The sequence below is a fragment of the Streptomyces blattellae genome, from assembly GCF_009709555.1.
Classification (GTDB): Bacteria; Actinomycetota; Actinomycetes; order Streptomycetales; family Streptomycetaceae; genus Streptomyces; species Streptomyces blattellae.
Genome location: NZ_WJBG01000003.1, coordinates 1 through 57,671 on the forward strand (window position 1 = coordinate 1; position 57,671 = coordinate 57,671).

Sequence of the window (57,671 nt, forward strand, 5' to 3'; positions counted from 1 at the left end):
GCTCGGCTGCCTGCTCGTCCGTGGGATAGAAGCGGTACTTGAACGCCCGCTTCACCTGCGTCGCGGTCACGCTCACAAACTAGTAATACTGCACGTGAAGATCAAATCTGCTGGTCAGAGCACGGTCTTTCGCCCTGGCGGCGAAACCCCGCCCCCTGCCCTGCTCCGCAGGAGTCCGTTTCCTCTCCGCCGTGAACGGCGGAGTATCCACGGAGGAACCTGATGATCACGGCCCGGGGGACGGCCCGAGACGAAACGTGGTACTGGACTTGACCGGCGCCGGGGTGGCCGTGGGTGGAGCGTTGCCCGGCGTCGGGGTGCCGCCGCGCCCACCCGTGCCGCCGTGGGGGTCCCCCAGGCCCTTGAGGCACTGGGGGAGGCACGACTGCCCGCAGCGGCGGCGGGCGTTGCGACGTTGCCGCTTACGCCGTGCCCGTGAGGTGTTCCGGGCGTACCGGCGTTCGGTTCAGCTCCAGGCCGGTCGCGGTGCGGATCGCCGCGAGGACGGCCGGGGTCGAGGAGAGCGTCGGGGCCTCGCCGATGCCGCGGAGGCCGTAGGGCGCGTGGTCGTCGGCGAGTTCGAGGACGTCGACCGGGATGGTCGGGGTGTCGAGGATGGTGGGGATCAGGTAGTCCGTGAAGGAGGGGTTCTGGACCTTGGCCGTCTCGGGGTCGACGATGATCTCTTCCATCACCGCGACGCCCAGGCCCTGCACGGTGCCGCCCTGGATCTGGCCGAGCACGGACAGCGGGTTGACGGCCTTGCCCACGTCCTGGGCGCAGGCCAGTTCGATGACCTTGACCAGGCCCAGCTCGGTGTCGACCTCGACGACGGCACGGTGCGCGGCGAAGCTGTACTGGACATGGCCGTTGCCCTGGCCGGTGCGCAGGTCGAGGGCCTCGGTGGGCCGGTGCCGCCACTCCTGCTCGACCTCGACGCTCTCGCCTTCGAGGACGTCCACCAGGCCGGCGAGGACCTCGCCGCCGTCGGTGACGACCTTGCCGCCCTCCAGGAGCAGCTCCGCCGTCGACCAGGCCGGGTGGTACGTACCGAACTTGCGGCGGCCGATCTCCAGGACCTGCTCCCGGACCAGCTCGCAGGCGTTCTTCACCGCGCCGCCCGTGACGTACGTCTGGCGCGAGGCCGACGTCGAACCCGCCGAGCCCACCTGCGTGTCCGCCGGATGGATGGTCACCTGCGCGACACCCAGCTCGGTGCGGGCGATCTGCGCATGGACGGTGACGCCGCCCTGGCCGACCTCCGCCATCGCGGTGTGCACGGTGGCGACGGGCTCCCCGCCGACGACCTCCATCCGCACGCGGGCGGTCGAGTAGTCGTCGAAGCCCTCGGAGAAGCCGACGTTCTTGATGCCGACGGCGTAGCCGACCCCGCGGACGACGCCTTCACCGTGCGTGGTGTTGGACAGACCGCCGGGCAGCTGCCGTACGTCCGCGCCCTCGCTGCTCTCCCACTGGCGCTCCGGCGGCATCGGCATCGCCTTGACGCGGCGCAGGAGCTCGGCGACCGGGGCCGGGGAGTCGACCGGCTGGCCGGTCGGCATGATCGTGCCCTGCTCCATCGCGTTGAGCCGGCGGAACTCCACCGGGTCCATGCCGAGCTTCGCGGCGAGCTTGTCCATCTGGGCCTCGTAGGCGAAGCACGCCTGGACCGCGCCGAAGCCGCGCATGGCGCCACAGGGCGGGTTGTTGGTGTAGAGGGCGATCGCCTCGATGTCGACGTCGTCGACCGCGTACGGGCCGACGCTCAGCGAGGAGGCGTTGCCGACGACCGCCGGGGAGGCCGACGCGTAGGCGCCGCCGTCCAGGACGATCCGGCACTTCAGGTGCGTGAGCTTGCCGTCGTTGGTCGCGCCGTGCTCGTAGTACAGCTTCGCGGGATGGCGGTGGACGTGTCCGAAGAAGGACTCGAAGCGGTTGTAGACGATCTTGACGGGCTTGCCGGTGCGCAGGGCGAGCAGACAGGCGTGGATCTGCATCGACAGGTCCTCACGGCCGCCGAACGCGCCGCCGACGCCGGACAGCGTCATCCGGACCTTGCTCTCGGGCAGGCCGAGGACGGGCGCGATCTGCCGCAGGTCGCTGTGCAGCCACTGGGTGGCGATGTAGAGGTGGACGCCGCCGTCCTCGTCCGGGACCGCGAGGCCGGACTCGGGGCCGAGGAAGGCCTGGTCCTGCATGCCGAAGGTGTACTCGCCCTCGACGATGACGTCGGCACGCTCCCGGGCCGCGGCGACGTCCCCTCGGACGATCGGCTGGCGGTGCACGACGTTCGGGTGCGGGACGTGGCCGACGTGGTGGTCGTCGCGGTGCTCGTGGACGAGGACCGCGTCCGGGGCGGTCGCGGAGGCCTCGTCGGTGATGACGGGCAGCTCGCGGTACTCGACCTTGATCTTGGCGGCGGCGCGGCGCGCGGTCTCCGGGTGGTCGGCGGCGACGATGGCGACCGGCTCACCGTGGTGGCGTACCTTGCCGTGCGCGAGGACCGGGGTGTCCTGGATCTCCAGGCCGTAGTTCTTCACGTCGGCCGTCAGGTCGTCGTACGTCATGACGGCGTACACGCCCGGCGTGGCGAGGGCCTCGCCGGTGTCGATGGACACGATCTCCGCGTGCGCGACCGTGGAGCGCAGGATCTGGCCCCAGAGCATGTCCTCGTGCCACATGTCGGACGAGTACGCGAACTCGCCGGTGGTCTTGAGGATGCCGTCCGGGCGGAGCGTGGACTCGCCGATGCCGCCCTTGGTCCGGGAGCCCTGGGTGATCTTCGTGGGGGTGCCGATGGTGGGCATGGTGCTAGACCGCCTCTCCCTGCCGGGCAGCCGCCAGCCGGACCGCGTCCATGATCTTCTCGTAGCCGGTGCAGCGGCACAGGTTGCCCGACAGCGCCTCGCGGATGTCGGCGTCGGTCGGGTTCGGGTTGCGCTCCAGCATCTCGTCGGCGGCGACCAGCAGACCCGGCGTGCAGAAGCCGCACTGCACGGCACCGGCGTCGATGAACGCCTGCTGGATCGGAGCGAGCGCCGCGTGCGGGGACGAGCCGGTGCCCTCGCCGGTCTGGGAGTCCTGCCCCTTGGCGGCCCTCCCCCAGGCTTCGTCCGGGGGGACCCCCGGCCGGGCGTCCTCCAGGGACGTACCGGACGTACCGCAGGCGCCGGTCGCGCAACCGCCGTGCTCGGCGCGCTGCTTGGCGTAGTCGGCGAGCCCTTCGACGGTCACGACCTCGCGGCCCTCGACCTGACCGGCGGCGACCAGGCACGAACACACCGGCACACCGTCAAGGCGGACCGTGCAGGATCCGCACTCGCCCTGTTCACAGGCGTTCTTCGACCCCGGCAGACCGAGCCGCTCACGCAGCACGTACAGCAGGCTCTCGCCCTCCCACACGTCGTCGGCTTCCTGCCGACGGCCGTTGACCGTGAAATTGACGCGCATTAGGCGACTCCCTCCGTGCGAGCGGCGGTACCGCGGTACGACTCCCAGGTCCAGGTCAGCGTGCGGCGGGCCATGACGCCGACCGCGTGCCGGCGGTAGCTCGCCGTGCCCCGGACGTCGTCGATCGGGTTGCAGGCGGCGGCGCACAGGTCCGCGAACTGCTTGGCGACCGACGGGGTGACGATCTTGCCGTTGTCCCAGAAACCGCCCTCTTCGAGCGCCGCGTTCAGGAATTCCTCCGCGGCCTTCGCCCGTACGGGGGTCGGGGCGGCCGAGCCGATGCCGGTGCGGACGGTGCGCGAGGACGGGTGCAGGGCGAGACCGAAGGCACACACGGCGATCACCATGGCGTTGCGGGTGCCGACCTTGGAGTACTGCTGCGGCCCGTCGGCCTTCTTGATGTGTACGGCCCTGATCAGCTCGTCGGCGGCGAGCGCGTTGCGCTTGACGCCGGTGTAGAACTCGTCGATCGGGATGAGCCGGGAGCCGCGCACCGACTCGGCCTCGACCTCGGCGCCGGCCGCGAGGAGCGCGGGGTGGGCGTCGCCGGCCGGGGAGGCGGTACCGAGGTTGCCGCCGACGCCGCCGCGGTTGCGGATCTGCGGGGAGGCCACCGTGTGCGAGGCGAGGGCCAGGCCCGGCAGCTCGGGACGCAGGTGCTCCATGATCCTGGTGTACGGGACGGAGGCACCGAGCCGCACGGTGTCCTCGCCGACCTCCCACTCGCAGAGGTCGCCGATGCGGTTCAGGTCGAGCAGGTACTCGGGCCGACGGTGGTCGAAGTTGATCTCGACCATCACATCGGTGCCACCCGCGATCGGCACAGCGGTGGGGTGCTCGGCCTTCGCGGCGAGCGCCTCCTCCCAGCTGGCGGGGCGAAGGAAGTCCATGACCGGCTCTCTTCTTCGTCGACTTGCTCGTTCATGTTCTTTTAACGCGGATCGGAGTCAGTACACAGCGCGGTGCGGCTCATCGGTCAGTCACGGAAACCATGAAGGAGTTGGCTGGCCAGCGCGGTCATCTTGTAGATTCGTATGAACGGAGGCCATCGATAACCTCCCTGTTTCCGTGTCGAAACGTCAGGCACAGCCCTGCCCGCCGAGCGGGCCTCCCACCATGGCCCATCAAGATTCATCGTAGATTTCGAGACAGAGAACGGCGGCGACGAGAATGCGGCTGCGCGCACTGCTGGAGACCGACGCGCTGGGCCTCAGGCTGCTCGGCGGCGAGGGAGAGCTGGACCGCACCGTCCGCGGTGTGATGACCACCGACCTCAGGGACCCCAGCCGCTATCTCTCCGGCGGGGAGCTGGTGCTCACCGGCCTGGCCTGGCACCGGGACGCCGCGGACTCCGAGCCGTTCGTACGGATCCTGGTGGCGGCCGGCGTGGCCGCCCTCGCCGCCGGTGAGGCCGGGCTCGGGGACATCCCGGACGATCTGGTGGTCGCCTGTGCCAGGCACCGGCTGCCGCTGTTCGCGGTGCACGAGTCGGTGGCGTTCGCGACGATCACCGAGCATGTCGTACGGCAGGTCTCGGGCGAGCGCGCCGGGGACCTCGCGGCGGTGGTCGACCGGCACCGGCGGATGATGACCTCGGGCCCGGCCGGCGGCGGGCCGGACGTGGTCCTCGACCTCCTCGGCTCCGACCTCGACCTGAGCGCCTGGGTGCTCTCGCCGACCGGGCGGCTCGTCGCGGGCCCGAAGGCGGGCGGGCCGGGGCTGTCCGCCGACACGTGCGCCGAGCTCGCCGCCGAGCATCTGGCGGCCGCCCGCACCGGCCGACGGGGACCGCACCGGGTGACGCTGGGCGCCGCTCCGTACGCGCTCTTCCCGATCCGCGGCTGGGGGCACCTCCCGGCGGCGGCTGGGGACGACCGCTCCCCGCAGGGCGCCCGGGATGTGCGCGAGACGGTGCTGTCGGACTGGCTGCTGGCCGTCGCGGCGGACGCCGGGGACTGGCCCGAGGAGCGGCTCGACCTGCTTCAGGGCGTCGCCCAGCTGATCGCGGTCGAGCGGGACCGGCGGGACGCCGCCCGTACGGTGCGCAGACGGCTCGCGCAGGAGGTGCTGGAGCTGGTGCAGACGGGTGCCGCGCCCGCCGAGATCGCGGCCCGGCTGCGGGTGGCCGCGCCGGTGCTGCTGCCCGGGCTCGGCACGGCACCGCACTGGCAGGTGGTCGTGGCCCGGGTCGAGTGGGACGGCGGTGACATCGAGGGCGGGCCGGTCGCCCAGTCGCTGCTGGAGGAGATCCTCGCCGACCCGGTGGCGACGGGACCGGAGCCCTCCGACCGCATCGCCGTCGCCCACACCGGCGACGAGGCGGTCGCCCTCGTACCCCTGCCGGCGGTGTCGGCCGAGCACGACGGCACCGAGACGGGGATTCACGCCGACGCGCTCCTGGAGTCCGTACGGGACCCCCTGGCGGCCGGTCTGGACGAGGACGGGCGGGTCACCCTCGGTGTCAGCGCGGCCGTGCACTCGGCGGAGGGGCTGCGCGGGGCGCTGGAGGAGGCCCGGCACGCCCGGCGGGTGGCGGCGGCACGCACCGGCCGGGTGTGCGCGGCGGGCCACCAGGAGCTGGCCTCGCATGTGCTGCTGCTGCCCTTCGTCCCGGACGACGTACGGCGTGCCTTCACGGCGCGGCTGCTGGACCCGCTCAGGGACTACGACCGCCGGCACCGCGCCGAGCTGATCCCCACCCTGGAGGCGTTCCTCGACTGCGACGGTTCCTGGACGCGCTGCGCCACCCGTCTTCACCTGCACGTCAACACGCTGCGCTACCGGGTGGGGAGAATCGAGCAATTGACGAGCCGTGACCTGTCACGGCTGGAGGACAAGCTCGATTTCTTCCTGGCGTTGCGGATGAGTTGAGTTGAGTTGAGGTGAAGTGAAGTGAGTTGAGTTGAGGTGAGGTGGCGGGCGGCGCGATGTACCGCTCCCGCCCCACGTGGTGTCCCACGACTCTGTCACCTTCTCGGCCGTGAACAGCCAGGCCTCGCCCGACAGTTCACACCTCGTCGCACTCCTCGGCACCGCTGGCTGCGGCATCGAGGTCGCATCCGCCCTGGCGGGCGCGGGACCGGTGGCGTGCCCCGCACCGGGGGACCCCGAGGACACCAGGCTGGTCAGCGCCGGCCACAACCGTGTCCCCGGAAAACCGGTTCGTGCCTTCAAAGGGCTCACAGACTGGCTGCACGAGTTTAGCGCAAGTGAAAACTTTCACACTCCCTCTTGGCCAGGGCCGACGATTCGTGCTGAGATGCCGCCACCACTCATAGCTCGACGGCGCGCTCGGGGAGGGCAATGTGGCGCATTCCGCCATGTCTGGTTCCGGAACGACCCCTGGTGACGATCCCCTCCAGACCGCGGTATGGCGGCTGCGCTCCCGCGCGTGCTGGGCGGATGCGGCGGCCCTGCTCCGGCCCGACACCCCGGCGTCCGCGTTGCAGCGGGCCGCGCTGCTGGTCGAACGGTGCCTGTACACCGAGCAGGGCTGGCAGGAGGCCGAGGACGGGCTGCGTACGGCCGAGGCGATGGCGCACAGCGACGAGGAGCGGGGCGCGGCCGCTTGTGAACGCGGGCAACTTGCCTATGCGGCCACCTTGCACACGGTCCGGGACCGGGCGGACGAGGCGCGGGCCGCGCTGGGCCGGGCGGCGGCGCTGATCCCTCCCGGGGCGCCGGGCCGGGCGCTGCTGGACTTCCGGCGGGGCTTGCTCGCCGAGAACCTGACGCTCTCCCCGCAGGCGGCGCGCGCCGCGTACCGCCGGGCGCACGCCGGCGCGACGGCCCACTCCGACCCGCTCCTGCTGTCGTTCACCTGGCGCCATCTGGCCGGACTCGCGCTGCGGGAGGGCGAGTTGGCGGAGGCACGGCACGGCTTCGCCGAATCCCTGCGCATCCGTGAGGAGTTGGGCTATCTCGTGGGTACGGCGCCGGCGCTGGTGTCCCTGGCGGACGCGGAAGCGGAGCCGGAGGCTTCACGCCTGCGGGAGGAGGCACGCAGGCTGTTCCGGCTGCTGGGCGGCGTACCGACCTGGCTGGGACGGGAGTTGGCGCCCCCGGCACCACCGGCGGCCACGGCCTGAGCCCGCGTGCGCTCAGGCCGCCCCCGCGAAGTGCTCCCCCACCAGGGCCCGGACGCCCTCCAGGTCCCGTGAGATCAACGCGTCCAGCAGTGCCGTGTGCTCCGCCGCGTCGGCCAGCAGCTCGGTGCGCCCGCGACCGGCGAGGCCGCCCACCAGGGGCCACTGGGCCCGGCGGTGGAGGTCCTCGGCGAGGTGCACGAGCTGCTCGTTGCCGGACAGGGCGAGCAGCCCGCGGTGGAAGGCGCGGTCCGACTCCGCGTACGTCACCCGGCAGCCGGTGGCGGCCGCCCGTACCGTCGCCTCGGCGAGGGGACGCAGATCCGCCCAGCGCTCCACCGGCACCGTCCGCGCCAGCCGCAGCAGCACCGGAACCTCGATCAGGGACCGGACCTCCGCCAGCTCGGCCAGCTCGCGGGCGCCGCGCTCGACAACGCGGAACCCGCGGTTCGGCACGACCTCCACGGCGCCCTCCAGGGCCAGTTGCTGCATCGCCTCCCGCACCGGTGTCGCCGAGACGCCGAAGCGGTCGCCCAGCGCGGGCGCCGAGTACAGCTCGCCCGGGGTCAGGTCGCCCGAGACCAGCGCGGTGCGCAGGGCGTCGAGGATCTGCCCGCGCACGGAGGACCGCTGGACGGTGGGGCGGGGGCGCGGAATCGGTGCCTCGCTGTGGGTGTGCTCACCCCGGACGTCGCCGGCCACGGGCCCGGGGGCGGCTGCCGCGCCCCGCTGCCGTTCCACGTCGGCCGCCCGCGGCTGGTGCGGGACCCGCATTCCGCCGGCCGGCGGCCGCGTCCGCTCCGGACGCCCCGCCTCCGTGGAGCCCTGCGTGCCCTGCTTCACGGGGTCCTCCTCCGGCCTTGTCGGTACTTGGGGTCATTACGGCGGGTTGTTACTCGTCCGTCAAGCACCATAGGGCCAGAAGCGGCCGGTTCACATCCCAGGAATCGCGGGTAAGGTAAGCCTTACCTCTAGGTAGGCCCGTAAAGACACCCAGATCGGCGGTCCCGCATGCCCGTGCCCCCCTCGGCCCTCGCGGACGCCTACACGCGCCTCGCCGAGGTCCTCCCGGGGCTGCCGATCACGCAGCTCGGGGCCGTGGAGCAGGTCCCCCGGGACGGCGGCTGGATCGCCGCCGACGCCCTCGCGGCGGGCGGGGCCGGACTCGACGCGTTCCTGGCCTGGGACGACGCGCAGGTCCAGCGCGACCACGGACATCGAGCGCGACCGGATGTCGTCGCCAGTTTCGGCCTGCACCGCTACGCCTGGCCGGCCTGCCTGCTGATCACCGTGCCGTGGTTCCTGAGCCGCCGGGTGCCCCGCTTCCACGTGACGGACGTCGCGTACGACCGGACGACCCCGGGCGTGGACATCGGCCGCCTGGCCGTCCGCGCCCACAGCGTCGCCTGTCTGCCCGGCGACCCCGCCGCCGCCCTGCCCGGCGCCCGCGTCGTCGCCGACGAGGAGGCACTGCGCGGCGAGGTGCGGGAGGCCGTCGCCGAGCACCTGGCACCCGTGCTCGCCGGGTTCGGTCCGCGCATGCGGCGGCGCGGGCGCGCGCTGTGGGGCATGGCGACCGACGAAGTCGTCGAGGGGCTCTGGTACATCGCCGAAGTGCTCGGTGAGCAGGAGCGGGCGAGGCGGGAGCTGGAGCTGCTGCTGCCGGGGGCGACCAAGCCGTACGTCGGCTCCGCCGCCTTCCGTGAACTGACCGGCCCGGACGGCGAGCCGCTGCCCACCCGGGACCGGGCGAGCTGCTGCATGTTCTACACACTGGACCCCGAGGACACCTGTGCCACCTGCCCGCGCACCTGCGACGCGGACCGGGTCGTCAGACTCCTGGCCGCCGCGGCGGGTTGAGGACCCCTCAGGCAGCAGCACCACCAGGCGTCCCGTAAGATCAACCCTGTTCATGGCAGCCCCATGGTTACAGGCGATTCACAATTTCCTCACTTACCGCAGGAACTTTCCGTCGAACCATCCGTACGGGTAGTCTTGTTCGAACTCAACTCTCGCCCCTCAAGCGGCAGTTCGAGCGGAACGTCGCCCTGGGCATCCCCTTGCACTTCCTTGGCGGCCTCTTGCCCCGAAAACCCCTGAGGGCCAGTGGAATTGGGCCACTATGGCGGGCGTTACGCCCTATCCCAATGCAAGGGACCCCAGATGAGATTGACCGACATATCGCTGAACTGGCTGCTTCCGGGCGCCGTGCTGCTCCTGGGCATGCTGGCGGCGGTGGCGGTGCTCGCGCGCGGCAAGCGCTCCTCGGGGAAGGAAGCGAGCGCGGACGACTCGTGGGAGCGAGCCGAGGAGCGGCGCAGGCGCAAGGAGGCCATGTACGGCACCGCCTCCTACATCCTGCTGTTCTGCTGTGCGGCGGTCGCCGCCGCCCTCTCCTTCCACGGCCTGGTCGGCTTCGGCCGGCAGAACCTGAGCCTGTCCGGCGGCTGGGAGTACCTGGTCCCGTTCGGCCTGGACGGTGCGGCCATGTTCTGCTCGGTGCTCGCGGTGCGCGAGGCCAGCCACGGTGACGCGGCACTCGGCTCCCGGATACTCGTATGGACGTTCGCGGCCGCCGCGGCCTGGTTCAACTGGGTGCACGCGCCCAGGGGCCTCGGCCACGAGGGCGCCCCGCAGTTCTTCTCCGGCATGTCGCTCTCCGCGGCCGTCCTCTTCGACCGGGCGCTGAAGCAGACCCGCAGGGCCGCGCTGCGCGAGCAGGGCCTGGTGCCGCGCCCGCTGCCGCAGATCCGTATCGTCCGCTGGCTGCGGGCGCCCCGCGAGACCTACAAGGCCTGGTCGCTGATGCTCCTGGAGGGCGTACGCAGCCTGGACGAGGCCGTCGACGAGGTACGCGAGGACAAGCGGCAGAAGGAAGCCGCCCGACTGCGCCGGCGCGAGCAGGAGCGGGTCGAGCGGGCCCAGCTCAAGGCGATCAGCCGGGGCCACCGCGGCTTCGTCGGACGCGGCCCCGGACGGCCGATGGAGGTGCCCGCCATGGAGCGCGGCGCCGACCGAGTCACCGCGGAGCCTGCCATATCCGCGCCGGAGCAGCTGCCCGTGCGCTCACGGCCGTCCCTTCAGCCCGTCCGCCAGAGTTCTGACCCGATCACCGTCGACCTCACCGCGGAGGACGACACCATGGCGCTGCCGCGCCTGGACTCCCTGGAGCGCAAGCTCAAGGACTTGGAGCAGCAGTTCGGCTAGGAACGGACAAAGTCGACGTCAGTCGACATCAGGGGGTACGGCCCGGGGCCGTACCCCCTTTCGCTTGTCACGCGCCTCCCGCGTCGAGTTCGAACCACACCGCCTTTCCCACCCCGTGCGTCCGTACCCCCCAGGCGTCCGCGAGGGACTGCACCAGGACCAGGCCCCTGCCGTGCGTACCGTCGTCGGCGTCCGGTACGCACAGTCTGGGTCTGCGGGCGACGAAGTCCCGTACTTCCACCCGCAGTCCACGGGGTCCGACGAAGGCCGTCAGAACGGCGTCGTTGTCGGTGTGGACGATGGCGTTGGTGACGAGTTCGCTGGTGAGCAGTTCCGCTATCTCCGACCGGCCGGGTCTGCCCCATTGCCGTAACAGCTCGCGCAGTGCCCTGCGTGCCTCCGGTACCGCCCGCAGGTCCGCGCGTCCGAGTCTGCGCCGCAGCTGCGGCGGCTGCGCCGTAGCGCCGTCGGCCTCTTCCTCCACTGTCCGAGCCGAGAAGGCCCCGATCGCCGTGGGACCGCCTCCTCGTGCCTGCCTCTTCATGACCCCCGCCCGCGTGCCGATGTCGGTTCCCCTCCTGCCTCGAACACGTTCACGGGGATCCATGCCCGTTGGCTCACCCGACAGTCATGCGGAATCGTCAACGACCGGCTGTTCGGCCATGCGTGCGGCAGCCGCCACGCAGCCGGCGAACCCTGGTGGAGGGCGCCTTGGGGCACATCGGGCAGCCGTTCGTACGGCGACCGCGGTACGGGGACGCGGCTGCAGGAGATCGGCCCGACTGCCCATGGCGCCCTGCCGATGCCGCCGTACGCGACGAAGCCGTGGGGCGGTTGGGTCCGACCGGCTCCCGCGGCCGGAGAAGCTGGCCGGAAATCGCCGCTGCCGGGCCATGTTCAGTGGAGGTTCGGTGGCGCTTGGCGACAGCCACGGAACCGAGCGTGGCGGCGACAGCGGGGGCCGTTATGCCTCCCAAACGGCGGCAGCCGTACGGTCGTCGGCGTACCCCTTGACCCGGGTCTGGGTGTCGGCGAGGAACGCGGCGAGACCGGGCGGGGTGGGGCCCGACCAGCGGCCGGTGAGGTACTCGCACAGCTCGGGTTCGCCGCGCAGCGGTTCGGCCAGGCCGCCGGTGCACATCAGGAGCGTGTCCCCCGGGCGGGCGACGCAGGCGCGGAAGCGGAAGGGGTCGCGGGGCGGCTCGGGCGCGGGCTCGTACGGGCTCGGGGGCGTCGGGATGCCCAGGTCCATGGTGAGCCGGTCGCCCTCGGGCGTCTCGTGCGGGAGCGAGCCGAAGCCGACGACGGGTTCACCGGTGATGTCCCCGACCGGCGGCTCGATGTCGTGCCACTCGCCGTCCCTGAGCCGGAACAGTCCGCCCGCGCCGACGCCGAAGAACACGCGGGTACGGCACTCGGGGTCGGCGGGCAGCAGCAGACAGCGCAGGGTGGCCGCGTACTCGTCCGGGTCGATGCCCTGCTCGGCCGCGCCGGCGCGGAGCTTGCCGAGGCTGCGGTCGGTGAGCCGGTGCAGCCCCGACTTCAGGTCACCGCGCCGGGCGGCCCGGATGTCCTCGCTGAGCCGGGCATGACTGCGGCCCACGGCCCGCCCGATCCAGTGACAGGCCTCGGCCGCCGCCCGGTGCGCACCCGGTGTGGCCCGGGCACCCGTGGCCATCGCGACCAGGACCAGCGCCTGCTCACCACTGCCGAACCGAGCGGTCAGCAACGAGTCGCGGCGCGGCTCCCCCCGGTACCGCGCGGAGTCCCCCCGCACCGAAACGGCCCGCAACAAGCAGGCCCCGTAGTGCGCTCCGTCCAGCACGGTGTCGGCGACCAGGTCATCGAGCTCGTCCGGGTCGGCGGGAGGCAGCGCGGTGGGTTCGGCATCGTAGGTGGGAGGCCCGGAACCGACGTAGTCCAGGGGTGGGGGCGGGGTGGTGGGCAGGTCGCTCCGAGTGGCGGTGGCGGCCGACTCGGCGCCCGGACCGGCGGGCCGCGGTGCTGGATGAGGATCGGCGCCCGGGTGCGTGGGCCGCGGGGGTTTGGGGATCTCGGCCGGCGCGCGGGAGGGCGGCGGCTCGGAAGGGGGTTCGGTGCCGTGGCGGGGGGTGGGGCGGGCTGATTCGGTGGCCGTGCCCGGTCGGGTGGGGGCCGGAGGGCCACTTTCCGTGCCGGTCGGGGTGGGCGGTGCGTCGGTGCGACGGGTGTCCTGCGGGGCCGGTGGCGTGTCCTGCGGTGCCCGTGACGTCGGTGTTGTCGTGGCCGGTGGCTGCGTCGAGGTGCGGGCGGCGCCGGTCGTCGAGGAGGGCTGGTCGGTGAAGCCGGGGGGCATGGGACCGGGCGGGAAGGTCGCCGGAGGCGGAGGTGCGGCGGGTGGGGGTTCCCAGGGCGCACGGTGCCGTTCAGCACCCCCCGTCGGTGCGGCCCCGGCGCGCGGCCGGGGCACTGCCACCCCCGAGGCCGGCCGCCCTGGCGGGGAACCCGCTCCCGGCATCGAGACGGCGCTCCCGTCCCCCACCGTCCCCGCCGCCGAAGCGAACCGGTCGTCCAGTGAGTCGGGCGCGGCCGTGGGCCCCGTGTCGTCGGTGGAGTCGTCGTACAGCTGCCCCCACCAGTCGTCCTCGTGACCGATGGGATTTCCCCCCTGCTGGCTCATGCCCCCAATTGTCCACCGCACGGGCCGGATGAAAACGGGGCATTGGGAAATCCGCTCCGGTCGTGATGGACCGGAAGTCACCGGGCGATCCCGTCGCCACGGGAGAACCGCCCGGCGACACCGGAGTGACCCGGGCCTGCGATCCCCTGCACGCGCCGTGCCCGTCGTAGGCCGGGGTCACGGTCTGGGCGACCGAATCACCGTTCCCGCCCTGCTGCTCGCGCGGTGGTGGGGGACGTACGAGGTCAGCGGGGAGGGACCTGCGCTTCCTCCCCCGCTCCTGCACTCTGGACAAATGGGAGTCCTGGACCTCCTGCTGGTCGGACTGGTCATCCTGCTCGGCCTGTGCGGAGTGCTGGTGCCCGGGGTGCCGGGGTCGTGGCTCGTATGGGCCGCGGTCATGTGGTGGGCGCTGAAGGATCCGCAGCCCGTCGCATGGTGGGTGCTCGTGGGCGCCACCGTCGCGCTGCTCCTGTCCCAGGTGGTCCGCTGGACCCTGCCTCCCCGACGCCTGCGCGCGAGCGGCGCCACGCCCCGGATGGGGGTGTACGCGGGCGCGGGCGCGTTCCTCGGCTTCATCCTGATCCCCGTACTGGGCGCGATACCCGGCTTCATCGGCGGCATCTACCTCTACGAGCGCTTCCGGCTGGGCCGCCACGGCGAGGCGAGGGCGGCACTGCGCACGGCGATGCGCAACGGTGGCTCCAGCGTGCTGGCGGAGCTGTTCACCTGTCTGCTGATCTTCGGGGCGTGGCTGGGTGCGGTGCTCTGGGGCTGACATGCGGATGCCGGGGGCTCAGTGGTATGTCACATACCACCACTTTCGATTGATCGGATCTCTCCTGCCTTATTGACGACCTGGAACCCCATCCCTACGTTGCACCCCGAGATAGCTCCGATGAATCGCCAGAGTCACAGAGCCGCTCGGGAGTGACGCCATGCCGAACCCGTCCAGACGAACCGTCCTCGCCACCGGATCCGCCCTGAGCGGGACGCTCCTCGCCACAGGCCTGCCTCCCGCACAGGCGACCGCGGCGGACCACGACCGCGGCCACACCTCCGACCCCTGGCGCACCGTCCTCGACGACGCGGACCTGGTCTGGCAGCGGGCCCCGGCCACCTGGTACGAGGGCCCGTACCTGGGCAACGGCTTCCTCGGTTCGGGCATCTACGCGGAGCCGGGCGCCGAGACCCGCGCCGTCCGCTTCAACGTCCAGCACTCCGAGGTGCAGGACCACCGCCCCGAGTTCGGTTCGCTGTTCGGGCTGGCCCGGCTCCCGATCGGCCACTTCACCCTGGAGCCGGTGGGCACGATCACCGGCCTGGACTGGCGGCTCGGACTGCGCGACGCCGAGCTGACCGGCACGCTCACCACCGACCGGGGGACGCTCACGCTCCGCGCCCTGGTGCACACCAGCCGCTCGGTGCTCGCCGTGGAAGTGACGCCCAGCGCGGGTGAGCGCGACTTCCGCTGGGTGTTCCATCCGGCGGAGGCGATCAGCCCGCGCGCCGCGTTCCGGCCGCTCCCGGACGGCTATCAGGGCAACCCGCCCGCCGAGGTCGCCGACCACGCCGGCGTCTCGGCCGCCGTACAGCCACTGCTGTCGGGCGGGCAGCATGTGACGGCGTGGCGCGAGCGGAACCAGGACCCGAACCAGAACCAGGACCCGAACCAGAACCAGGACCCGAACCAGAACCAGGACCCGAACCAGAACCAGAACCCGAACCAGGACCAGGACCACGACCACGACCACGACCACGACCACGACCACGACCAGCCTGCGGCCAGGACGCTGTACGTCCATGTCGCGCACTCGTATCCGCAGAGCACGGCGCTGGATCGGGCGCTGAAGGCGGTACGCGAAGCCTCCGGACTTGCGTACTCGGCGCTGGCGGTGACCCACCGCGCCTGGTGGCACGCGTTCTACCGCAAGAGCTTCCTCTCCCTGCCCGACGCCCGGATCCAGCGCTTCTACTGGATCCAGCTGTACAAGACGGCGTCCGCCGCCCGCCGGGACGCGCCCGTGATGGCGACGTGCGGCCCCTGGCTGGAGTCGACGCCCTGGCCCAACACCTGGTGGAACCTCAACGTGCAGCTGGAGTACTGGCTGATCCACGGCGCCAACCACCTCGAACTCGACGCGGTGACCCGGGCGTTGAGCGAGTTCCGCGACAACCTGACCCAAGAGATGGCCCCGCGGTACCGCGCCGACTCCCTCGGCATCCCGCGCACCACCGACCCCCACCTGATCAACGGCGCCGCGGGCACCCTCACCGGCTACGGCGTGGGCATCCCGGGCCAGGACCCGCCGACCCCCGAGGTCGGCAACCTCACCTGGGCCCTGCACAACGTCTGGCTCAGCTACCGCCACACGATGGACGAACGCACCCTGCGCGACGTCCTCTACCCCCTCCTCCGCAAGGCGATCTCCTACTACCTGCACTTCCTGGAGCCGGGCGCGGACGGCAGGCTCCACCTGCCCGCCACCTTCTCCCCCGAGTACGGCGGCAACTCACGCGACTGCAACTACGACCTGATGCTGCTGACCTGGGGCTGCCGCACCCTCCTGGAGTCGGCCGAACTGCTCGGCATCGACGACGAGTCGGCGCCGCGCTGGCGTGAGGTGCTGGCCAAGCGGGCGCCGTATCCGACGGACGCGAACGGCTTCATGATCGGCGCGGACATCCCGTTCGCGAAGTCGCACCGCCACTACTCGCATCTCCTCGCGGTGTACCCGCTGTACGAGCTGACCGGCCGCACGGCGGACGAACGCGCCCTGATCGAGAAGTCGTTGGCGCACTGGGTGGGCTTCGAGGGTGCCCTGCAGGGCTATACGTTCACCGGCGCGGCCTCGATGTCGGCGCTGCTCGGCAAGGGCGAGGACGCACTGAAGTACCTGGGCGAGCTGATGACCCGGTTCATCCAGCCCAACACCATGTACAAGGAGTCCGGCCCGGTCATCGAGACCCCGCTGTCGGCCGCCCAGTCCCTGCACGACATGGTCTGCCAGTCCTGGGGCGGCGTCATCCGCGTCTTCCCGGCCCTCCCGGCCGCCTGGGCCGACCTGTCGGTGCACGGCTTCCGTACGCAGGGTGCGTTCGTGCTGTCGGCGGTCCGCCAGGCCGGGGCCACCCGCTGGGTACGGCTCGTCAGCGAGGCGGGCGTGCCCTGCGTCGTACGGCACGGCATCCCGGGGCCGATCGAGATACGGGACGGACGCGGCCGGCCGCTGCGGTACACGGACGCCGGTGAGGGCGCGATCCGCATCGCCCTGAGCAGGGGCGAGTCGGCGCTGATCACGCGCGCGGGCGACCGGCCCGACCTCGCCGTCACACCCGTACGGCCCAACGAGGACGCGCCGCGCTGGGGGCTGCCCGGCGCGGCAGGATGACCGGCCGCGGGCCCGCTCCGGCCGCCACTGACTGGGAGCAGGACCTCAGCAGACCCTCAGCAGGCCCGCGGCCCTGGGCCGACGGTCCGATGCGCCGGGCACGCACGACGTGCTTGTCTGCTGCCATGGCGGAATTCACCGAAGCCGAACGCGCGTATCTGAAGACCCAGCGGCTGGGACGGCTGGCCACCGTCGACCCGTACGGCCAGCCGCAGGCGAACCCGGTCGGGATCTTCCCGCAGGAGGACGGGACGATCCTGATCGGCGGCCGGGAGATGGGCACCACCAAGAAGTGGCGCAACCTCCGGAAGAACCCGAAGGTCGCCCTCGTCGTCGACGACATGATCAGCGCCCGCCCCTGGCGGGTCCGCGGCGTCGACATCCGTGGCGAGGCCGAACTCCTCATCGGCCCGCACGACTTGGGCCCCCACTTCAGCGAGGAGGTGATCCGCGTCCATCCGCGGCGCATCCACAGCTGGGGGCTGGAGGAGGGATAGGGCGTGCTTTCGAATGTCCGCCTCCCCCGCGACACCTGCCCCGCGGCACCTGCCCCGCGACACCTGGCACGCACGCTCGCGGCGGTAGCCGCGAATCGACTGCGGCTGCGGCCCCGCGCCCCTGCGGCGTGCTGCTCAGAGCACGCCCTCCAGGGTCAGCAGCTCCACCTTCCGGTCGAGGCCGCCCGCATAGCCCGTCAGTGAGCCGTCCGCACCGATCACGCGGTGGCAGGGTCGCAGGACGAGCAGCGGGTTGGCGCCGATCGCGCCGCCGACCGCCCGTACGGCGGCGCGAGGCGCTCCGATGCGGGCGGCGATCTCGCCGTACGTCGTGGTCGCGCCGTACGGCACGGAGTCGAGCGCGGACCAGACCCGCTCCCGGAACTCGGTGCCCTCGCCGCGCAGCGGCAGCCGGAACTCCTTCAGGTCACCGGCGAAGTACGCGGCGAGCTGCTCCCGAGCCTCCCGGAAGGGCCCGGGGTCGTGCCGCCAGCCGTCCTGGACCGTACGGCCGCCCTTCTGGTCCGGCAGGGAGAGGGACATCAGCGTGCCGCCGGGGTCGGCGGTGAGAAGAAGGGGGCCGAGGCGGCTGTCGAGCGTGGTGTAGTAGATCATCGTTGCTCCAGCTCCCCTGCTGCGCGCAGGTGTTGTAGTGCGTAGGAGCGCCAGGGGCGCCAGCTGTCGGAGACGTCCGTGCCGGGCACGGCCACGTCCGGGTCGCCGAGGGCACGGGTGCGGATGATCGCCACCGTGCGGGCGTCCATCCCGGGCAGGGCGAGCAGCGCGTCCTGCGCGTCGTCCCGGTCGGCCCCCGGGTCCAGGCGTACGGAACCGTCGGCGAGGGCGGCGGCGAGCGCACCCAGCAGGCCGTCCGGCTCGGCCTCCGCGAGGACGGCCGGCTCGGGGAAGACATGCGTGAGGCTGCCGCAGGGCGCGTCCAGGGCTTTGCCGTACCGCCGTACGAGGCCCTCGGCCGCCGTACGCCCGACCAGTGCCCGTACCGCCAGCTCGTCCGGATCGGCGGCGCCCGGCGACCGCAGTCCCGGCCGGGCGGCGACCAGCGGGGCGAGCCGCGGATCGGCGCCGAGCCGCTCGTCCACGGCGTACGGGTCGGCGTCCAGGTCGAACAGCCGCCGCAGCCGCTGCACGGCCGTCGTCAGATCGCGCAGGTCGGTGAGGTGCAGCCGCGCGTCCAGCCAGCCGCCGGACCCGGACCGGGGCAGGCCCGGCCGCTCCTCGACGGCGACGATTCCGGTGCCGTAGGGGAGGCGGAGGGTGCGGCGGTACGTCCGCCGGCCGCGTGGTCCGCCGATGTCCTCGACGCCGGGGACCGCGTCGTCCGCCAGCTGATCGAAGACGGCACCGGCCTGGTACGGGCCCCGGTGCGCGAGGCGCAGCGGCACGCCGGCCGTCGGGGTGGCCGTACGGCCTCTCGGCGCGGCACCCCTCAGGCCGGTGGGCGTGGCGGCGTACACGGCCTTGATGGTGTCGTTGAACTGCCGGACGCTGGCGAACCCGGACGCGAACGCGATCTCCGTGACCGGGAGCGAGGTGGTCTGCAACAGGACGCGCGCCGTGTGCGAGCGCTGGGCGCGTGCCAGTGCGACCGGCCCGGCGCCGAGCTCCGCGGTGAGCTGCCGCTGGACCTGCCGCGCGCTGTACCCCAGCCGCGCGGCGAGCCCGGCGACACCCTCCCGGTCGACCACGCCGTCCCCGATCAGCCGCATGGCCCGGCCCACGGCATCCGCGCGCACGTTCCACTCGGCCGACCCCGGCACCGCGTCCGGCCGGCACCGCCGGCAGGCCCGGAAACCCGAGCCCTGCGCGGCGGCGGCGGTCGCGAAGTAGCGGACGTTGCGGCGCTTGGGGGTGACGGCGGGGCAGCTGGGGCGGCAGTAGATGCCGGTCGTCCGGACGCCGAAGAAGAACTCGCCGTCGAACCGCGCGTCCCGGCTGCGCACCGCTTCGTACCTGGTGTCTTCGTCCATCACATGTTCCAGTCTCCGCCGGCCGCGGTCACTCGGCTGGCGGAAATCGGACACTCACCCGGCTGCGGGCGGTCGTGCCTGGACGATGGGGCTCCCACCCCGAGTACCGCCACCGCCACCGCTACCGCCACCGCCCTCGCTTCGCCTCCATCGCCGCGCGCCCCTCCGCCCCCTTCCGCTTCCAGTCCTTCCGCATCTCCGCCCTGAGCCGCGCATCCGTCTTGGCCACGATCCGCTGGTTCTCCCGCAGCAGCTTGCGGTAGCTCTCCAGCCGCCGCACCGGCAGCTCCCCGGAGTCGATCGCGGCCAGCACGGCGCATCCGGGCTCGGCCTCGTGGGCGCAGTCGTGGAACCGGCACCGCACGGCCAGTTCCTCGATCTCGGAGAAGACCTGCCCCACGCCGGTCCCGGCGTCCCAGAGCCCGACGCCCCGCAGCCCCGGCGTGTCGATCAGTACGCCGCCTCCGGGCAGGACCAGCAGGTTGCGGGTGGTCGTCGTGTGACGGCCCTTGCCGTCGACGTCCCGGGTGGCCTGTACGTCCATGACGTCCTCGCCGAGCAGTGCGTTCGCGAGAGTGGACTTGCCCGCGCCGGACTGCCCGAGCAGCACGGACGTACCGCCGGATACGACCGCGGCGAGGACGTCGAGCCCGGCGCCGTCGACGGCGCTGACGGACAGCACCGGCACACCGGGCGCCGTGGTCTCCACGTCCTGGACGAGATGGCCGAGGGTGGCGGCGTCCGGGACGAGGTCGGCCTTGGTGAGCGCCACTACGGGCTGCGCGCCGGACTCCCAGGCCAGGGCCAGGAAGCGTTCGATCCGGCCGAGGTCGACCTCCACGGCCAGGGACACGGCGACGATCGCGTGGTCGACGTTGGCCGCGAGGATCTGCCCCTCGGACCGCTTGGAGGAGGTGGAGCGCACGAAGGCGGTACGGCGCGGCAGATACGTCCGCACGTAGCGGGGGTTGCCCGCGGGTTCGACGACCGCCCAGTCGCCGGTGCACACGACCCGCAGCGGATCGTGCGGGGTGACGAAGGCGGTGTCGGCGCGCACGACCCCGTCAGCGGTGACCACGTCGCACTGTCCGCGGTCGACCCTCAGCACCCGTCCGGGCAGCAGCCCTTCGGACGCGTAGGGGGTGAACTGGTCCGCCCATGCCTCGTCCCAGCCGTAGGGAGCGAGAGCGGAGAAAGCAGAGGTGGTAGTCAAGGGTGACCCTTCGAAGGGCGGCCCCGGCCCGGCGCGCACTCGCGCGCGACGGAAGAGAACGAAGATCAGCCGGCGGCCACGGAGGTGGAGTTGACGGACTTCTGGATGCGGGCAGCGCCCATCGCAGTGACAGCCATCGGTCAACACCTCCCCAACCAAGCCGAGTCATCCCGCGGCGACCTCCCGTCACCGCTCGAACAGCACTGACACTAGGGACGGTCAGGCCGCGACGCCACCGAATTACGGCACGGGTCGTTCCGTGCCGTAGAGCGTCTCCAGGTTGACCAGTTGGATGTCAGGGGCAGTCTGCGCGGCCGCGTATGCCTTGTCGTGGAAGTCCGTGCCGCTGAGACACATAAGTCGAGCGCTGGTGGTGTCGTAGCGTCCCGCTTGGGTGATGAGATCGCGGATGTGGCGAAGGCGCTCGACGTGAGCGATGCCCATCGTGTCGTTCCATTTGGCCTCGCCAATGGCCAGAAGCGGCGGCTTGGAGCCCGTCGGCGTACCGATGACCGCCACATCCACTTCATGTCCGACGCGAGCCTTGGGATCGTGCACCGCACCGTGTCCGACCCGGGCGGGCAGACCGCCGATCAGTGCGGGGTCGGCGTGGTGCAGCGCCCAGTCGCGGCAGATCCCAGACCGGTCGCATGACGGCGTAGAGGTGGTAGTCAAGGGTGCCCCCTCGAAGGGCGGCCCCGGGGTTCCGCCCGCCCCGGCGTCAGGCCTTCGTGCAGTTCTCGCCGTTGAGGGTGAAGTCGTACGCCGGGGAGTTCTTGCCGCGCCAGGAGGAGAGGAAGCCGAAGGCGAGGGAGCCGTCGGCGGGGACCTTCTTGTTGTAGTCGGCGGCGGTGGCGGTGACGCGGGAGCCGTTCTGGGAGAAGCTCGCGTCCCACATCTGGCCGACCTGCTGCCCGTCCTTGAAGGACCAGGTGACCCGCCAGTTGTCCAGGGCCTCGGCGGTGGTGACGGTGACGGTGGCCTGGAAGCCGTCGGGCCACTGGTTGACCAGGTCGTAGGCGACCTCGCAGGCGGCCGGGGCGCTCGCCTCGGGGTCCGGGTCGCCGCCGCGGGCGGTGGAGGAGGTGGTGCCCTGGGGTTCCGGGTCGGGTGCCGAGCGCTCGGAGCGGTCCGAGGCACCGGTCGCCGACGGCTCGGGCGAGACGGTCGCCGAGTCCGAGGGCCGCGCGCTGATGGACGGTTCGGAGAAGCCGGGGTCGGCCACCGGCTGGCGGTCGGAGCCGTCACCGGGTCCCGCGGCGCCGTCGCCGGTGGAACCGAAGGGCATCATCGAGGCGGCGAGCGCCAGCAGGGAGACGATGACGGCGGCGACGAGCAGGCCGCCCCGCACGACGCGCGCCTTGTGCGCGCCGGGGTTCGGGGGCACGTCCGCGGGTGCCGGGCGTCCGGCGCCCAGCCGTACCTCGGCGGCTCTGCGGCGGCGTTCCAGATAGGCGAGGCCGCCCCAGCCGATCACACCGCTGGCGAGGGCGGTCGGCAGCCCGCCGCCGTGCAGCCGGAGACAGGCGGCGGCCTCCGCGCACTCCACGCACCGGGCGAGGTGGCGGGAGAGGTCGTCCGGGGTGTCGGCGAGGGGTGAGCGGGTGACCGCGTCGAGCAGCCGGGCGTAGCTGCGGCACTGCGCGGCCATCGGCGTGTCGAGGTGGTTGCGGTGGCAGCGGTCCCGGAACAGGCCCCTTACCTGGTCGAGTTCGGCGGCGACCGCGGCCGGGTCGAGGCCGAGCCGACGTGCCACGACGGACATCGGCAGGGCCTCCACCTCGGCCAGCCACAGCAGCGCCGCGTCCGCTTCCTGCATGTCGCGCAGGCCGCGCAGCGCGAGGGGGCGCTGCAGCGGGGGTCCGGTGTAGCGGGCGGCGTTGTCCGAGTTGAGCCACAGCCGCAGCTCCGGGTCGAGCTTGTGGCCCTGGCCGTCGGTCTCCCAGGCCGTCGCGGTGGTCCGAACGGCCGTCAGCAGCAAGGGTATCCGGGGCAGCCGGGCCGAGCGGCGGCCGGCGTTGCCGGATGTGCCGGTCTCACCGGCACGGGCCTCGCGTATGCCGAGCGCGAAGGCCTCGGTGGCCAGCCGGGTGGCCGCGGCGGATCCGGCGGTGCACAGGTCGGCGTACGAGAGCACGGCGTCCCAGCACTCGGAGAACAGCGCGGCCTCGGCGGCGTCCTGGGGGGTCGGCAGGTCGGGCATGGGTCTCCTGCATCCACGAGCGAGGTCAACTCACCATATTGGCAACGGAGTTGGGTGGAACCTCGCAGCAGAGCACGAGCTTTTCACGTTTCCAACACAACTGACAAGCGCCGTGTTCAGATGTCATGACAGACCGTCGTGCCCCCACAACTCCAGCCACTTGTACGGATGCGAGCCCCGTTCGTCTCACCCATACGGTCACCTATACCGTGGCGGACTCCTCCGCCGGAAGGCTGTCCATGAAGGAAATGACCGAGAACACCGGGCGGCGGGGTCCGGACGGGCCGTATCCGGACGGGCCGTATCCGGGCGGGCCGTATCCGGGCGGGCCGTATCCGGGCGGCGAGGACAGGCCGAAGTCGTCCATGGTGGCGCGGTAGGCCTCCAGGAGCCGGATGTGGTACTCCAGCGGCGCACCCAGCGGGTTCGCCTTGCCGAGCGGGGTCGTCGACTCGGGGCACCAGGTGGTGAACCGGGGCGTGATGGCCTCCCGCGGCACATGCGGAAAGCACTCCATCAGATCCTCGACCAGCGCGGTACGGCTGCCCATCCCGTGCCTCCTCCCGGCTCAGGCGTTCGACTCCTCACGGTAGGCCCCCGTCCGTGGGCTCGGAGTGCCGGGCCCCCGCTGGGCGCTTCCCTGTGGCCCGAGAGGTTTCGCCGTTCCTACGCAAACGCGTCACCTCATCTGATAAGCATCGCTACAAGTCCACGTCGCGCCGGGCCGGCCGGACGTGGCACATGAGAGCACCGCGGGGGGACGGGTGGCCGCTTCGGGCAGAGCTCAACTGGTCTTTGTGCACGGCATCGGTGCCCTGCGCAACGCCGAACAAGAACGGCGCACCTGGTTGGAGTCCCTGGCCTGCGGCGCGCGCCGGGCCGGTCACAGCGACTCCGTCTCGGGGCTGACCCGGGGCTGGCTGGCCGACGTCCGATTCGCCGACTACAGCGACCTGTTCCTGGACCGGGAGCGGCAGGGGGACGCCGTCGGGGCGTCACTCGACGCAGACGAGGCCTTCTTGCTGAACCTCGTCGAGAAGCTGATCGATGAACTCGCGCACCAGGCCCGGGAGAGGAACGACCCGCTGATGCTGCAGGTGGTGGAGGACGCCCGGCAGCAGTTGCCCGAGCCGACCGGGGGCGGGGCAACGGACCAGCGGCAGGGGGTCGGTGAGCCCGTGCGTCTGCTGGCCGGGGTCCTGACCACACTGCTCCAGATCCCGGGGCTGCGACGAGCTGCCCAGTGGGCGAGCGGCCGGTCGCTGCTGGGCCAGCTCGCCCAGGTGGGCCGTTACCTGGGGCGCGGCGAGCCGGACGCCGCCGGCCGGCCGCTGGACGCGCGGGTGCGGGAGCGGGTGCTGCGGGGCATGGAGCCCGGTCGGCCGCTCGTGGTCGTCGCCCACTCGCTCGGCACGGTGGTGGCCTTCGAGGCCCTTCAGCGGTACGCCGGACCGGTCCGGCTGCTGGTGACACTCGGCTCCCCGCTCGCCACGGCCACGGCGGTGCTCCAGCGGGTGCGGCCCCGGCCGGCCCGCACCCCGGAGCCCGTCGAACGGTGGCTCAACTTCTGGGACCGGGACGACATCGTGGTCTGCCGGCCCCGTGTGCGGCGCTGGATGCTGCCGAACCGGGCGGGGGTGCTGCCCGTCACCGACCGGGTCGACTCCGACGGGATCTGGGTGCACACGGCGACGAAGTACCTGCGGCAGCCCGCCTTGGCCGGACCCGTGGTCGAGGCTCTGAAGCGATGACCGGTCCGACGGCTCGGCACGTGCTGGTGATAGCCGCCCAGTGCGGTTCCATGGTCCGTCTGACGCGGCTCGGGCGGGCGGCGCGGGATCTGCACGCCGTCCTGACCGATCCGGTCCTGGGCGGCTGTGCCCGCCGGATCGGCGCCCACCGGTCCCTGCTGATCGGCGACGACCTCTCGCCGGAGGACGTCCGCACGGCCATGGGCGAGGCGGTCGCCCGGGCGCGGGCCGACTCGGCCGTGCTGATCGTGGCACTGCTCGGGCACGGGTTCACCCCGCCGCAGCAGACCGACCTGTACTACATGGTCGGCGGCTCCACGACCGAGAGCACCGGCTCCGCCGTACACGTCGGGCAGTTGCTGTCCGACGCCGCCGACACAGCGGGCGTGGACGGCGTCATCGCGCTCGTCGACACCTGCCACGCGGGCGGCGCGGTGCCGGACGCCCGCCGGCTCGCGGGCGGGGTGCGGTCGGGCCGGGCCCGGCTGGCCGTCCTGACCGCGGCGCTCGCCGGTCAGGACGCCCGCGACCTCAAACTGACCTTTGCCCTCACCGAGGTGCTCCGGCAGGGCGTCGCCGGGGCCGGGAGCGCGTTGTACGTGGACCGCACCCTCACCGGGACACTCCGGGAGCGGGTCGGCGGCCAGGCCGTCGGACGTGCCGAGTACGACAACGACCCGTACGCCCTTCAGGGCCTGTGGCTGGCCCGCAACGCGCGGCACCCCGCGGCCGGCTCCGGTGAGTGCGTCGGCCCCCTCGGGCGGCGGGTGCTGCGTGAGGCGGTGGAGATGTGGCGCAGGACGGCCCGCATCCCCGAGCGGCTGACCCTCACCGTGCTGGAGGAGCTGCACGACTTCGCCCGCACCGGCCGGCCCGGCGACGAGACGGAGCCCCTGTGGCGCGAACGGGTCGCCGAGGTGACCACCGCGCTGCTGGAGTGCGTGCGCGTGGCCGACCTCGTCGACGACACCCTGGACGACGCGCTCACCAGCGACCTGCTGCGCACCGCCGGGCGCCTCGCCGGATTCCCGCCCGTACCGGAGGACGGGGCGCTGCTGCGCGATCTGCTGGAGTACGCCGCCCTGCGGGCCCAGCCGGCCGACAGCGGCAGGCCCGGGCAGGGACTTGCCCGGTTCCTCGCGGCCCTCGCCGACCTCGCCGGGCTCGGCACCGAGCACAGCCCGCTGCGTGCCTGGGCCCGGCAGCACCGGCTGACCACGGCGTTCAACGACGCGCTCAAGGACTTCACGGCGGACCGCGAGCAGCAGCGGCTGCGGCTGGTCATCAGCCTGGCCGGGGCGTGGACCGGCTGGCCGGAGGAGGTGGAGGCCTATCTGGTGCGCGGCGGCGCCGACCGTCCCGCCCAGTGGAGCACCCGCTGTGTCCCGCCCGACCCCGTGGGGGTGGGCCTGGCCATCGGGAAGGCACTGTCCTGGGCACGCGGCCAACTGCCCGCCCCCGACCTGCTGGTGCACGTCGACGTGGCCGCGCCCGCGCATCTGGTGGCCCGGTGGCAGCCGGAGGAGGCGATGATCGGTCAGCACTTCCTGGGCGCCCATCACTCCGTCATGGTCCGCTGGAGCGGCCGGCTCGACCCCGCTGCGGGCAACGCGGAGACCAACGACGCAGCCCGCAAATCCCTCCAGGCCATGGCCGCCTGCGGACGGGTCCCGGTGGAGTGGGTCGACGCCGGAATCCTGCACGACCGGCCCGGTCTCGAGTTCGCGCTGAGGGCCGGGCAGTACGCCACGGCGGTGGGCGTGGACCACCACCCCGAGGACCTCCCGGACCTGCTGGAACTGCTCCTGCCGTACGCGCCCATCGTCCTGTGGCCGCGCCAGGACGCCCGTCCGGCCGACGACCGCCTGCGGAGGGTGGTACGGCAGCAGTGGCACACCCTGCCCGGCGGCTTCGTGGATGCCTACCGCGCCCGCTGGAAGGCCCACCGGGACTGCCTGCTGTGCCTGGGCGACATCCGGGCCGTCTGGCACGACGAGTACTGGCTTGAGTTCTGCCGCCCCTTCGAACGACGTGTCATCTCCGCTCTGGAGGAGGAATCGTGACCTGGAAGCCCTACTACCACGGCGACGGGATACGGCGACGAGCCGCGCTGGCGCCCGCGCCGCCGTGGCGGACGTTCCCGCGCGCCTCCCAGCACCGCGAGTACCAGCCGCCGCCGGGCCTGGCCGACGCCGTCAACGCGGCCCTGCACCTGCGCCGCCCGCTGCTGGTGACCGGGCCGGCCGGATCAGGGAAGTCCACCGTCATCGAACAGGTCGCGCACGAGTTCGATCTCGGGCCCGTGCTGCGCTGGCACATCACGTCCCGCAGCACTTTGGCCGAGGCGCTCTACCGCTACGACGCCCTGGGCCGCATCCACGCCCAGAGCCTGCGCAGTGCCACCGGCCGGACCGCCCGGCACCACCGGCTCGCCGGCCGGCACGGCGACGACATCGCCCCCTTCCTCCAGCTCGGCCCGCTCGGCACCGCGCTGCTTCCGGCGGAACGACCCCGGGCCCTGCTCATCGACGAGATCGACAAGAGCGACCTCGACCTGCCCGGCGATCTGCTCGATGTACTGGAGCGCGGCGAGTACGAGGTCCCCGAACTCGTCCGTCACCGGCGGCGCAGCGTCGGCGTCCGCCTCTGGGACAGCCAGGACACGCACACCGTCGTCCACGGCCGGGTCCACTGCACACAGTTCCCGTTCATCGTGCTGACCAGCAACGGCGAACGGGACTTCGCCCCGGCCTTCCTGCGCCGCTGCATCCGCTACACGATGCCGAGCCTGACGGCGGACCTGCTGCGGGACATCGTGCGCGCGCACTTCGACGGGCTGCCCGACGGCGGCGCCCAGGACCTGATCCGGGAGTTCGCCGAGCGGGTGGGACGCGGCGAGCACCTGGCCGTCGACCAGCTCCTGAACGCGGTGGCCCTGCTCACCGGCGATTTCGCGCCCGAGGACGGCCAACGGCAGGCCCTGCACGACCTGTTGCTGGCCGAGCTGTCCCGTGCCTGACGGCCCTGACGGCCGACTGGGCTCTCCCCCACCCGACGGCCCCCACCACCAACCCAACCCTCCCGCACCCTACGGACCCGACCACCGATCCAACCGTCCCGCACCCGACGGCCCCAACCGCCGATCCAACCCTCCCGCACCCAACGGACCCGACCGCCGATCCAACCCTCCCGCACCCAACGGCCCCCACCACCAACCCAACCCTCCCGCACCCAACGGCCCCCACCACCAACCCAACCCTCCCGCACCCAACGGACCCGACCGCCGATCCAACCCTCCCGCACCCAACGGACCCGACCACCGATCCAACCCTCCCGCACCCAACGGCCCCAACCGCCGATCCAACCGTGCCGTGCCCGACGGTCTCGACCGGTTGTTGGCCGCGCTGGTGGCGTGTGTTCCGGACGGCACGGACGCTCGCGACATGGCGGACGCCGTGTGGCTCGCCGCGGCCCGCTCGGCCGACGCCGGCCCCGTTGCCGCCGCCGCGTCCGAGGCTCCCGAGCCGGCGGCCGTCGAACCCGCCCCGCCCGAGGCGCCGCCCGACCCGGCCCCGCCACCTGGCGCCGCACCGCCCGATCCGGGGGTGTCCGCCCGCACCCCGGGCAGCGGCGACCGGGTCCGCGGCACCCCGCTGTCCGTGGGCCGCGCGGACGCGCTGCCCGAGACGCTCGCCGTCGGCCGTGCGCTGCGGCCGTTCCGGCGTACCTGGCGGGGCGGCGGCAGGACCCGGCTGGACATCGACGCCACCGTCGACCACTTCGCGCGCGGCGGGCCGCTCGTCCCGCTGTTCTCCCCTCGCCCGGAACGGCGGTTCGAAGTCGTCGCCCTCGTGGACACCTCCCTGTCGATGAGCGTGTGGCACGAGACCGCACGCACCCTCACCCGGCTGCTCGGCGGCCTCGGCGCCTTCCGGACGGTGTCCACCTGGGAGTGGACGTGGGCCGACGCGCAGCCCCTGCTGCGCGACCACCGGGGCACACCGGTCCCCCCGGACCGGGTGCCCCACCACGGCAGCGGAGCCCACGGCCGACGGCTCCTGCTGGTCTTCTCCGATTGCGCCGCCCGCGGCTGGCACGGGCCGGCCCCCTGGCGGCTGCTCGGCGACTGGGGCCGGCGCGTCCCCGTCGTCCTCGTCGATCCGCTGCCGCCGCGTCTGTGGCGGCGCTCCGCCCTCGACCTGCCCGCCGTGCGCGCCACCGCCGCCGTCCCCGGCGGCCGCAACAGCACCCTGCGCCACCGGCTACCGCTGCGCTGGCGGCCACACCCCGGCCGCCCGACGGAACCCGGCCCCTGGCAGGCGCTCCCGGTCGCCACCTGCACCCCGTACTCCCTCGGCCGCTGGGCGAGCACCCTGATGGGCAGTGACCCACAGGGCTGCGACGCGGTCCTCGTCCCCGCCGCCGGGCGCCTGCCGCGCGCCGAACCCGCCGACGCCGAGCCCGCCGCCGACCCCGCGTCACTCGCGGACGCCTTCCTTCGCACAGGCTCCGCGCCCGCCGTCCGGCTCGCCATCCTCAGCTCCCACCTGCCCGAGATCACCCTGCCGCTGCTGCACGCCCTGCGCGCACAGGCCGTACCGGAGGCCCGGCTCTCCGACCTCGCCGAACTCCTCACCAGCGGCCTGCTCACCGTGACCCGCGTCCCCGGGCACGACCCCGTTCTGGCGTTCCGCGAACCCGCCCGGTCCCGGCTCGGCGCCCACCTGACGACCCACGACGCGTGGCAGACCCTGCGGGCCCTCACCCGGCATCTGGAGACCCATCCGCACGCGCCGCACGGCATCGCGGCGGTCCTGCACTCACCGGGGGCCATCGGTGAACTGCCCGCCCAGCTACAGCCGTTCGCCCATGCGACGCTGGCGACCCGGCGGCGGCTGGGGATCTCGGACGGCGGGAGCGGAGGTGCCGAGGAGGCGGGTGAACGGCTGCCGGACCTCGTGCACATCGTCGAGTTCGGACGGATCACCGAGTTGAGCGGAGGAAGTCATGTCCAGCTGACGGGTGCCGGAGTCCTCCTGGCCGCGCGCCTGGTTCTCGCGGCGACACCTCCGCCGCTGCCGGGCCAGGGCCCGCTTGTGGCGATGAGGTCCCGTGGCCACGGCGAGCGGGATCGAGCCCGATGCCGGCAGATCTGGCGCAGCCGGGAGTTCGGCGTCGCCCTGTACCTGACCGAGGCCGGCATCGCCGGTCCTGTCGACGCCACCCCCACTCCGGCCTGGGCCGAGCCCGCCCCGACGGCACCGCCCGTGCCGTGCCGCACAGTCGTCTCCCCGGCGCCCGGAGAACCGCCCTCTTTCCTGACCGGCGTCCTGCACGGTGATGTCGTCGGCTTCGAACCCGCGGCCCCGCAGCCGTTGTCCGTCCCGCCCGGCGCACCCGTGTTCCACGGGAGCGAGTTGCTGGGCCTCGCCCGGACTGTCGTACGGGAACCGGGCGAGCCGGACCGGCTCAGCGTGGTCGGCATCGGTGACCTGGCCCGCGACCGGGGCTTCATGGCCGAGGTGAACCGGCACCTGCCCCAACCGCCGCGCCTGCGCGTCCTCGGCGCCGCGCCACCCCCGGCCGCCGTCCCCAAGCGGCCCGCCCGCTTCCTGATCGGGAACCTCCCCCGCCCCTGGCTGGGCGGCCCTTCCCAGGCCGCCGCCCTCGCCCGGGACTGGGAGGACACCGCCGGGTTCGGACTGATCGTGCTGGGCGGCGAGTCGGCGGCCGAGAAGCGGTCCTACGCCGCGAGCGCCGTCCGCCGCGAGTGGGACGAGCGCAGGGTGGACCTGGTCGTCTGGGTCACCGGGAGCAGCACGGCAGGGATCCGCGCGCGGTACGCCGAGGCGGAGGCGGTGATCGCCGGCACGGACACGGCCGGCACGGACGACGGCGTACGGGCCTTCTTCGACCGGCTGCGGAGCATGACCCGGCCCTGGATCGTCGTCGTGGACGGACTGGACGAGGTCGTACTGCCCGACGAGGTACGACCGCCGCTCACGACGTACGGACGGGTCGTGGTCACGGGTACGGGGCCGCGGCTGCGCGCGCCGACGCAGGGCGGGACGCGGAGCCGGCGTCGACGCCGGCTCGGGCTCACTGACTCCCCCTATTTCTTCCTCAGTTGGGCAGGCGACGAGAGCGCGCCCTATGTCATGCGTTTCTACGACGATCTCGTGGCCGAGCTCAGGGACCGGGATGCGGATCTGCGTGCGCAGCCGCCCTTCCGGGACCTTGAGCACGTCAAGCTCGCTGCCGATTGGGCAGAAGTGCTGGGCCGTGCCGTCGGTTTCTGCCGGACTTTCGTGGCGCTGTACTCACCGTCGTACTTCCGCAGCTGGTCCTGCGGAAGGGAGTTCGCGGCCTTCTCGGACAGGTTGACGCGGTACCGGGAACTCACCGATGTCGACGCCCGCGCGCTCGTCCCCGTCCAGTGGGCTCCCCCGGCCGTCTCACTTCCCGATGCGGCGGCGCGGTACCAGCTTCTGGACCCCGGCCAGGGCGAGCCGTACGCACAGCACGGGCTGCTGGAACTGCTGCGTACCGAACCGTCCGGCGAGCCCTACCGCCGTGTGGTCCAGTCCGTCGCGGACGCGGTCCACAGGGCGGCGGAAGTCTTTCACCTGCCCATCGCGCCGGACCTCGATCTGAACTCGGTCCCGTCCGCCTTCCCCGGACAGCAGGTGTCCGAGCGGTCCGCTCATGCCCGCGTGTTCGTCACGCCCGATGCGTCCTCCCTGGCTCCCCGGGTACAGCGGGTGATCACGGAGGAAGGGCTGACCACGTCCGTGCACCTCATCGACGGCTCACTGGCGAGAAGCCTGCACAGAGCCGAGCAACTGGCGCAGATCTGCATTCTGATCGTCGATCCACGGAGCCTCAGCGACACCGAACTGCGCGCAGCGCTCCTTGCGTTCGACGGCCGGAACCATCCCCTCACCGGCGTGATCGTCCCCTGGGAGCACGACGAAGGCTTTGCCCAGGACGACGAGGCTCTCTGGGACGGCGTCCGGGAGGTGTTCTCGCGCAACTGGGTGCGCCGCAACGACCCGCATGAGCCCTTGTTCCGCATCCGCGTGACCAGTGAGCGGCTCGACGAGGTGCTGGCCGTCATGGTCGCGGTCGCCGTGAACCGGCTCATCGACGCGACACCCCCGCGCCGGCTGCCCACCGGACCGCTGGCCCCGCCCCTGCCCGGGCTGGCGTCCCCGAGGAGGGCCGAGGCGCATGACGAGTGACATCGGCGGCCGGGGCAGGATCGTCACCTTCTACTCGTACAAGGGCGGCGCGGGGCGCACGATGGCGCTGGTCAACGTCGGCTGGATCCTGGCCTCGGCCGGGCGACGGGTCCTCGTCGTGGACTGGGACCTGGAAGCCCCGGGCGCGCACAACTTCCTTCACCCGCTGCTCGTCGACACGCACCTGCGGTCGACCGACGGCCTCATCGAGCTCGTCCGGGGGTATGTCAGCGAGGTGCTCAGGCCGCCCGCCGAGGACGAGCCGGACGACGGGGACTGGCTGCGGGCCTGGGTGCGCCCCGCCCGGTATGTCACCGGGACCGATCTGCGTCTGTCCTCCGGCGGTCGCCTGGACCTGATGCCCGCGGGGCGGCAGCAGCCGCGGTATGCGGCAGCCGTCTCGACCTTCAACTGGTATCGCTTCTACGAGGCGCTCGGCGGTGGAACGCTCCTCCAGACGCTTCGGGGGGAGCTGACCGCGGCCTACGACTACGTCCTCGTCGACTGCCGGGCGGGCGCCGCCCCCACGGTCGGGATGTGCACCGTCGCGCTGCCGGACGACCTTGTCGCCTGTTTCCCCTACTCCTTGCAGAGCATCGAGGGTACGGCCGCGACGGCCGTCACCGCCCAGCGGTCCGCACCGCGTCCCCTGCGGGTGCTGCCGGTGCCGATGCGGGTCGAGGACAGCGAGCGGGACCTGCTCGAACGGGCGCGTGACACCGCCCGGGAGGTGTTCGCCCCCTGCCTCTCCTGGCTCGTCGACGGCGACCACGACCGCTACTGGGGGGAGGTCGAGACCCCGTACCGCTCCTTCTACGCCCACGAGGAAATCCCCGCCACGGTGGGCGACCGCCCCGCCCAGCCCGGCACCCTGCTCGCCGCCTACGAGCGGCTGACGTCCTGGATCAGCGACGGCACGGTCACCTCACTGGTCCCGCTCCCGGAGGAGGAGCGCCGGCGGCTGATGCGGGCCTACCGCGACCGCGATCCGTACCCGGACTACCCGTCGCGGTAGGTTCCTGCCGTGACCTGCCGGATCTGCGAACTCATCCGGATCTGCGCACCCATGGGGAGGGGCGACCGTATGACCGGGACCGTGACCAACTGGGCCGGCAACATCACCTACACCGCCGCGGAGCTGCACCGCCCGCGCTCGCTCGGCGCGCTCAGGTCCCTGGTGGCCGACAGTGCCCGGGTGCGGGTGCTGGGCAGTGGGCACTCCTTCAACGAGATCGCCGAGCCGGGGGCCGAGGGCGCTCTGCTGTCACTCGCCGGGCTGCCGGCCGAGATCGATGTCGACACGTCGGCCCGTACCGTGCGGGTCGGTGGCGGGGTGCGGTACGCGGAGCTGGCCCGGGTGGTACACGGGCGCGGGCTTGCGCTGCCCAACATGGCGTCCCTGCCGCACATCTCGGTGGCCGGGTCCGTCGCCACCGGCACCCATGGCTCGGGGGTGGCCAACGGCTCGCTGGCGGCGCCCGTGCGCGAGGTGGAGCTGGTGACGGCGGACGGATCGACGGTGCGGATCGGGCGCGCGGACGCCCGGTTCGGCGGGGCCGTCACCTCGCTCGGCGCGCTCGGTGTGGTCACCGCGCTCACCCTGGATCTGGAGCCGGCGTTCGAGGTGGAGCAGCATGTCTTCACCGAACTCCCGCTGGAGCGGCTGGAGTTCGAGACGGTCGCCAAAGCCGCGTACAGCGTGAGCCTCTTCACCGACTGGCGTGCGCCCGGCTTCCGGCAGGTGTGGCTGAAGCGGCGTACCGACCAGCCGCTGCCCGACTTCCCCTGGGCCGCGCCCGCCACCGAGAAGCTGCACCCGGTGCCGGGCATGCCCGCGGTCAACTGCACGGAGCAGTTCGGCGTCCCGGGGCCGTGGCACGAGCGGCTGCCGCACTTCAGGGCCGAGTTCACGCCGAGCAGCGGCGCCGAGCTGCAGTCGGAGTACCTGCTGCCCCGCCCGTACGCCCTGGACATGCTGCACGCGCTCGACGCGATCCGTACGCGGCTCGCTCCCGTCGTGCAGACCTGCGAGGTGCGCACGGTCGCCGCGGACACCCAGTGGCTGAGCCCGGCGTACGGGCGGGACACGGTGGCCGTGCACTTCACCTGGGTCCAGGACGCGGACGCGGTGCTGCCGGTGGTGCGGCGGGTGGAGGAGGCGCTGGACGGGCTCGACGCCCGGCCGCACTGGGGGAAGGTGTTCGCGGTGGCCCCGCTGGACCGGTATCCGCGGCGCGGCGACTTCCGGGCGCTTGCCCAGTCGCTCGACCCCGGCGGTAAATTCGCCAACGCCTTCGTGCGGGACATCCTGACCGGCTGAACACGCGGGAGACTTCCTACACCCCCTTTCCTAACCCCTTGTCGAAAGTCTTCGCAGCCCATAGCCTTGCGCCGCGCCGGTGCCGACGTCGACCCGGCCCGAGCTGAGGGGATGGAGGCCGACCCGGTGCTGTGCCTTTCCGGGGGACAACCCCCGTACCCCCGGCCGAACGATGTGCACCGGCGCTTGCCAGTAAGGGGAGTTCGATGAAGCGCGGCACCTCACGTGACATCCGCACCGCGAACCGCTACGAGGTACTGCGCCAGATCATCGCCGAATCGCCCACCTCCCGGCAGGAGCTGGCCGCCGCAACCGGGCTGAGCCTGGCCACCGTGGCCACGCTCGTCGGTGAGCTGCTCGACCTCCGCATGATCACGGAGGTCGGGTTCGAGGACTCGGCGGGAGGCCGCCCCCGGGGACTCGTGGCCGTCAACGCGTCGGGGGGCGCGTTGATCGGCGTCGACATCGCGGAGACGTACGTCCATGTCGAGCTGTTCGATCTCGCGCTGAACGTCCTGGCCCGCGCCGACGAGAACATGCGGCCCGGCGAGAGCCTCCCGCAGCAGGTCGTCGTCCATGTCGCCGCGGCCGTCGGCTCGGTGGTCGCGCAGGCCGGCATTGAGGGCGCGCGCGTTCTCGGCGTCGGGGTGAGCGTGCCGGGGCAGGTGGACCGCGACACCGGGGTCGCCGAGTACGCGCCCAACTGGGACTGGCACGATGTGCCGCTTCTCGACCTGCTCTCCGAGGTCATCGCCTACCCCCTCTACCTGGACAATCCGCTGCGGGCCGGCGCGGTCGCGGAGATGTGGTTCGGGGCGGCGCGGGGGCGCGGGGACACGGTGGTGGTCAACCTCGGAACAGGCGTCGGTGCCGGGCTCGCGCTCGGCGGGGGGCTGTACCGGGGGGTGAGCAACAGCGCCGGCGAATGGGGCCATACCACGCTCGTCCTGGACGGGCGACTGTGCCGCTGCGGCAACCACGGCTGTGTGGAGGCCTATGTCGGCGCGGCCGGAATCATGCTGAACCTGCGGGAGTTGAGCCCGCAGAGCCCGCTGCTCCACCCGGACGACCAGACAGCCACGATCGACGCGCTGGCGCTCGGCGTGAGCGCGAACGACCCCGTGGCCCTCAAGGTCGTACGGGAGACGGCGCGTTACATCGGCGCCGGCATCGCCAACCTGGTCAACGTCCTCAACCCCGAAGTGGTCGTGCTCAGCAGCTGGGTCGCCCGCACGCTCGGCGAACCCCTGCTGCACGACGTGCGCGACGCCGTCGGGCGGCACGCGCTCAGGCGTCCGCTGGCCGCCACCGAGATCGTCCTCTCCTCCATCCCCACCGACCCGGCGTGCCTGGGCGCGGCCACGTTCGCGCTCGAAGGCGCACTGCAGTCCCTGGGGCAGAGGACTGCCGCAAAGCGCGCCACCCCGGCGAGGAGCCGTAATGCACCACCTTCTTGACGACGGAAGGGATGCGTGCGACTCACCCGCGAGACCGCTGTTCTCGTCCGGCGCCCGCCCCTTGTCGCGTCCGGCATTCCGAACGCCGTACAACGCTTCGTGCAGACTTCGTCCAACCCCTTGCCGAAGGCTTAGCCGAAGGTTAACGTCCCCGCACCGCAAGCCGAATTGGGCCATCGGTTGAGCCACCGGCCATCGAGCCGTGGAGCCGCAGCCGCAGCACCACTCAAGACAAGGACGTCAAAATGTCGGCACTGAGCAACAGAAACTGGGACCGCCGGACCGTACTGCGTGCCGCGATGGGGCTGGCCGCCGCCGGAGGGCTCGCCGCGTGCGGCAGCAACACCGGCCGGGACTCGGGCGACAGCCTCGTCCAGTACTTCCACGCGTACGGCGAGGCGGGCACCGAGCAGGCCATCAAGCGGTACGCGAACGCGTACGACAACGCGGACGTGACCACGCAGTGGATCACCGGGTCGAACTTCGAGAGCAAGCTGTTCGCGGCGCTGCTCACCGACTCGGCGCCCGACGTGTTCGAGTTCCACCCGCAGTACCAGCTCATCGACAGCGGTCAGGTGGCCGACCTCACCGACCTGGTCGAGCCGGTCAAGGACGACTTCAACCAGGCGGACATCGCCTCGCACACGGTCGACGGCAAGATATACGGCATCCGCATGATCGACGACCCGCAGTTCTTCTTCTACCGCAAGTCGATGCTGGAGGATGCGGGCGTCCAGCCGCCGACCACGCTGGAGGAGCTGCTGGAGGCTGCCGCCAAGCTCACCACCGACGACGTCAAGGGCCTGTTCCTCGGCAACGACCTGCACGCCGTCATCCAGCCGCTGATCTACGCGGCCGGCGCCGACACCCTCGACGACAACAACAAGATCGCCTACCACACGGACGGCGTCGTCGAGGGCATCAAGCAGATGCGCAAGCTGTTCACCAGCGGCGACCTGCTCCTCGACGCCCCGGCCGACTTCTGGGACCCGTCCGCGCTCAACCAGGGGCTGTGCGCCATCCAGTGGTGCGGCATGTGGGCCATGCCGCAGTTCCAGGAGGCGCTCGGCGACGACCTCGGCATCATGCCGTTCCCGAAGATCGGCGACGCCGGCCAGCCGGCCGTCTACAACGGCGGCTGGTCGATGTTCGTCAACGCCAAGAGCGACAAGGTCGACGAGGCCAAGGAATACGTCAAGTGGCTGTGGATCGACCAGAAGGACTACCAGGAGGACTGGGCCCTGTCCTACGGCTTCCACATCCCGCCGCGCACCTCGATCGCCGAAAGCGCCGAGAAGCTCAAGTCGGGTCTGCCGGCCGAGGGCGTCAAGCTGTTCAACGAGTACGGCAAGTTCGACCGGATCGGCTGGACGCAGGCGATGATCACCGCCACGGAGGACGTCTTCGCCAACAGCGTCCGCAAGGGCAATGACCCGGAGGCCGAGCTCGACAAGTGCGACGACAAGGTCAACTCCGAGCTCAAGAAGCTCTTCGGATAAGCCCCGGACGGATTTCCGCGATGTCGACAACCACCAAGCTCGACCACGCGCCCCCCGCCGCGGCCAAGGCTCCCAAGGCCGGGCCGTGGCGGGGGCTGCGGGGCAGCCGTACCTTCAACTTCTGGCTCTTCACCGGCCCGTTCCTCGCCGGGCTGCTGATCTTCGTCTACATCCCCATCGGCTGGAGCATCTACCTCAGCTTCTTCGAGGCCCGGTTCACCGTGACGCCGGAGAAGTTCGTCGGCTTCGACAACTTCCGGGAGATGCTGAGCAACGACGACTTCATGGGCTCGCTCGTCACCTTCACCGTCTTCGCCGCGATCATCGTGCCCACCACCTGGGCGCTGTCGCTGGGTCTGGCGCTGCTGGTGAACCGGCTGCGGTTCATGCGGGCGTTCTTCCGGTCGGTGTTCTTCCTGCCCACCGCGGTCAGCTATGTCGCCGCGTCACTGATCTGGAAGATGTCCATCTTCAACGGCGTCCGCTTCGGCCTCGCCAACACCGTGCTGGGCGTGTTCGACGTCGGGAACGTCGCCTGGCTCGCCAACCCCGATCCGCCGTGGTACTGGCTGGTCATCGTCACCGCACGACTGTGGCTGCAGTGCGGTTTCTACATGATTCTCTTCCTGGCCGCGCTGCAGAACATCCCGGGCGAGCTGTACGAGGCCGCCGCGATCGACGGTGCGAAGCGGGGCTGGCAGACCTTCTGGTACATCACGCTGCCGCAGCTGCGCGCCACCTCCACGGCCGTGATCCTGCTGCTGCTCGTCGCGGCCTATCAAGCCTTCGACGAGTTCTTCAACCTGCTGGAGCGCACCACCTGGGGCCGACCACCCCTCGTCGAGCTCTACTACATCGCCCTCGGCGAGGAGCAGGACTACGGCAGAGGCAGCGCCGGTGCCGTGATCCTGACCTTGCTGATCTGCACCGTGACCCTGTTCCAGGGCAGGATCATGGGCTTCGGAAGGGGTGAGGAGGCCAAGTGACCACCACCACACCACGGATCGACAAGCCACGCGGCAAGCGCCGTGGCGGAGTGATGAGCTCCACCGGCCTCTACATCGCCACGAGCGTCGCCGCCGTCCTTTTCCTGATCCCCTTCTACCTGCTGATCCGCAACTCGCTCTCCACCGACCAGGAGATCACCGGCTCGGACTGGCAGTTCTTCCCCACGGACATCCAGTGGAGCAACATCACCGAGCCGTTCGACGACCCCACGGTCGACTTCGCCCGCGCGATGTGGAACTCGATGGTCGTCGGCACCCTGCACACGGTCGGCGTGCTCCTCGTCTGCTCGCTGGCCGGTTACGGTCTCGCCCGTATCCCCTACAAGCACGCGAACAAGATCTTCTACGCCGTCCTGGTGACCCTGATGGTCCCGGCCGCCGTCACCTTCGTGCCGAGCTTCGTCCTCGTCTCGTCCCTCGGCTGGGTGGACACTTACCGAGGCCTCATCATCCCGGGCCTGTTCAGCGGTTTCACCTGCTTCCTCTTCCGGCAGTACTTCCTGGGGTTCCCCAAGGAACTGGAGGAGGCGGCGCGGGTGGACGGGCTCGGCTACTGGGGTGCGTACTGGCGTGTCGTCGTACCGAACTCGCTGAACTTCTTCGCGGCGATCGCCACGATCACCTTCATCAACGGCTGGAACGCCTTCCTGTGGCCGCTGGTCATCGGCCAGGACCCCAGTGCCTGGACGGTCCAGGTGGCGCTGTCGTCGTACATGACCAACCAGACCGTCAACTACCACCTGATCTTCATGGCCACCGCCATCTCCATCCTGCCCCTGCTGTTCGTCTTCCTCTTCCTCCAGCGCTGGCTGGTCCAGGGGATCGCACAGACCGGCATCAAGGGCTGACGCCCTCCACCGAAACCTTGGAGACCGATGTCTTTCCGTCCATCCACGGCCATCGACTACGTCGAGGACGTCGGGCCGGGCAGCGGGGCCCTGCCGCCCCGCGCCTGGTACGCGTCCCCCGACGCCGCGTCTCTCTCCCTCAACGGCAGCTGGCGCTTCCGCCTCTCCGCGACGGCGGACGCCGAGGACGACTCCTTCGCGGAGGAGGGATACGACACCGGGGACTGGGCCGAGGTCACGGTCCCCGGCCACTGGGTCCTCCAGGGTGACGGTGCCTTCGGTTCACCCGTCTACACCAACCATCTCTACCCCTTCCCGGTCGACCCGCCCCACGTCCCGACCGAGAACCCGACCGGCGACCACGTCCGCCTCTTCGACCTGCCGGCGGACTGGCCCGGCGACGGCGGCGCCGTCCTGCGCTTCGACGGCGTGGAATCCTGCGCCCGCGTCTGGCTGAACGGCACGGAACTCGGCGAGTTCAAGGGCTCCCGGCTGCCGCACGAGTTCGCGGTCGGGCCGCTGCTGAAGCCGGCCGGCAACGTCCTCGCCGTGCGGGTGCACCAGTGGTCCGCGGGGTCGTACCTGGAGGACCAGGACCAGTGGTGGCTGCCCGGCATCTTCCGTGACGTCACGCTGCTGCACCGCCCGGCGGGCAGCGCGGGCGACTTCTTCGTGCACGCCTCCTACGACCACACCACCGGCGAGGGCACCCTGCGCGTCGACTCCGACGTCGACGGCCGGGTGACCGTGCCCGCCCTGAACGTCGATGTCGCGACGGGCGAGCCGGTGACGGTGCCGGTGCGGCCGTGGACGGCGGAGACCCCGTATCTCTACGACGGGGTGCTGGCGACGGAGGGCGAGCGCGTCCCGCTGCGCATCGGCTTCCGGACGGTCGCCCTCGAAGACGGGCTGATCAAGGTCAACGGCAAGCCCCTCCTCTTCAAGGGCGTCAACCGCCACGAATGGCACCCGGAGCAGGGCCGCGCCCTCGACCTGGCGACCATGCGCGAGGACGTGCTGCTGATGAAGCGGCACAACCTCAACGCCGTCCGCACCTCGCACTACCCGCCGCACCCGGCCTTCCTGGACCTGTGCGACGAGTACGGCCTGTGGGTCATCGACGAGTGCGACCTCGAAACGCACGGCTTCACCGAGCAGGCCTGGCGCGACAACCCCTCCGACGACGACCGCTGGACCCCGGCCCTGCTGGATCGCGCCGCCCGTATGGTCGAACGCGACAAGAACCACCCGTCGGTCGTCATCTGGTCCCTCGGCAACGAGGCGGGCACCGGCCGCGGCCTGACCGCGATGGCCGAGTGGATCCACGGCCGGGACGATTCGCGGCTCGTTCACTACGAGGGCGACATCGACTGCCGTGACACGGACATGTACTCGCGGATGTACGCCGACCACGCCGAGGTCGAACGGATCGGTGAGGAACTGGACGGCGGCACCCACAAGCGGCGCCGGCTCCCGTTCATTCTCTGCGAGTACGGCCACGCCATGGGCAACGGCCCCGGCGGCATCGCCGACTACCAGCGGCTCTTCGAGTCGTACGACCGGCTCCAGGGCGGCTTCATCTGGGAGTGGATCGACCACGGCATCACCCACCCCGAGCTGGGCTTCGCCTACGGCGGCGACTTCGGCGAGGAGTTGCACGACGGCAACTTCGTCTGCGACGGGCTGATCTTCCCGGACCGCAGGCCGTCGCCGGGTCTGATCGAGTACAAGAAGGTCATCGAGCCCGTCCGCATCGAGGGCGACGGCGCGGACGGCACCGTACGGGTGACGAACGGGTACGACTTCGCCGACCTGTCGGCGCTGGCCTTCGAGTGGTCGTATCAGGTGGACGGAGAGACGGTCGAGGCCGGGGCGCTGAACGTGCCCGCGCTCGCGCCCGGCGAGTCGGCCGAGGTGAAGCTGCCGCAGCCGGACGGGCCGAGCGGTGAGGCTCAGTGGACGGTCCGGGCGCTGCTGGCGGACGACACCGCCTGGGCCCCGAAGGACCACGAGGTGGCGTGGGCCCAACTTGCCGTGGCAGAACGGGTGAAGCCCTCCGTCGCGGCCGTCGGCCGCCCCACCGCGAGCGAGCAGCTCATCCACCTCGGTCCCGCCTCCTTCGACGCGCGCACCGGCGCGCTCAAGACCATCGGCGGCCTCGATGTGACCGGTCTCCGCCTCGACGTATGGCGGGCCCCCACCGACAACGACGACGGGGCACCCTGGCAGTCGGACGTCCGGTTCGGTGTGCTGTGGCGCAAGTTCGGCCTGCACCGCATGCGACACCGCCTGGACGCGGTGGAGCCGGCGGACGACTCCCTCACCGTGCGGACCCGGGTGGCGCCCGCCGCCTGGGAGGTGGGCCTGGACACCGTGTACCGCTGGACCTCCGACGGGACCCGGCTGAAGCTCACCGTCTCCGTCCGCCCCGAGGGCGACTGGAGCGTGCCGCTGCCCCGGCTCGGCATCCGGTTCGGACTCCCGCGGGCCGACCGGGTGAAGTGGTTCGGCGGCGGGCCGGGCGAGGCGTACCCGGACACCAAGTCGGCTTCCAAGCTGGGCCGTTGGCACTCGACCGTGGACGAGCTGCAGACGCCGTACGTCCGTCCGCAGGAGAACGGCGCCCGCGCCGACGTCCGCTGGGCGGAGCTGGGCGGGCTGCGGATCGAGGGCGACCCGGAGTTCTACTTCAGCGCGCGCCGCTGGACGAACGAGCAGCTGGACGCGGCCGGGCACCTCACCGATCTCACGCCCGGAGAGACGGTATGGGTCAACCTCGACCACGGGCAGCACGGCATCGGCTCCCAGTCCTGCGGTCCCGGCCCGCTGCCGCGGTACTTCCTGCGGGCCGAGCCGGCGGAGTTCTCGTTCGTGTTCTCCACGAGCGACGAGTCCTGAGGGATCGACGAGTCCTAGGTGGTCGAGGAGTTTCGGGTGATCGAGGAGTTTCAGGTGATCGAGGAGTCCAACTGGCCGAACCATTAATCCATTGACCGATTGATCGACATTCTGCGACGGTCATGACGCACCCGCGGCCGGTCGGCCCTTTCAGCCGACCGGCCGCAACTCGTGTTCGAGCCATGTTCGAGCTAGGGAGTTCACGACGTGAGCGGAAGCATCGAGGTCCGCGGCCTGTCCCGCACCTTCCACACCACCGTCCGCCGCCCGGGTTTCACCGGCACACTGCGGTCTTTGGTCGACCCGGAGCGGGTCGCCAAGCACGCCGTGCAGGACATCACCTTCGACGTGGCACCCGGCGAACTCCTCGCCCTGCTGGGCCCGAACGGCGCCGGCAAGTCCACCACCATCAAGATGCTCACCGGCATCCTCACACCGACGTCCGGCGAGTGCCGGGTCGCGGGCGTGGTGCCGTACCAGGAGCGGGAGCGCAACGCCCGTAACATCGGCGCGGTGTTCGGACAGCGCACCCAGCTGTGGTGGGACCTGCCGGTGCGCGAGTCGTTCGCGATCCTGCGGGACATCTACGAGGTGCCGAAGGCCGAACACGCGGCGAGGCTGGAGGAGTTCGACGACCTCCTGGACCTCTCCTCCTTCTGGGACACCCGGGTCCGCCACCTCTCCCTCGGCCAGCGCGTCCGCTCCGACCTGGCCGCCGCCCTGCTGCACGACCCGCCGGTGGTCTTCCTCGACGAGCCGACCATCGGCATGGACGTGGTGGTCAAGGAGCAGGTGCGGGAGTTCCTCCGGTACCAGGTCGAACAGCGCAGCCGTACGGTCCTGTTGACCACGCACGACATGACCGAGGTCGAGCGGCTCGCCGAGCGGGTCGTCCTGATCAACCACGGCCGGCTCGTCCTGGACGGCAGCCTCGACGACATCCGCCGCAAGTTCGGCTCGACGTGGCAGGTACGGGCCACGCTCGCCGACGCGCACACCGACGTCGTACCGCTGCCGGGCATCGCGGTGCTGCGGCGGGACGGCCCGCGGGTCGTCTTCGGGCCCGACGGACCCGACGCGCCCACGGTGCACCAGGCGCTGAAGACGGTCATCGAGCGGTACGAGGTGACGGGCGTCGCCATCGACGAGGCCGACCTGGAAGATGTGATGCGGGCCGCCTACGTCCACGCCGAGGCGGTCTGACGTGGCCGTTCTGCACGCCTGGCGGGCCGCCCGCGTCACCCCTCTCGGCGAGTTGCACACGCCGCCCCGGATGACCGCCGTGCTGGTCCGGCTGGCCGTGCAGGTGGTGCTGGTGGCGTCGCTGTGGCACGGCCTGTACTCGCACACCTCCACCACCGCCGGCCTCGACGAGGGTCAGGCGGTCACGTACGCCGTGCTGGCCGTACTCGCCTCCCGGCTGCGGGAGCTGGACCAGTACGCGGGCCGGGACACCGTGCTGCAGCACATGCACTTCGGCACCATCGTCTACTGGTACCTGCGCCCGCTGCCGCCCCAGCGGTACTACGCCCTGCGTGCGCTCGGCGAGCAACTGTACGGGCTCGCGTGGGCGCTGGGCGGGTTCGCGGTCTGTCTGGCGGCCGGCGTGGTCGAACCGCCCCGGTCGGCCGCCGTGGCGGGGGTGTTCGCGGTCAGTCTGCTGCTCGGCCAGTGGGTGCTGTACTACGTGATGCTCGTCCTGGACCAGATGTGTTTCTTCACCATCCGCAACAACTCCGCGATGCTGATCCTGATCTTCGTGCAGAACCTGCTGTCCGGGGTCTACGCGCCGCTGTGGTACTTCCCGGACTGGTTCATCACGCTGAGCGGTTTCCTGCCGTTCCAGGCGACGCTGAGCGTACCGCTTTCGATCTACGTCGGCCGGATCCAACTGGCCGACGCGGGCGTCCAGTTGGCCGTCCAGGCGGCCTGGGTCGTCGTGCTGGCGCTGTTCACCCGGTGGGTGTGGCGGCAGGCCGCACGGCGCGTGATCTCGCAGGGGGGCTGAGATGTCGTTGAAGGCTGTGCGCATCGTGTGGCGCATCTCGCTGCTCAACATCCGTTCCGCGATGGAGTACCGCACAGAGTTCCTGCTGAACATCGCGGCCGGCGCGATCTGGCAGGTCTCGGTGATCGTCTTCGCGACGGTGCTGCTGGCCCGGTTCACCGGGATGGGCGGCTGGGACAGCTCGGACGTGCTGCTGATCCCGGCGATCCGGATGCTGGCGCACGGGCTGTTCGTCCTGGTGCTGGGGCGACTGCACTTCATCGGCCGGCAGATCCAGGAAGGCATGATCGACGTCTATCTGGTCCGCCCCATGCCGGTGTACCGCCAGGTCCAGCTCGCCTACTTCCCGACCAACGCGATCGGCGACCTGACCGTCGCGGCGGGCCTGATGGCGGGCGCGCTCAGCCGCAGTCACCTGGACTGGACGGTGGGCCGGATCTCGTACCTGATCGCGGCGGTACTCGGCGGCATGCTCCTGGAAGCGGCGCTGTTCGCCGTCGTCGCCTGCGCCGCGCTGCGCTTCCCGGCCGCCGACTACTGGAGCCGCTGGCTGGAGGAGCTCCTCGGCACCTTCGGCAGCTACCCCCTCAACGTCCTGCCGAAGGCGGTGGGCGGCTTGCTGACGTACGGCCTTCCGCTCGCGTTCGTCGCCTACTTCCCGGCCGCCGTCCTGACCGGCCACGGCCACACCACCGGCGTCCCGTACTGGCTGGCGGCGGCCTCCCCGCTGCTGGGCGTACTGGCGTATCTCGCGACCCGGCTGCTGTGGCGGTGGAGCCTCAGGCACTACGCGGGTGTGAACGGGTGACGGAGCCGACCCGGGCACAGCCCGCTCGTCGCGCCGAGCGTGTGTTCCGGCCCTGCGCGGGCCCTCCCTTCGACGCGAAGGCGCGAAGGGTGTACGTGTCAACCGGCGCCCGACCGCCCTATCGGCGTGAACAGCCCTGCGACCGCGATCAGTACGCAGCAGCCGCCCGCGACGAGCGCGACGGGTGCCGTTCCCTGGCGTTCCGCGGCCCAGGTGAGGACGGCCGCGCCGACCGGGGCCGCGGAGTACTGGAGCGTCCAGAAGGCCGAGGTGACCCGGCCCAGCAGGGGCTCCGGGGTCACTTCCAAACTCGCCTCCGGGGAGGGCGATCCGGAAGGATGCGCGAGGCTGTCGTACCGCCATGTACTCGGATTCGACAAGCTCCTGCTGGTCGACGGCGGCCCCCGGCACATGCTGCGCGCCCATCTGTGGCATCCCGGCACGGGCGGGATCGGCACGGAGGACATCCACAACCACCGTTCCCCGCTGGCCTCTTACATCGTCCGGGGACGGCTGGCCATGGAGTTGTACGAGGTGCGGGGCGACGGCCAGATCGCGGCGGACCGGTACGAGGAGTCCCTGGCGGAGCAGTCGGCGGACTGGCGGCTGGTACCGGCGGGCCCGGCCCGGCTGCGGCTGACGCATGTGGGGCAGTACGCGGCGGGCTGCTCCTACGCCCTGCCGCCGCACACCCTGCATCGCGCCTGGTGCGACACGGACGGGCCGACCGTGACACTGTTCCTGGAGACGGGGAGCGAACGGCGGCGCGGCACCGACGTGTTCACGGCGGCGGGCCCGCATCCGGGGGCGGTGGCGAAGGTGCCGCTGAGCACGGCGGACTACCTGGGTGCGCTCGGCTCTCTGGCGGAACTGCTCAGGGGTTCATGAGGGCCTGGCGTACGACGTCGAGGTTGTAGTCGTCGATGTCGACCCGGGTCAGCTCGGACGGCCGCAGCCAGATGTGCTCCTGGTCGGGCTGGGGCAGCCTGATCTCCCCGGACAACGGCCGGACCAGGAAGTTGTCCTGCCAGTTCTTGATCTCGCGTCCCCGGTAGTCGCTGACGAAGGACGACTCGCCGACCTTGCGGACGATCTCGCCGAGCAGCCCGGTCTCTTCCTTCAGTTCGCGCAGCGCGCCGTCCTCGGGGCTCTCCCCCGGCTCCAGCTTCCCGCACGGCACGCCCCACACCCGCGGCAGGAACCGCTCCTTCTCGCTGCGGCGCACCAGCAGCACCCGCTGGTCGTCGTTCATCACGACGGCAGCCGCCAGTCGCCTGTCGCCGGGGATGTCCATGGCCATGGTTCCTCGGTCCCTCGCCGGTGATGAGTACAAAGGTTGTGATACCCGCGAAAGTATCCACGGTACCAGCCGGCCCGTTTCCGGTCTGTGCCGTCGGTCTCACGGGGCAGTCGGGCTCACGAGGTAGTCGGGCTCACGGGGTACGGGCCAACGCCTGCACGTCCGCGACCGAGGGCGCCGCGCCCCGCGGTGTGCCGCCCGCCCGGATACCGGCGACCGTCTCCAGGGCCGCGCCGAGCGCCCGCCGGTACAGCAGCGAGCCCAGGCTGATGCGCCGCACGCCGAGGCCGGCGAGAGCGGGGACGGTGGGGCCGGTGGGTGAGTAGAGGATGTTGAGCGGTACGTCGAGACGCTTCACCAGCCGGGCGATCTCCTGGGGATCGGACAGCCCGGGTACGAACACGCCGTCGGCGCCCGCCTGTTGGTAGGCGTCGACGCGGCTCACAGTGTCCTCGCCGTCTCCGAGCCAGTGCGCGTCGGTGCGCGCGTTGACGAAGAGACCGGGCGCCGCCGACTTCACCGCGGCGATCTTCGCCGCATGCCGGTCCACGGGCCCGAGGCGGTCCTCCAGATTGATCCCGACGGCGCCGACGACCGCCAGCTCGCGCGCGTACTCCCCCACCTCGTCGGGGTCGTCGCTGAAGCCGTCCTCGGCGTCCACCGAGAGAAGGAACGGCTCCGAGCCGAGAGTGAGGGCGAGTTGCAGAGTGCGCTCCCGCGTCGCCGAAACGCCGTCGGGCACACCGACGGCAGCGGCCACCCCGAGGCTCGTCGTCGCGACCGCGGGGAACCCCTGGGCGGCGAACGCGGACGCCGAGGCGTGGTCCCAGGCGTTGGGCAGCAGCAAAGGCTCAGCTGCGTGGTGAAGGTCGGCGAAGCTCATACCGGGCACCGTACGTGCGGGTTGCTTCGGCTCCCGCCGAACTGTTTTCGGCGGGAGCCGAACTGTTCCGCCGGGATCAACTGTTCCTGCCGGATCAGCAGCCCGCCGGCTCTCCGGCTCTGCGCCGCACGCAGATACTGCGGGGGCAACGGAAGACTGTGCCTCTCGTCGGCTCCGCCGATCCGGGCGATCGCTTAGCCTGCCAGACATGCTGATGAATGACATGGGCGACGGCAGCCGGGAGCGACTGTCATCGCGCACCTGGTGGAACGCAGCAATGTTCGCAGGCATCCTCAGCGCGATGGTGGCTCTGGGCGGCGTTGCAGCGACCGTCCTGCCGGGCTCCGACATCGCCATGCGTGTAGTGAGCGCGGCTCTGGCCGTCGTTGGCGCCACCGGAGCATGGGCGGCCCTGCGCAGCTATCGCAACCGCGGCGGAAAGCTGTTGGCTCTTGCCCTGACGTGTGCTCTGGGGAGCACCGCGGCGCTGGTCGCACTCCGCAGCGTGGCCTGAATCGGAGCCGGTGCCTGCGTCACACGGGCCGTAACCCGGATCACGACACGTTCCGGCGTGTGTTCACTGACCACGCGCGAGTGATCCGGAACGAATGACCCCGGCGCGCTGAGGACGGCCCAAGCAAGGCTCAGCGTGTCGGCTGCCCCGTCTGTGCGTCGCTCCCGCGTGGCGCATGGGCGGAGCCTCTTCCATGCCCGCTGAAGTGCGGCTGTGCTCCAGAACTGGAAGTTATGAGTGTTGGGGTCGGCGAGGACCGCCCAGTCGGTGCCGTCCGGGTTGCGGCGGTCACGGTCTTGGACTCCGGCACGGTGATGAACATCCGGCCCGCGCCCTCGATCAGGGCATCCCCGTCGTCGGGCTTGTCCGGGCAACGAAAAGGACGCGCAGGTCGGGGCAACCTTCCGGCGGCCGGTGGCGACAAGAGGGCATGACATCCGCAAGACAAACGTCAAGCCACCGCCGTAACCGGGTGGCCCGCAAGCCCGTCATCGCCGGTATCGCCGCGGCCGGGGCCCTCGTGGGCGCCTGGTATGCCACGGCCGGCGCGGCGACGCCCGCACCGAAGCTGACGCCGACCAGCACCAGCGTCACTCTCCCTGCCAAGTTCCGCTACCTGTCAGCCGGGTACAACAACAGCCGCGAGTGGACGCGGACGGCGACCGCCGTCGCGCCGAACGGCAGCCTGCGTGTCGCCTGGCCCGCCGCGGACGGCATCCATGTGACGCCGCTGACGTCGGCGGGGAAGCGCTCGGGTACGGACACCGTCGTCAAGGGCGCCAAGGAGGTCGGCGGGCTGGTCGCGCACAATGACGGCTTCGCGCTGCTGACCCGGGTGGCCGACACCAACAAGTGGAAGGAGACGGCGGCAGCGATCATCCGTTACACAAACGGCAAGCAGAGTTTCCGCACCAAGCTCACCGGCACCGCCTCCCACGACACGGCCCCGCTGCTGGACGGGCAGCTCACCTGGAACGGCAAGAAGTACGGCGCGTACTTCGTCGTGCACGGCGCGGGCGGCTTCGCGGACGGCCACTTCGGCGACAAGCTGTCGTACGTCGGCCCCAGGGGCGCCAAGCTCAGCGGTGGCTGGAGCTGGGGGTGCAGCCACAACGAAGGCATCGCCCTGCACGCGGAGGCCACCGGCGCCTTCACCTCCCTCTGCTTCGACGACTGGCGTTCGGGCCTGTTCGTGTCGACCGGGATCGGCGCTCCGGACAACGCGCCCGTCGTGCAGCGCGAGCAGTGCTGGGCGGGGTACTGCGGCGGCACGTTCCCGGGCCGTACCGGCGATCTGGTGAGGTCGTCCAGCGGCCGTTACGCAACCGCTTTCGCCTCCCGCGGCGCCGCGTCCGCGAAGAAGAACCCGGACGACTCCAGCGGCCGTGGCTGGACGGTGAAGCCGAATACCAGCACGCACCAGGTGGCGGTGGCCTTCCTGAAGAACCGCAGCACCAAGGCGGGCAAGACGATCTACCTCACCAGCGCCAAGGGCACGGAACACGTCAACGTCCGCGTCGCCCCGTACGGCAAGAACCGCCTCCTGCTCTCCTGGGAGTCGCTGAAGAACGCCAAGTGCGCGAGCGGCGCCTGCACCGGCACCTTCACGGGCACCCACCTGCGGCTCATCGACTGGAACGGCAAGTTCCAGAGCGCGGACAGCGTCGTCGGCACCCGCATCACGGGCGACATCGCGGTCCAGAAGGACGGGACGCTGACCTGGGCGTCCGTGCCCGTCACCCCGTCGTACGCGACCCCCCTCACCGGCGCGTCCCCGACCACGAAGACGCTGAAGATCGCCCGCCTCACCCCCTAGCGGCGGCCCGCCCGCCGGACAGGTCCCAGGGCGTGTTCCGAACGTCCCGTCGTCCGCCCGGAGGGCGGGCCCCGCGGCGGCGTAGGGGCGGCGATGGGGCCTCCCGCCCGAGCCGCGCAAAGCGCGATTCGGGCGGGAGGGGGCGCGGGGCCCGGATCCTGGCGCCGCTGGTCACCTGCCCCGCGGTCAGCCGCCGTCCGCCCCTGAGGCCCGTACGCCGACGGCGGAGGCCTTTACGCTGACGCCCTCGCCATCCGCCAGCCGTGCCCGGACCTCCCGTCCGTCGCTGAAGCGGACGTAGATCCCGTCCTCGTCGTCGACGCGCACGGCCACCAGTTCGGCGAGCGGTGCGGGGTCCGGCTCGGCGGTGAGGCGGGCGAGGGCGACGAAGAGGGTGGCTCCGTCGCCGGTCGCGCCGGTGAGTGCGTCGTCCAGCCCGGAGAGCGGCAGCAGTTCCGCGCGTACGCCGTCCCGCGCGGCCCAGCCCGTGACCCGCACCGGCGTTCCCGGCTCCGCGCCCGCCACCAGATGGGCCCGCACCTCCACGGAGCCCTGCGCGAGCACCACGCTGGTGACCCGGATCCCGTCCCCTACCGAGTGCCGCGACGCCGCCCAGCCCTCCCCCACGCCCAGCGGCACGATGTCCGTCCGGCTCGGGTCGTCGCCGACGATCACGCTGTTGTCGTACGACGGTGCGGGCGCCGTCGCCGTGGAGTACCCGAGCCGGGTGTAGTACGGGTCGTAGCGGACGTCCTCGCTGCCGTGGTTGTGGAGGCGGACCAGGCCGTCCGAACTGGTCGATTGGATCAGCCAGTTGACCGGGCGGATCGCGGTCACCGCGTCGGCGCGCTCCGTCGGGCCCGGTTCCTCGGTCGCCGTCCACACCTCATGGTCGGGCGGCAGCAGCAGGCCGATGAAGCCCTTGCTCGCCCAGTACGGGGACGCCGGGCCCGAATAGCCCTGCAGCAGCGTCTCGTCGGGGCCGTGCCAGCCGAGGGTGAGGAGGCCGCGGCCGTCCACGGCACCCCGGTCGAGGAAGTACCGCAGCGCTCCCGAGGCCAGCCGCCGGGTCTCGCCGGGCGACAGGGGTGTGCGGCCGGACAGTGCGCCCAGCCACAGCGGGGACGTGGTGGCGAACCGGTACGTCAGGGAGCGGCCCTGGTGCATGGGGGCGCCGTCGCCGCCGAACAGACGGGCGTAGTCCTCCAGATGGCGCGCGAGCCTGCCGCCGTAGAGGTCGAGCAGACCGGTGTCGTCGGCGAGCCAGGCGTGCAGCACCGGGTAGAGGTGCATGGCCCAGCCGTTGTAGTAGTCGAACTTGCGGCCGTCGCCGTCGGTGTACCAGCCGTCGCCGACGTACCACTTCTCGATGCGTTCCAGACCGCGGTCGATCGCCGCGCGGGACGCCTCGGTTTCGTAACCGATTTCCCCGAGGAAACCGCCCACGGTGACCGGGAACAACTCCCAGTTGCAGGGCCAGGCTTCGGCGGTGAGCGCGTCGCCCAGCCAGGCCGCGGCGCGCTGCCGGACGCCGTCGTCCAGGCGGTCCCAGAGTAGGGGGCGGGTCAGTCGCAGGGCCAGGGCGATCGACGCCGCCTCGACCAGCGGCTGGCTGCGGTCCTCGATGCGCGGCCAGATGCCGGAGACGCCCGCAGCGAGACCGTTTGCGTAACGCTCCAGCGCGGTCTCGTCCCGGCGGAAGGCGGCCAGCAGCAGCGTACGGGCGTAGCCCTCCAGGCCGTCCGACAGCCGGCCCGACCAGCTCGTGCGGTCGCCGGGCAGATGGTACAGCGCACGGTCCTCGGTCGCGTACGGCTCGACGGCGGCGAGCAGGGCGTCAGCGGCGGCCTCCCAGTGAGCACGGGTGTAACCGGTGTACGGGCTCAGGTCACGGTCGTCGCGGTCCAGTTCCATCAGCAGCGCTTTCCTTCCGGCAAGGGCCTGGGGCGCTCCGGTTCCGGTCGAAGCGCCCCAGGGGCTCATCCCACCCGCACCAGGCTCTTGGCGACCAGGTGCTGGGCGACGAGTTCGTCGCGGACCAGTTCCGCATACACCGTGGCCCCGTGCACGGAGGTGTGCGTGTTGTCCCGCTTCTCGTTGTACAGGTACAGCGCCTTGGACGCCTCGACGCCCAAGGACTCCACGAGCGCCTTCGTCTTCGCCGTCAGGTCGATCAGCGGGACGTCGTGCGCGGCGGCGACCGAGCGGGTGACGGCCGGGTGGTCGACGCCGAGGCCGTTGACGAGGAGCGCGGTGTCGTTGTTCAGGGTGCCGTCGGAGTTGAACCAGCGTCGCACGATGGGGGTCACCAGGACCGGGGTTCCGCCCTTCTCGCGCACGCCCGCGACCAGTGTCTCCAGATTGGCCCGGTACGTCGCCGCGTCGGTCGTCTTGTCGTTGTGGGCGAGCTGGATCAGGACGAGGTCGCCGCGCCGGATCAGCGGCTGGACGGTGGCCCAGAGCCGGGGGTTCTGCAGGTAGCTGACCGTGCTCTCGCCGGAGTCGGCGTAGTTGGCGACGGACACGCCCTTGCGGAGGAACTGCGGCAGCTGCTGGCCCCAGCCGGCGTACGGGTCGCCGGGCTGGTCGCAGGAGGTGGAGTCGCCGACGAGGAAGATCTGGCGGGCGTCGCGGCGGGCCGGGGTGACGCGGATGTCCGCCAGTGCGGGAGCCGAGCCGCCGATCGCCAGGTCGAGACCCGCGGTGCCGTCGGGTCCGGTCGGCTCGCCCTGGGGGGTGCGGACGTTCACGGTGAAGCTGCGGGCGACGCGCTGACCGGCGGCGGTAAACGTTTCCGGAAGCAGGGCACGCCGGGTTTCGCCGGTGATGCCGGTGCTCGACTCGGTGGGGCCGCCGAGGAGCACCCGTACGTCGTACGTGCCGGGCGGGACGTCGAAGTGGCAGGCGGTGGCCGTGCAGCCGACCGGGTCCGGCGGCCGTTCGTGCGCGTGGGCGGGCACGGCGGACAGCGCGGTTGCCAGCGTGACCGCGGCCAGCGCGGTCAGGGTGAAACGTCTCATGCGCGGCTCCCACAGACGACGACGGCGGCCGACTCGACAAGGCCCGGCGGCTGGACCGTATCGCGCATTGGCAAGCGCTTTCTAGACTTCGGCGCGATTTCACACAACTACCAACACCCGGGACGTGAAAGCCCTTTCGCGAACGTGATTCAACTGTCACTCTGCCTCACATCCGCACCCCCACATCTCCGAAGGAGGCACCCCCATGTCCGGATCCGGGAACAGGCCCGTCCGACGCCGTACCTTCGTGCTCGGTACGGCGGCCGCCGCAGGGTCGGCGGCCCTGGCCGGGCCGCTCGCCCAGACCGCGTCCGCCGCGGCCTTCGGCTGGTCCGACGACGGTTCGAACTACGTCGTCGACACCGGCGCGAACCTCGTCTTCAAGGTCAGCAAGTCCAACGGCGACCTGACCTCGCTGGTCTACCGCGGCACGGAGTACCAGGGCTACGGCGGCATGAACTCGCACGTCGAGTCCGGCCTCGGCTCGTCCACCGTGACGATCAGCCAGTCGGGGTCGACGATCCTGATCTCCGTCACCCACGGCACGCTCCGGCACTACTACGCGGCCCGCAGCGGCGAGAACAACGTCTACCTGTGGACCAACAAGGCCGACACGTCTGTCTCCGCGACCCGCTACATCGTGCGCGTGAACGCGGGCAAGTTCGCCAACGACGAGCCCGACTCCGGCACGTACACGACCTCCACGATCGAGGCCTCGGACGTGTACGCGAAGTCCGACGGACAGACCCGCTCGAAGCACTACTCGAAGCTCCGGGTGATCGACTACGACTACATCGGCTGGAGCAGCGGCGGCGTCGGCCTGTGGATCGTGCGCAGCAATCACGAGAAGGCGTCCGGCGGCCCGTTCTACCGCTCCCTGCTGCGGCACCAGGGGCCGGGCGGCGGCGGCCTGTACGAGATCCTGTACTACGGCCAGAACCAGACGGAGGCTCAGCGCTTCGGCCTCCAGGGCCCGTACGTCATCGCTTTCACGGACGGCGGCGCCCCGTCCTCGGCGCTGTTCCCGGGCACGCTCACCACCTCCTGGGCGGACTCGCTCGGCATCGCGGGGTACGTCGGCGCGAGCGGCCGCGGCCGGGTGGCGGGGGTCGGGATCTCCGGGCGGAACACGTCGTACGCGTATACCGTCGGGCTCGCCAACTCGGCTGCGCAGTACTGGGGTTCGGCCCGCTCCTCGGACGGCTACTTCTCCATCGGGGGCGTCCTTCCGGGGACGTACACGCTGACCGTCTTCAAGGGTGAGCTGGCCGTTCACACGGGGTCGGTAACCGTTTCCGCGGGCGGTACGACGACCCTCAACACCATCACGATCCCGTCCTCCAACGACCCGAGCAACGCGAGCGCGATCTGGCGCATCAACGACTGGAACGGCACCCCCAGCGGCTTCAAGAACGCCGACCTCATGACCTACGCCCATCCCTCTGACGTCCGCGCCGCGTCCTGGACCGGCAATGTCGTCATCGGCAGCGGCAGCGAGACCTCGGCCTTCCCCTGCTACCTGTGGCAGGACGTCAACGACGGCATCATCGTCTACTTCCGGCTGACCGCCGCCCAGGCCGCCGCCGCGCACACCCTGCGCATCGGCGTGACGACGGCCTACGCCAACGGCCGCCCGCAGGTCGTCGTCAACGGCACCTGGACCTCGGCGGTCCCCTCGCCGCCCACCCAGCCGGGCACCCGGTCCCTGACCAACGGCTCGTACCGGGGGAACAATCACACCTTCACCTACAGCGTGCCGGCGTCCGCCTGGCTGACGGACACCAGCGCGTACAACACGCTGCAGATCTACGTGGCGAGCGGCTCGGGGACCACCGGCTTTCTCAGTGCGGGGACGTCGATCGACGCGATCGATCTGCTGCCCTGATCCCGTACGACATCGCGGTATGTCACATGTCACATGTCACATTCCACATGTCACATGTGACATACCACAGGCTCATGTCCCGCGCGTCCACTGCTGGTTGGTCGCTCCGTTGCAGGTGTACGTGATGACCGCGGCGGAGTTGGCGGTGGACGCGCCGTTCACGTCCAGGCACTCGCCGGTGGCGCGGGCCCTGATGTTCACGTACGAGCCGGACGTCACCACCGACCACTGCTGGCTGGTCGAGCTGCCGCAGTTCTCCTGGGTGACGCTGGAGGCGTTCTCCTGGAGGCACAGGGAGCTGCCGCGGCCGACCAGCTGGTAGTAACCGGTGCCGAGGTCCTTGAACCACCACTTCTGGTTGGTGCCGCTGTTGCAGGTGTACTGGCTGATCGCGACGCCCTGCCACAGCGACTGGTTGGGTACGTCCGCGCACTTGCCGCTGTTGCGGGCGATCAGCGTGTTGTACGTCGCACTCGTTCCGCTGATCGTCCCGGCGGCCGCGTCGACGGTGATCTCCGGGTACCAGGACATGGACATCGTGGTGGAGGTCGGGAAGGTCAACGGCAGCCACACGTACCGGGAGTCGTTGACGGTCCCGCCGAAGGAGTTGCCCCAGCGGTCGCCCATGTAGAGGTACGAGGTGCCCGAAGTGCCCTGCACGGGAAGGACGTAGGCGGTCTGGGAGTTGTACGTCGTGGAGTCGCCGACGTTCGCCATCGAGGTCCACGGTCCGGCGAGCGAGGTGGCGGTGGCGTACTGCTGCTGGTTGGCGCTCCAGCCGGTGGCACCCGAGGTCAGCATGAAGTAGACGCCGTTCCGCTTGAAGAGCGCCGGAGCCTCGCGGTGGCCGCCCGGCCACGGGTTGGCGACCAGGCCGGCGATGCCGGTGTAGTCGGCGGTCAGCCGGTAGATGTGCAGGTCGTAGTTCTCGTTGGCCGCCGAGACCATGTAGCCGGTGCCGTCCGTGTCGACGAACGTCGTGATGTCCCGGGACATGTGCTGGCCGAGCGGCCGGAAGCTGCCCTGGTAGGTGTAGTTGCCGTCGACGGTGTCGGAGACGGCGACGGCCGCGCGGGCCTCGCTGTAGTCGGTGCCGTTCTCCTTGTGCATCCACATCACGAACTCGCCGGTGGACGCGTTGTACATGACCTTGGGCCGCTCGATGTAGGCGGTGCCCAGTTCGGAGGCGGACGACTGGGTCAGGACGTGGTTCCTGAACTCCCAGTTCCTCAGGTCGGTGGAGCGGTAGGCGTCCACGTACCGGAAGGTGTTGTCGGCGTTGCGGTTCTCGCCGAACCAGTAGTAGTAGCTGCCGACCTTGATGACCCCGCCGCCGTGCGCGTGCAGGGCGTTGCCCGAAGTGTCCGTGAACTGGACGCCGTTGGGGAGCGTCAGGGGGGCGGCCTGGGCCGGTCCCGCGGTGACCAGGGCTCCCGCCAGCGCCAGGCAGAGGGCGAGCAGGACCGCGTACGCACGTCTCATGACGATAGCTCCGTCTCCGTGGCCGTGTCCGCCACCGGGATGCCGAAGTCGGGGGTGCCGTCCGGGTTCCAGCCCAGTTTCTGGACGCGGGTGTGCCGGTTGGGGTCGTTCAGCGGGTCGCCGACGATCTCCTTGTACTGGCGGGCGTGGTAGACGAGGACATCGGTGCGGCCGTCCTCGGCGACCGTGAAGCTGTTGTGCCCGGGGCCGTACTGCCCGGTGGTGTCGTTGCTGGTGAAGACGGGCGTAGGCGACTTGGACCAGTTCGCGGGGTTCATCAGGTCGGCGTCCGCGTCGACGGTGAGCAGGCCCATGCAGTAGTTCGCGTCGGTGGCGCTGGCCGAGTACGACATGAACAGCCGGCCGTGGCGGGCGATGACCGACGGTCCCTCGTTGACCCGGAAGCCGATGCGCTCCCAGTCGTACTCGGGTGTGGAGAGCCGGATCTGAGGTCCCGTCAGGGTCCACGGGCCGGCCATCCTGGACAGGAAGATGCCGGTGTTGTTGTCCATGCCGGGCTCGTGCTGGGCCCAGGCGAGGTAGCGGGTGCCCCGGTGGGTGAAGGTGGTGGCGTCGAGGGAGAACGTTTCCCAGGCCGTTTTCAGCTGGCCGCGCTCCACCCAGGTCCCCTTGAAGGGATCACGGTGCGCGTTCTCCAGGACCCAGATGCGGATCGCCCATATGTCCTCGGCGGGCGCGGCGGCGAAGTAGATGTACCACTTCCCGCCGATGCGGTGGATCTCCGGCGCCCAGATGTGCGCGCCCATGTCGCCGGTGGCGTGCTTGGTCCAGATGACCGATTCGGCGGCGGTGCCGAGCCCGTTCAGGGTGCGGGAGCGGCGCAGGATGATCCGGTCGTACTCGGGGGCGGTCGCCGTGTAGTAGTAGTGGCCGTCGCTGTGGCGGTGGATGTGCGGGTCGGCGCGGTTGCGGACGAGCGGGTTCACGAAGGGTGCGGTCTTCCGGCCGGGTGCGTCGGTGGCGGCGTGGGCCGCCGTGGGGGCTGCGGTTGCCAGGGCGCCCGCGGCCAGGGCGCCCTTCAGCATCCGTCTGCGGTCGAGGCCATGGGGTTCGTAGCGGCTCATACAGGCTGCCTCTCGGGGGGCGAGAAGTGTGATGTTCGATATCACGAACGTCATTTGCGATTACGAACGCCGAAAAGGTATGGGGGTGTCACCAGGAGGTCAACGGGACCGACGCGCCGATTTTCGTCCGGCGAAGTTTCTGTTATCCACCGCCGCCCCGCTCCGTCCCCTGGGACGTGAGCAGCCTCCCCCACAGAACAGCAGCGGCCGCGGGCGCCTTCGCGGCGGTCGCTCTCCTGGTCACCGCTCCCCCTGCCGGCACCGCGGGCATCCGGGACCTCACCGCCGATGTGCTCGCCGACCGCGACGTGCCCCTCACCGGCGACCCGGTCGTCACCGTGCCCTCCCGGGGCGTCGACGGCATCGACGCCACCCTGACGACCGCGGCAACGACCCCGGCGACCACCGCAAGCCCCTCCCCGACCCTCGCCACCCGCACGGCAGCCGACGCGACGCCCACGGACACGCGCACGGCGAGCGCGACGAGCGACGCGTTCGGCTGGTGGCCCTATGTGCTGGGACTCGGCCTGCTGGGCGGACTGATGGTGCCGCCGACACGAGGGACACAGGGGCACGGGGGACGACGCGGGGGCGGGCGGCATGCGGGGTAGGGGGGCACATGGCGCTGGCGGCCCACGGCACCACGCCCGCACCACCACCGCGCGCTCACCACTCCGCTGACAGCGCGACGGACCCGAGCGGGCGGCGCAGGCGTCAGTGTCCGCTCGGTGCCTGCGGAAAGCCCAGTCGCGGGGCCAGATCGCGCGCCTCGGCCGCCCAGCCGGCGAGGAAGGCGAGCGTCAACCCGCGTTCACGGTAACGGAGTTCGGCGGAGACGGTACGGGCGCCGCCGTAGTCGAGCTGCTCCTCACCGGCGCGGGCGAGCATGAGGGCGGTGATCCAGTCGTACTTCACCGCGGACGCGCACACGCCCAGCCGTACCAGCCGCTCGTCCCCCTGCCAGCCGCTCTCCCGCAGACCGTGCAGATAGGCCTCGTACGCCCGTGCCGCGTATCCGGGCAGCCGGGCGGCGGGGATGAACAGATCGAAAACGGTGTCGGGAAGGTAGTTGCCGAGGTCCTCGCCGAGCGCGCCGTCCCCGGCGAAAGCCCAGTCGAACAGGACGCTGTCCGGGCCGTGGGAGCGGACGTTGGC

Annotated in this window: 46 protein-coding genes and 1 pseudogene (1 of these 47 running past the window's edge); 27 read left to right on the top strand and 20 right to left on the bottom strand. The window is 71.4% G+C overall.

Annotated elements, in window-relative coordinates:
* The 4 genes from GFH49_RS40900 to GFH49_RS00035 form a co-directional block, all read right to left on the bottom strand.
* The coding region (locus GFH49_RS40900; protein WP_155053706.1) for a helix-turn-helix domain-containing protein at positions 1-76 on the bottom strand (76 nt) is incomplete at its 3' end.
* A 346-nt stretch (positions 77-422) separates the two neighbouring features.
* Positions 423-2,807: a xanthine dehydrogenase family protein molybdopterin-binding subunit gene (locus GFH49_RS00025; protein WP_155053638.1), complete on the bottom strand. Its 2,385-nt coding sequence runs from the start codon at positions 2,805-2,807 to the stop codon at positions 423-425.
* Between the two features lie 4 nt (positions 2,808-2,811).
* The gene (locus tag GFH49_RS00030; protein WP_155053639.1) at positions 2,812-3,450 is read right to left on the bottom strand and encodes a (2Fe-2S)-binding protein; all 639 of its coding nucleotides are present in this window, start codon (positions 3,448-3,450) and stop codon (positions 2,812-2,814) included.
* Positions 3,450-4,340 carry an FAD binding domain-containing protein gene (locus tag GFH49_RS00035; protein WP_155053640.1) on the bottom strand — a complete coding sequence of 297 codons (891 nt, stop codon included), beginning with the start codon at positions 4,338-4,340 and terminating at the stop codon, positions 3,450-3,452. Before GFH49_RS00035 ends, GFH49_RS00030 begins: the two co-directional genes overlap by 1 nt.
* Before the next feature lie 280 nt (positions 4,341-4,620).
* Here GFH49_RS00035 and GFH49_RS00040 point away from each other — a divergent pair, with 280 nt between their 5' ends.
* On the top strand, positions 4,621-6,321 hold the full coding sequence (locus GFH49_RS00040; RefSeq protein WP_155053641.1) for a PucR family transcriptional regulator: 1,701 nt from the start codon (positions 4,621-4,623) through the stop codon (positions 6,319-6,321).
* A gap of 449 nt (positions 6,322-6,770) precedes the next feature.
* Positions 6,771-7,538: a hypothetical protein gene (locus tag GFH49_RS00045; RefSeq protein WP_196217798.1), complete on the top strand. Its 768-nt coding sequence runs from the start codon at positions 6,771-6,773 to the stop codon at positions 7,536-7,538.
* A 12-nt stretch (positions 7,539-7,550) separates the two neighbouring features.
* Here GFH49_RS00045 and GFH49_RS00050 read toward each other — a convergent pair whose 3' ends face one another.
* Complete coding sequence (locus GFH49_RS00050) at positions 7,551-8,378, bottom strand: GntR family transcriptional regulator (protein ID WP_230396072.1); 828 nt, start codon at positions 8,376-8,378, stop codon at positions 7,551-7,553.
* Positions 8,379-8,546: 168 nt separating this feature from the next.
* Between GFH49_RS00050 and GFH49_RS00055 the strand changes: the two genes are divergently transcribed.
* Both GFH49_RS00055 and GFH49_RS00060 read left to right on the top strand, forming a co-directional pair.
* Positions 8,547-9,395 (top strand): (2Fe-2S)-binding protein, encoded by an 849-nt coding sequence (locus GFH49_RS00055; RefSeq protein ID WP_155053643.1) that lies wholly within the window; start codon positions 8,547-8,549, stop codon positions 9,393-9,395.
* 303 nt (positions 9,396-9,698) lie between these two features.
* On the top strand, positions 9,699-10,742 hold the full coding sequence (locus tag GFH49_RS00060) for a DUF2637 domain-containing protein (RefSeq protein ID WP_155053644.1): 1,044 nt from the start codon (positions 9,699-9,701) through the stop codon (positions 10,740-10,742).
* A gap of 67 nt (positions 10,743-10,809) precedes the next feature.
* Here the strand turns inward: GFH49_RS00060 and GFH49_RS00065 are convergent, their stop codons facing one another.
* Positions 10,810-11,226: an ATP-binding protein gene (locus GFH49_RS00065; RefSeq protein ID WP_155053645.1), complete on the bottom strand. Its 417-nt coding sequence runs from the start codon at positions 11,224-11,226 to the stop codon at positions 10,810-10,812.
* Positions 11,227-11,706: 480 nt separating this feature from the next.
* Positions 11,707-13,401 (bottom strand): PP2C family serine/threonine-protein phosphatase, encoded by a 1,695-nt coding sequence (locus tag GFH49_RS00070; protein ID WP_155053646.1) that lies wholly within the window; start codon positions 13,399-13,401, stop codon positions 11,707-11,709.
* Between the two features lie 295 nt (positions 13,402-13,696).
* On the opposite strand from GFH49_RS00070, the gene GFH49_RS00075 reads away from it, so the two are divergent.
* The 3 genes from GFH49_RS00075 to GFH49_RS00090 all read left to right on the top strand — a co-directional run bounded on the left by GFH49_RS00075 (position 13,697) and on the right by GFH49_RS00090 (position 17,290).
* Entirely contained in the window at positions 13,697-14,179 is a 483-nt protein-coding gene (locus GFH49_RS00075; protein WP_155053647.1) for a DUF456 domain-containing protein, read from the top strand.
* 160 nt (positions 14,180-14,339) lie between these two features.
* The gene (locus tag GFH49_RS00085; RefSeq protein WP_230396073.1) at positions 14,340-16,793 is read left to right on the top strand and encodes a glycosyl hydrolase family 95 catalytic domain-containing protein; all 2,454 of its coding nucleotides are present in this window, start codon (positions 14,340-14,342) and stop codon (positions 16,791-16,793) included.
* Positions 16,794-16,918: 125 nt separating this feature from the next.
* On the top strand, positions 16,919-17,290 hold the full coding sequence (locus GFH49_RS00090) for a PPOX class F420-dependent oxidoreductase (protein ID WP_155053648.1): 372 nt from the start codon (positions 16,919-16,921) through the stop codon (positions 17,288-17,290).
* 135 nt (positions 17,291-17,425) lie between these two features.
* On the opposite strand, the gene GFH49_RS00095 is transcribed toward GFH49_RS00090, so the two are convergent.
* The 6 genes and pseudogenes from GFH49_RS00095 to GFH49_RS00120 all read right to left on the bottom strand — a co-directional run.
* On the bottom strand, positions 17,426-17,905 hold the full coding sequence (locus GFH49_RS00095; protein ID WP_155053649.1) for a methylated-DNA--[protein]-cysteine S-methyltransferase: 480 nt from the start codon (positions 17,903-17,905) through the stop codon (positions 17,426-17,428).
* The gene (locus GFH49_RS00100; RefSeq protein ID WP_155053650.1) at positions 17,902-19,278 is read right to left on the bottom strand and encodes a DNA-3-methyladenine glycosylase 2 family protein; all 1,377 of its coding nucleotides are present in this window, start codon (positions 19,276-19,278) and stop codon (positions 17,902-17,904) included. Before GFH49_RS00100 ends, GFH49_RS00095 begins: the two co-directional genes overlap by 4 nt.
* A gap of 121 nt (positions 19,279-19,399) precedes the next feature.
* The gene (rsgA, locus tag GFH49_RS00105) at positions 19,400-20,491 is read right to left on the bottom strand and encodes a ribosome small subunit-dependent GTPase A (RefSeq protein ID WP_155053651.1); all 1,092 of its coding nucleotides are present in this window, start codon (positions 20,489-20,491) and stop codon (positions 19,400-19,402) included.
* A 240-nt stretch (positions 20,492-20,731) separates the two neighbouring features.
* Positions 20,732-21,166 carry a hypothetical protein gene (locus GFH49_RS00110; protein WP_230396074.1) on the bottom strand — a complete coding sequence of 145 codons (435 nt, stop codon included), beginning with the start codon at positions 21,164-21,166 and terminating at the stop codon, positions 20,732-20,734.
* 46 nt (positions 21,167-21,212) lie between these two features.
* The gene (locus GFH49_RS00115) at positions 21,213-22,694 is read right to left on the bottom strand and encodes a cellulose-binding domain-containing protein (protein ID WP_155053652.1); all 1,482 of its coding nucleotides are present in this window, start codon (positions 22,692-22,694) and stop codon (positions 21,213-21,215) included.
* Between the two features lie 202 nt (positions 22,695-22,896).
* A pseudogene (locus GFH49_RS00120) lies at positions 22,897-23,178 on the bottom strand (hypothetical protein); the annotation flags it as partial.
* A gap of 313 nt (positions 23,179-23,491) precedes the next feature.
* Between GFH49_RS00120 and GFH49_RS00125 the strand changes: the two are divergent.
* The 15 genes from GFH49_RS00125 (at position 23,492) to GFH49_RS00195 (ending at position 45,419) form a co-directional block, all read left to right on the top strand.
* Positions 23,492-24,445, top strand: a complete 954-nt coding sequence (locus GFH49_RS00125; RefSeq protein ID WP_230396075.1) for an alpha/beta fold hydrolase — start codon at positions 23,492-23,494, stop codon at positions 24,443-24,445.
* Positions 24,442-26,508 (top strand): vWA-MoxR associated conflict system protein, encoded by a 2,067-nt coding sequence (locus GFH49_RS00130; RefSeq protein WP_230396076.1) that lies wholly within the window; start codon positions 24,442-24,444, stop codon positions 26,506-26,508. The genes GFH49_RS00125 and GFH49_RS00130 overlap by 4 nt, the downstream gene beginning before the upstream one ends.
* Entirely contained in the window at positions 26,505-27,464 is a 960-nt protein-coding gene (locus GFH49_RS00135) for an AAA family ATPase (RefSeq protein ID WP_155053654.1), read from the top strand. The genes GFH49_RS00130 and GFH49_RS00135 overlap by 4 nt, the downstream gene beginning before the upstream one ends.
* A gap of 352 nt (positions 27,465-27,816) precedes the next feature.
* Positions 27,817-31,686: a TIR-like protein FxsC gene (locus tag GFH49_RS00140; protein ID WP_155053655.1), complete on the top strand. Its 3,870-nt coding sequence runs from the start codon at positions 27,817-27,819 to the stop codon at positions 31,684-31,686.
* On the top strand, positions 31,676-32,701 hold the full coding sequence (locus GFH49_RS00145; protein ID WP_155053656.1) for a ParA family protein: 1,026 nt from the start codon (positions 31,676-31,678) through the stop codon (positions 32,699-32,701). The genes GFH49_RS00140 and GFH49_RS00145 overlap by 11 nt, the downstream gene beginning before the upstream one ends.
* Before the next feature lie 69 nt (positions 32,702-32,770).
* Complete coding sequence (locus GFH49_RS00150; protein ID WP_155053657.1) at positions 32,771-34,006, top strand: FAD-binding protein; 1,236 nt, start codon at positions 32,771-32,773, stop codon at positions 34,004-34,006.
* A gap of 206 nt (positions 34,007-34,212) precedes the next feature.
* Positions 34,213-35,463 (top strand): ROK family transcriptional regulator, encoded by a 1,251-nt coding sequence (locus tag GFH49_RS00155; protein ID WP_155053658.1) that lies wholly within the window; start codon positions 34,213-34,215, stop codon positions 35,461-35,463.
* A gap of 245 nt (positions 35,464-35,708) precedes the next feature.
* Positions 35,709-36,962 (top strand): ABC transporter substrate-binding protein, encoded by a 1,254-nt coding sequence (locus GFH49_RS00160; RefSeq protein WP_155053659.1) that lies wholly within the window; start codon positions 35,709-35,711, stop codon positions 36,960-36,962.
* Between the two features lie 20 nt (positions 36,963-36,982).
* On the top strand, positions 36,983-37,948 hold the full coding sequence (locus tag GFH49_RS00165) for a carbohydrate ABC transporter permease (RefSeq protein ID WP_155053660.1): 966 nt from the start codon (positions 36,983-36,985) through the stop codon (positions 37,946-37,948).
* Complete coding sequence (locus GFH49_RS00170) at positions 37,945-38,817, top strand: carbohydrate ABC transporter permease (protein WP_155053661.1); 873 nt, start codon at positions 37,945-37,947, stop codon at positions 38,815-38,817. Before GFH49_RS00165 ends, GFH49_RS00170 begins: the two co-directional genes overlap by 4 nt.
* Before the next feature lie 27 nt (positions 38,818-38,844).
* Positions 38,845-41,715 carry a glycoside hydrolase family 2 TIM barrel-domain containing protein gene (locus tag GFH49_RS00175; protein ID WP_155053662.1) on the top strand — a complete coding sequence of 957 codons (2,871 nt, stop codon included), beginning with the start codon at positions 38,845-38,847 and terminating at the stop codon, positions 41,713-41,715.
* Between the two features lie 207 nt (positions 41,716-41,922).
* On the top strand, positions 41,923-42,918 hold the full coding sequence (locus GFH49_RS00180) for an ABC transporter ATP-binding protein (protein ID WP_155053663.1): 996 nt from the start codon (positions 41,923-41,925) through the stop codon (positions 42,916-42,918).
* Position 42,919: 1 nt separating this feature from the next.
* Complete coding sequence (locus GFH49_RS00185; RefSeq protein ID WP_155053664.1) at positions 42,920-43,723, top strand: ABC transporter permease; 804 nt, start codon at positions 42,920-42,922, stop codon at positions 43,721-43,723.
* Position 43,724: 1 nt separating this feature from the next.
* Positions 43,725-44,531 (top strand): ABC transporter permease, encoded by an 807-nt coding sequence (locus GFH49_RS00190; RefSeq protein WP_196217801.1) that lies wholly within the window; start codon positions 43,725-43,727, stop codon positions 44,529-44,531.
* A 126-nt stretch (positions 44,532-44,657) separates the two neighbouring features.
* A complete protein-coding gene (locus GFH49_RS00195; protein ID WP_230396077.1) occupies positions 44,658-45,419 on the top strand; it encodes a hypothetical protein in 762 nt (253 codons plus the stop codon).
* On the opposite strand, the gene GFH49_RS00200 is transcribed toward GFH49_RS00195, so the two are convergent.
* The gene (locus GFH49_RS00200; RefSeq protein ID WP_155053665.1) at positions 45,406-45,831 is read right to left on the bottom strand and encodes an NUDIX hydrolase; all 426 of its coding nucleotides are present in this window, start codon (positions 45,829-45,831) and stop codon (positions 45,406-45,408) included. The two genes, GFH49_RS00195 and GFH49_RS00200, sit on opposite strands and share 14 nt — an antisense overlap.
* 133 nt (positions 45,832-45,964) lie before the next feature.
* The gene (locus GFH49_RS00205; protein ID WP_155053666.1) at positions 45,965-46,714 is read right to left on the bottom strand and encodes an isocitrate lyase/PEP mutase family protein; all 750 of its coding nucleotides are present in this window, start codon (positions 46,712-46,714) and stop codon (positions 45,965-45,967) included.
* 208 nt (positions 46,715-46,922) lie between these two features.
* Here GFH49_RS00205 and GFH49_RS39170 point away from each other — a divergent pair, with 208 nt between their 5' ends.
* From GFH49_RS39170 to GFH49_RS00215, 3 genes are all read left to right on the top strand, one after another.
* Positions 46,923-47,228 carry a hypothetical protein gene (locus tag GFH49_RS39170; RefSeq protein WP_196217802.1) on the top strand — a complete coding sequence of 102 codons (306 nt, stop codon included), beginning with the start codon at positions 46,923-46,925 and terminating at the stop codon, positions 47,226-47,228.
* Positions 47,177-47,326 carry a DUF7848 domain-containing protein gene (locus GFH49_RS41710; protein WP_155053667.1) on the top strand — a complete coding sequence of 50 codons (150 nt, stop codon included), beginning with the start codon at positions 47,177-47,179 and terminating at the stop codon, positions 47,324-47,326. Before GFH49_RS39170 ends, GFH49_RS41710 begins: the two co-directional genes overlap by 52 nt.
* A gap of 332 nt (positions 47,327-47,658) precedes the next feature.
* Positions 47,659-49,044, top strand: a complete 1,386-nt coding sequence (locus GFH49_RS00215; protein WP_155053668.1) for a hypothetical protein — start codon at positions 47,659-47,661, stop codon at positions 49,042-49,044.
* Between the two features lie 186 nt (positions 49,045-49,230).
* On the opposite strand, the gene GFH49_RS00220 is transcribed toward GFH49_RS00215, so the two are convergent.
* Together GFH49_RS00220 and GFH49_RS00225 are read right to left on the bottom strand one after the other, a co-directional pair.
* Positions 49,231-50,958: a DUF2264 domain-containing protein gene (locus GFH49_RS00220; RefSeq protein ID WP_155053669.1), complete on the bottom strand. Its 1,728-nt coding sequence runs from the start codon at positions 50,956-50,958 to the stop codon at positions 49,231-49,233.
* A gap of 65 nt (positions 50,959-51,023) precedes the next feature.
* On the bottom strand, positions 51,024-52,064 hold the full coding sequence (locus tag GFH49_RS00225) for a rhamnogalacturonan acetylesterase (RefSeq protein WP_155053670.1): 1,041 nt from the start codon (positions 52,062-52,064) through the stop codon (positions 51,024-51,026).
* Positions 52,065-52,269: 205 nt separating this feature from the next.
* Between GFH49_RS00225 and GFH49_RS00230 the strand changes: the two genes are divergently transcribed.
* Positions 52,270-53,949, top strand: coding sequence for a rhamnogalacturonan lyase B N-terminal domain-containing protein (locus GFH49_RS00230; RefSeq protein WP_155053671.1), 1,680 nt, complete (start codon positions 52,270-52,272; stop codon positions 53,947-53,949).
* Between the two features lie 72 nt (positions 53,950-54,021).
* Here GFH49_RS00230 and GFH49_RS00235 read toward each other — a convergent pair whose 3' ends face one another.
* Together GFH49_RS00235 and GFH49_RS00240 are read right to left on the bottom strand one after the other, a co-directional pair.
* Positions 54,022-55,431, bottom strand: coding sequence for an RICIN domain-containing protein (locus GFH49_RS00235; RefSeq protein WP_155053672.1), 1,410 nt, complete (start codon positions 55,429-55,431; stop codon positions 54,022-54,024).
* A complete protein-coding gene (locus GFH49_RS00240; protein ID WP_155053673.1) occupies positions 55,428-56,516 on the bottom strand; it encodes a glycoside hydrolase family 43 protein in 1,089 nt (362 codons plus the stop codon). The genes GFH49_RS00235 and GFH49_RS00240 overlap by 4 nt, the downstream gene beginning before the upstream one ends.
* Positions 56,517-56,692: 176 nt before the next feature.
* Between GFH49_RS00240 and GFH49_RS00245 the strand changes: the two genes are divergently transcribed.
* Positions 56,693-57,127 (top strand): hypothetical protein, encoded by a 435-nt coding sequence (locus GFH49_RS00245; RefSeq protein ID WP_155053674.1) that lies wholly within the window; start codon positions 56,693-56,695, stop codon positions 57,125-57,127.
* A gap of 103 nt (positions 57,128-57,230) precedes the next feature.
* On the opposite strand, the gene GFH49_RS00250 is transcribed toward GFH49_RS00245, so the two are convergent.
* A protein-coding gene (locus tag GFH49_RS00250) for an aminoglycoside phosphotransferase family protein (protein WP_155053675.1) crosses the window boundary here: on the bottom strand, positions 57,231-57,671 show its final stretch. 663 nt of this gene lie beyond the right edge of the window; only the last 441 of its 1,104 coding nucleotides appear in the window; its start codon lies beyond the right edge, outside the window — the gene reads right to left on this strand; it ends in the stop codon at positions 57,231-57,233.

Coding starts and splice junctions, on each gene's coding strand:
- GFH49_RS00025 (WP_155053638.1), bottom strand. CDS start 2,807: ATGCCCACCATCGGCACCCCCACGAAGATCACCCAGGGCTCCCGGACC.
- GFH49_RS00030 (WP_155053639.1), bottom strand. CDS start 3,450: ATGCGCGTCAATTTCACGGTCAACGGCCGTCGGCAGGAAGCCGACGAC.
- GFH49_RS00035 (WP_155053640.1), bottom strand. CDS start 4,340: ATGGACTTCCTTCGCCCCGCCAGCTGGGAGGAGGCGCTCGCCGCGAAG.
- GFH49_RS00040 (WP_155053641.1), top strand. CDS start 4,621: ATGCGGCTGCGCGCACTGCTGGAGACCGACGCGCTGGGCCTCAGGCTG.
- GFH49_RS00045 (WP_196217798.1), top strand. CDS start 6,771: ATGTCTGGTTCCGGAACGACCCCTGGTGACGATCCCCTCCAGACCGCG.
- GFH49_RS00055 (WP_155053643.1), top strand. CDS start 8,547: ATGCCCGTGCCCCCCTCGGCCCTCGCGGACGCCTACACGCGCCTCGCC.
- GFH49_RS00060 (WP_155053644.1), top strand. CDS start 9,699: ATGAGATTGACCGACATATCGCTGAACTGGCTGCTTCCGGGCGCCGTG.
- GFH49_RS00070 (WP_155053646.1), bottom strand. CDS start 13,401: ATGAGCCAGCAGGGGGGAAATCCCATCGGTCACGAGGACGACTGGTGG.
- GFH49_RS00075 (WP_155053647.1), top strand. CDS start 13,697: ATGGGAGTCCTGGACCTCCTGCTGGTCGGACTGGTCATCCTGCTCGGC.
- GFH49_RS00085 (WP_230396073.1), top strand. CDS start 14,340: ATGCCGAACCCGTCCAGACGAACCGTCCTCGCCACCGGATCCGCCCTG.
- GFH49_RS00090 (WP_155053648.1), top strand. CDS start 16,919: ATGGCGGAATTCACCGAAGCCGAACGCGCGTATCTGAAGACCCAGCGG.
- GFH49_RS00095 (WP_155053649.1), bottom strand. CDS start 17,905: ATGATCTACTACACCACGCTCGACAGCCGCCTCGGCCCCCTTCTTCTC.
- GFH49_RS00100 (WP_155053650.1), bottom strand. CDS start 19,278: ATGGACGAAGACACCAGGTACGAAGCGGTGCGCAGCCGGGACGCGCGG.
- GFH49_RS00115 (WP_155053652.1), bottom strand. CDS start 22,694: ATGCCCGACCTGCCGACCCCCCAGGACGCCGCCGAGGCCGCGCTGTTC.
- GFH49_RS00130 (WP_230396076.1), top strand. CDS start 24,442: ATGACCGGTCCGACGGCTCGGCACGTGCTGGTGATAGCCGCCCAGTGC.
- GFH49_RS00145 (WP_155053656.1), top strand. CDS start 31,676: ATGACGAGTGACATCGGCGGCCGGGGCAGGATCGTCACCTTCTACTCG.
- GFH49_RS00150 (WP_155053657.1), top strand. CDS start 32,771: ATGACCGGGACCGTGACCAACTGGGCCGGCAACATCACCTACACCGCC.
- GFH49_RS00155 (WP_155053658.1), top strand. CDS start 34,213: ATGAAGCGCGGCACCTCACGTGACATCCGCACCGCGAACCGCTACGAG.
- GFH49_RS00160 (WP_155053659.1), top strand. CDS start 35,709: ATGTCGGCACTGAGCAACAGAAACTGGGACCGCCGGACCGTACTGCGT.
- GFH49_RS00165 (WP_155053660.1), top strand. CDS start 36,983: ATGTCGACAACCACCAAGCTCGACCACGCGCCCCCCGCCGCGGCCAAG.
- GFH49_RS00175 (WP_155053662.1), top strand. CDS start 38,845: ATGTCTTTCCGTCCATCCACGGCCATCGACTACGTCGAGGACGTCGGG.
- GFH49_RS00190 (WP_196217801.1), top strand. CDS start 43,725: ATGTCGTTGAAGGCTGTGCGCATCGTGTGGCGCATCTCGCTGCTCAAC.
- GFH49_RS00200 (WP_155053665.1), bottom strand. CDS start 45,831: ATGGCCATGGACATCCCCGGCGACAGGCGACTGGCGGCTGCCGTCGTG.
- GFH49_RS00205 (WP_155053666.1), bottom strand. CDS start 46,714: ATGAGCTTCGCCGACCTTCACCACGCAGCTGAGCCTTTGCTGCTGCCC.
- GFH49_RS39170 (WP_196217802.1), top strand. CDS start 46,923: ATGCTGATGAATGACATGGGCGACGGCAGCCGGGAGCGACTGTCATCG.
- GFH49_RS00215 (WP_155053668.1), top strand. CDS start 47,659: ATGACATCCGCAAGACAAACGTCAAGCCACCGCCGTAACCGGGTGGCC.
- GFH49_RS00220 (WP_155053669.1), bottom strand. CDS start 50,958: ATGGAACTGGACCGCGACGACCGTGACCTGAGCCCGTACACCGGTTAC.
- GFH49_RS00225 (WP_155053670.1), bottom strand. CDS start 52,064: ATGAGACGTTTCACCCTGACCGCGCTGGCCGCGGTCACGCTGGCAACC.
- GFH49_RS00230 (WP_155053671.1), top strand. CDS start 52,270: ATGTCCGGATCCGGGAACAGGCCCGTCCGACGCCGTACCTTCGTGCTC.
- GFH49_RS00235 (WP_155053672.1), bottom strand. CDS start 55,431: ATGAGACGTGCGTACGCGGTCCTGCTCGCCCTCTGCCTGGCGCTGGCG.
- GFH49_RS00240 (WP_155053673.1), bottom strand. CDS start 56,516: ATGAGCCGCTACGAACCCCATGGCCTCGACCGCAGACGGATGCTGAAG.